The organism is Nocardia sp. NPDC051030 (assembly GCF_040683015.1).
Classification (GTDB): domain Bacteria; phylum Actinomycetota; class Actinomycetes; order Mycobacteriales; family Mycobacteriaceae; genus Nocardia.
This window is the reverse complement of the sequence record NZ_JBFBCD010000007.1, coordinates 385,853-443,523: the sequence shown is the minus strand read 5'-3', so window position 1 is coordinate 443,523 and position 57,671 is coordinate 385,853. Positions and strand designations below refer to the sequence as shown.

Annotated in this window: 38 protein-coding genes (2 of these 38 running past the window's edge); 22 read left to right on the top strand and 16 right to left on the bottom strand. The window is 67.4% G+C overall.

Annotated elements, in window-relative coordinates; all coding sequences use genetic code 11:
• The 7 genes from AB0N05_RS25475 to AB0N05_RS25445 all read left to right on the top strand — a co-directional run.
• Positions 1-6,854 carry the end of a type I polyketide synthase gene (locus AB0N05_RS25475; RefSeq protein WP_364698347.1) on the top strand. 13,744 nt of this gene lie to the left of the window's left edge, so 6,854 of the gene's 20,598 nt are visible here — the last part of the coding sequence; its start codon lies beyond the left edge, outside the window; its stop codon occupies positions 6,852-6,854.
• Positions 6,847-18,198 (top strand): type I polyketide synthase, encoded by an 11,352-nt coding sequence (locus AB0N05_RS25470; protein ID WP_364698346.1) that lies wholly within the window; start codon positions 6,847-6,849, stop codon positions 18,196-18,198. The genes AB0N05_RS25475 and AB0N05_RS25470 overlap by 8 nt, the downstream gene beginning before the upstream one ends.
• Complete coding sequence (locus AB0N05_RS25465; RefSeq protein ID WP_364698345.1) at positions 18,195-19,124, top strand: proline iminopeptidase-family hydrolase; 930 nt, start codon at positions 18,195-18,197, stop codon at positions 19,122-19,124. Before AB0N05_RS25470 ends, AB0N05_RS25465 begins: the two co-directional genes overlap by 4 nt.
• A 232-nt stretch (positions 19,125-19,356) precedes the next feature.
• The gene (locus AB0N05_RS25460) at positions 19,357-20,544 is read left to right on the top strand and encodes a lysine 2,3-aminomutase (RefSeq protein ID WP_364698344.1); all 1,188 of its coding nucleotides are present in this window, start codon (positions 19,357-19,359) and stop codon (positions 20,542-20,544) included.
• On the top strand, positions 20,531-21,802 hold the full coding sequence (locus AB0N05_RS25455; protein ID WP_364698343.1) for an aminotransferase class I/II-fold pyridoxal phosphate-dependent enzyme: 1,272 nt from the start codon (positions 20,531-20,533) through the stop codon (positions 21,800-21,802). Before AB0N05_RS25460 ends, AB0N05_RS25455 begins: the two co-directional genes overlap by 14 nt.
• A 71-nt stretch (positions 21,803-21,873) precedes the next feature.
• Positions 21,874-22,173: a hypothetical protein gene (locus AB0N05_RS25450; protein WP_364698342.1), complete on the top strand. Its 300-nt coding sequence runs from the start codon at positions 21,874-21,876 to the stop codon at positions 22,171-22,173.
• A gap of 11 nt (positions 22,174-22,184) precedes the next feature.
• The gene (locus AB0N05_RS25445) at positions 22,185-22,427 is read left to right on the top strand and encodes a phosphopantetheine-binding protein (RefSeq protein ID WP_364698341.1); all 243 of its coding nucleotides are present in this window, start codon (positions 22,185-22,187) and stop codon (positions 22,425-22,427) included.
• A gap of 31 nt (positions 22,428-22,458) precedes the next feature.
• Here the strand turns inward: AB0N05_RS25445 and AB0N05_RS25440 are convergent, their stop codons facing one another.
• Positions 22,459-22,788 (bottom strand): hypothetical protein, encoded by a 330-nt coding sequence (locus AB0N05_RS25440; protein WP_364698340.1) that lies wholly within the window; start codon positions 22,786-22,788, stop codon positions 22,459-22,461.
• Between the two features lie 325 nt (positions 22,789-23,113).
• On the opposite strand from AB0N05_RS25440, the gene AB0N05_RS25435 reads away from it, so the two are divergent.
• Positions 23,114-24,214, top strand: a complete 1,101-nt coding sequence (locus AB0N05_RS25435; protein ID WP_364698339.1) for an ATP-binding protein — start codon at positions 23,114-23,116, stop codon at positions 24,212-24,214.
• 5 nt (positions 24,215-24,219) lie between these two features.
• The gene (locus AB0N05_RS25430; protein ID WP_364698338.1) at positions 24,220-24,903 is read left to right on the top strand and encodes a response regulator transcription factor; all 684 of its coding nucleotides are present in this window, start codon (positions 24,220-24,222) and stop codon (positions 24,901-24,903) included.
• Here the strand turns inward: AB0N05_RS25430 and AB0N05_RS25425 are convergent.
• A complete protein-coding gene (locus AB0N05_RS25425; protein WP_364698337.1) occupies positions 24,877-25,578 on the bottom strand; it encodes an SDR family oxidoreductase in 702 nt (233 codons plus the stop codon). The genes AB0N05_RS25430 and AB0N05_RS25425 overlap by 27 nt on opposite strands.
• Positions 25,579-25,816: 238 nt before the next feature.
• Here AB0N05_RS25425 and AB0N05_RS25420 point away from each other — a divergent pair, with 238 nt between their 5' ends.
• Together AB0N05_RS25420 and AB0N05_RS25415 are read left to right on the top strand one after the other, a co-directional pair.
• On the top strand, positions 25,817-26,749 hold the full coding sequence (locus tag AB0N05_RS25420; protein WP_364698336.1) for a UbiA family prenyltransferase: 933 nt from the start codon (positions 25,817-25,819) through the stop codon (positions 26,747-26,749).
• Positions 26,750-26,819: 70 nt separating this feature from the next.
• The gene (locus AB0N05_RS25415; RefSeq protein ID WP_364698335.1) at positions 26,820-28,133 is read left to right on the top strand and encodes a helix-turn-helix transcriptional regulator; all 1,314 of its coding nucleotides are present in this window, start codon (positions 26,820-26,822) and stop codon (positions 28,131-28,133) included.
• Between the two features lie 85 nt (positions 28,134-28,218).
• Here AB0N05_RS25415 and AB0N05_RS25410 read toward each other — a convergent pair whose 3' ends face one another.
• Positions 28,219-28,521: a hypothetical protein gene (locus tag AB0N05_RS25410; protein WP_364698334.1), complete on the bottom strand. Its 303-nt coding sequence runs from the start codon at positions 28,519-28,521 to the stop codon at positions 28,219-28,221.
• A gap of 219 nt (positions 28,522-28,740) precedes the next feature.
• On the opposite strand from AB0N05_RS25410, the gene AB0N05_RS25405 reads away from it, so the two are divergent.
• Positions 28,741-29,592: a nuclear transport factor 2 family protein gene (locus tag AB0N05_RS25405; RefSeq protein ID WP_364698333.1), complete on the top strand. Its 852-nt coding sequence runs from the start codon at positions 28,741-28,743 to the stop codon at positions 29,590-29,592.
• A 54-nt stretch (positions 29,593-29,646) separates the two neighbouring features.
• Here AB0N05_RS25405 and AB0N05_RS25400 read toward each other — a convergent pair whose 3' ends face one another.
• Positions 29,647-29,865, bottom strand: coding sequence for a hypothetical protein (locus AB0N05_RS25400; protein ID WP_364698332.1), 219 nt, complete (start codon positions 29,863-29,865; stop codon positions 29,647-29,649).
• Positions 29,866-30,198: 333 nt separating this feature from the next.
• On the opposite strand from AB0N05_RS25400, the gene AB0N05_RS25395 reads away from it, so the two are divergent.
• Entirely contained in the window at positions 30,199-31,032 is an 834-nt protein-coding gene (locus tag AB0N05_RS25395; RefSeq protein WP_364698331.1) for an alpha/beta hydrolase, read from the top strand.
• Between the two features lie 20 nt (positions 31,033-31,052).
• Here AB0N05_RS25395 and AB0N05_RS25390 read toward each other — a convergent pair whose 3' ends face one another.
• The 5 genes from AB0N05_RS25390 to AB0N05_RS25370 all read right to left on the bottom strand — a co-directional run bounded on the left by AB0N05_RS25390 (position 31,053) and on the right by AB0N05_RS25370 (position 39,227).
• A complete protein-coding gene (locus AB0N05_RS25390) occupies positions 31,053-32,141 on the bottom strand; it encodes a DUF1152 domain-containing protein (RefSeq protein ID WP_364698330.1) in 1,089 nt (362 codons plus the stop codon).
• Between the two features lie 183 nt (positions 32,142-32,324).
• Positions 32,325-33,797 carry an amino acid permease gene (locus AB0N05_RS25385; protein WP_364698410.1) on the bottom strand — a complete coding sequence of 491 codons (1,473 nt, stop codon included), beginning with the start codon at positions 33,795-33,797 and terminating at the stop codon, positions 32,325-32,327.
• Positions 33,798-33,848: 51 nt separating this feature from the next.
• Complete coding sequence (locus tag AB0N05_RS25380; RefSeq protein WP_364698409.1) at positions 33,849-34,919, bottom strand: Glu/Leu/Phe/Val dehydrogenase dimerization domain-containing protein; 1,071 nt, start codon at positions 34,917-34,919, stop codon at positions 33,849-33,851.
• 148 nt (positions 34,920-35,067) lie between these two features.
• Positions 35,068-38,544: an indolepyruvate ferredoxin oxidoreductase family protein gene (locus AB0N05_RS25375; protein ID WP_364698329.1), complete on the bottom strand. Its 3,477-nt coding sequence runs from the start codon at positions 38,542-38,544 to the stop codon at positions 35,068-35,070.
• Between the two features lie 197 nt (positions 38,545-38,741).
• Entirely contained in the window at positions 38,742-39,227 is a 486-nt protein-coding gene (locus AB0N05_RS25370; protein WP_364698328.1) for an Lrp/AsnC family transcriptional regulator, read from the bottom strand.
• A 129-nt stretch (positions 39,228-39,356) separates the two neighbouring features.
• Between AB0N05_RS25370 and AB0N05_RS25365 the strand changes: the two genes are divergently transcribed.
• On the top strand, positions 39,357-39,899 hold the full coding sequence (locus tag AB0N05_RS25365; RefSeq protein WP_364698327.1) for an LppP/LprE family lipoprotein: 543 nt from the start codon (positions 39,357-39,359) through the stop codon (positions 39,897-39,899).
• 14 nt (positions 39,900-39,913) lie between these two features.
• Here AB0N05_RS25365 and AB0N05_RS25360 read toward each other — a convergent pair whose 3' ends face one another.
• Together AB0N05_RS25360 and AB0N05_RS25355 are read right to left on the bottom strand one after the other, a co-directional pair.
• Positions 39,914-40,273, bottom strand: a complete 360-nt coding sequence (locus tag AB0N05_RS25360) for an antibiotic biosynthesis monooxygenase family protein (RefSeq protein ID WP_364698326.1) — start codon at positions 40,271-40,273, stop codon at positions 39,914-39,916.
• A gap of 33 nt (positions 40,274-40,306) precedes the next feature.
• Positions 40,307-40,975: an NAD(P)H-binding protein gene (locus AB0N05_RS25355; RefSeq protein ID WP_364698325.1), complete on the bottom strand. Its 669-nt coding sequence runs from the start codon at positions 40,973-40,975 to the stop codon at positions 40,307-40,309.
• Between the two features lie 267 nt (positions 40,976-41,242).
• Between AB0N05_RS25355 and AB0N05_RS25350 the strand changes: the two genes are divergently transcribed.
• Positions 41,243-42,553 (top strand): dicarboxylate/amino acid:cation symporter, encoded by a 1,311-nt coding sequence (locus tag AB0N05_RS25350; protein WP_364698324.1) that lies wholly within the window; start codon positions 41,243-41,245, stop codon positions 42,551-42,553.
• A gap of 65 nt (positions 42,554-42,618) precedes the next feature.
• Here AB0N05_RS25350 and AB0N05_RS25345 read toward each other — a convergent pair whose 3' ends face one another.
• Both AB0N05_RS25345 and AB0N05_RS25340 read right to left on the bottom strand, forming a co-directional pair.
• Positions 42,619-43,980, bottom strand: a complete 1,362-nt coding sequence (locus tag AB0N05_RS25345; protein ID WP_364698323.1) for an NtaA/DmoA family FMN-dependent monooxygenase — start codon at positions 43,978-43,980, stop codon at positions 42,619-42,621.
• An 8-nt stretch (positions 43,981-43,988) separates the two neighbouring features.
• Complete coding sequence (locus AB0N05_RS25340) at positions 43,989-45,197, bottom strand: LLM class flavin-dependent oxidoreductase (protein ID WP_364698322.1); 1,209 nt, start codon at positions 45,195-45,197, stop codon at positions 43,989-43,991.
• A 208-nt stretch (positions 45,198-45,405) separates the two neighbouring features.
• Between AB0N05_RS25340 and AB0N05_RS25335 the strand changes: the two genes are divergently transcribed.
• The 3 genes from AB0N05_RS25335 to AB0N05_RS25325 all read left to right on the top strand — a co-directional run bounded on the left by AB0N05_RS25335 (position 45,406) and on the right by AB0N05_RS25325 (position 48,078).
• A complete protein-coding gene (locus tag AB0N05_RS25335) occupies positions 45,406-46,116 on the top strand; it encodes a GNAT family N-acetyltransferase (RefSeq protein ID WP_364698321.1) in 711 nt (236 codons plus the stop codon).
• A 100-nt stretch (positions 46,117-46,216) separates the two neighbouring features.
• Positions 46,217-47,776, top strand: a complete 1,560-nt coding sequence (locus AB0N05_RS25330) for a carboxylesterase family protein (protein ID WP_364698320.1) — start codon at positions 46,217-46,219, stop codon at positions 47,774-47,776.
• A 56-nt stretch (positions 47,777-47,832) separates the two neighbouring features.
• The gene (locus tag AB0N05_RS25325; RefSeq protein ID WP_364698319.1) at positions 47,833-48,078 is read left to right on the top strand and encodes a helix-turn-helix transcriptional regulator; all 246 of its coding nucleotides are present in this window, start codon (positions 47,833-47,835) and stop codon (positions 48,076-48,078) included.
• A 130-nt stretch (positions 48,079-48,208) separates the two neighbouring features.
• Here AB0N05_RS25325 and AB0N05_RS25320 read toward each other — a convergent pair whose 3' ends face one another.
• Positions 48,209-48,913 carry a dihydrofolate reductase family protein gene (locus tag AB0N05_RS25320; RefSeq protein WP_364698318.1) on the bottom strand — a complete coding sequence of 235 codons (705 nt, stop codon included), beginning with the start codon at positions 48,911-48,913 and terminating at the stop codon, positions 48,209-48,211.
• A complete protein-coding gene (locus tag AB0N05_RS25315; protein WP_364698317.1) occupies positions 48,895-49,248 on the bottom strand; it encodes a hypothetical protein in 354 nt (117 codons plus the stop codon). The genes AB0N05_RS25320 and AB0N05_RS25315 overlap by 19 nt, the downstream gene beginning before the upstream one ends.
• Before the next feature lie 112 nt (positions 49,249-49,360).
• On the opposite strand from AB0N05_RS25315, the gene AB0N05_RS25310 reads away from it, so the two are divergent.
• The 4 genes from AB0N05_RS25310 to AB0N05_RS25295 all read left to right on the top strand — a co-directional run bounded on the left by AB0N05_RS25310 (position 49,361) and on the right by AB0N05_RS25295 (position 53,630).
• The gene (locus AB0N05_RS25310; RefSeq protein ID WP_364698316.1) at positions 49,361-50,644 is read left to right on the top strand and encodes a cytochrome P450; all 1,284 of its coding nucleotides are present in this window, start codon (positions 49,361-49,363) and stop codon (positions 50,642-50,644) included.
• A gap of 113 nt (positions 50,645-50,757) precedes the next feature.
• A complete protein-coding gene (locus tag AB0N05_RS25305; protein WP_364698315.1) occupies positions 50,758-51,975 on the top strand; it encodes a cytochrome P450 in 1,218 nt (405 codons plus the stop codon).
• Positions 51,976-52,009: 34 nt separating this feature from the next.
• Positions 52,010-52,780: an alpha/beta fold hydrolase gene (locus tag AB0N05_RS25300; protein ID WP_364698314.1), complete on the top strand. Its 771-nt coding sequence runs from the start codon at positions 52,010-52,012 to the stop codon at positions 52,778-52,780.
• On the top strand, positions 52,773-53,630 hold the full coding sequence (locus tag AB0N05_RS25295; RefSeq protein ID WP_364698313.1) for an SAM-dependent methyltransferase: 858 nt from the start codon (positions 52,773-52,775) through the stop codon (positions 53,628-53,630). Before AB0N05_RS25300 ends, AB0N05_RS25295 begins: the two co-directional genes overlap by 8 nt.
• 48 nt (positions 53,631-53,678) lie before the next feature.
• Here AB0N05_RS25295 and AB0N05_RS25290 read toward each other — a convergent pair whose 3' ends face one another.
• Positions 53,679-57,671, bottom strand: the 3' portion of a protein-coding gene (locus tag AB0N05_RS25290; RefSeq protein ID WP_364698312.1) for a type I polyketide synthase. 2,163 nt of this gene lie beyond the right edge of the window; only the last 3,993 of its 6,156 coding nucleotides appear in the window; its start codon lies beyond the right edge, outside the window; it ends in the stop codon at positions 53,679-53,681.

Genomic DNA, 57,671 nt, shown 5'->3' with positions numbered 1-57,671 from the left:
CGCAGTGGCCGATACCCGATTCCGATCCGATCCCCGATATCGTCGTGCTGCACACCACTCCGGGCACGGACGCCGAGAGCGTCCGGGCCGAGGCCCAGCACACGCTGGCGGTACTGCAATCCTGGTCGGTGGATGAGCGATTCACCGCCACCCGGCTGCTCGTCGTCACCCGAGGCGCGGTCGCCCCGGAGCCGGGCCACGCCGTCACCGATCTGGCCGGAGCCGGTGTCTGGGGCCTGATTCGCGCCGCGCAGCAGGAATTCCCGGACCGCGTGCTGGTCGCCGACGTAGACGGTGACCTCGATGTCGAGCGGGTAGTCGCCGCCGAGGAACCGCAACTCGCGGTGCGCGCCGGGACGTTCCACGTGCCGAGGCTGGTGCGGGCCGCCATCGAGGACGAAACAGCCTCCCCGGCCACCTCGTTCGCCCCCGGCGGGACCGTCCTGATCACCGGCGGCACCGGCATGCTCGGCCGCCTGATCGCCCGCCATCTGGTGACCGCACACGGCGTCCGGCACCTGATCCTGACCAGCCGCAGCGCCGAACCGGACCGGTACGCCGATCTGATCGCCGAACTCACCGACGCCGGTGCCCGGGTCACGGTGGCCGCCGCGGACGCCGCGGACCGTGCCGCCATGACCGAACTGCTGGCCGCGATTCCGCCGGAACATCCGCTGACCGGTGTGCTGCACCTGGCCGGCGTGCTCGACGACGGCATCATCACGGCCCTGACACCCGAACGACTGGAACGGGTCATGCGGCCCAAGGTCGACGCCGCCCTCACCCTGCACGAACTCACCGAACAGCTGAACCTGTCGGCCTTCGTCCTGTTCACCTCGGCCGCCGGGGTGATCGGCGGCGCGGGGCAGGGCAACTACGCCGCCGCCAATGCCGTCCTCGACGCCCTCGTCGGATATCGCCGCGCCCGCGGCCTGACCGCCCAATCGCTGGCCTGGGGACTCTGGGCCGACACCGCGGGCATGGCCGGTGACCTCGGCGACAGCGACCGAGCCCGGATGAGCCGCAATGGCGTGCAGCCGATGACCGCCGAACACGGCCTGGCCCTGTTCGACACCGCCGCCGCCTCCGGCGCGGGCACGCTGGTGCCGATCCGGCTCGACACCGCCGCACTCGCTCAGGCCGGTGCGGCCCTGCCGCCGCTGCTGCGGGCGCTGGTGCGAATTCCGCTGCGCCGCACGGCGTCCGGAGCCGCGGCGGCCACGCTGCGGGACCGGCTCTCCGCCCTGCCGGGCGACCGGCGGGTGAGCACCATCCTGGACCTGGTCCGGACCCAGGCCGCCCAGGTGCTCGGGCACCGCGGCACCGACCTGATCGAACCGGACCGGGCCTTCGGGGAACTCGGCTTCGACTCGTTGTCCGCTGTGGAATTCCGTAATGCCCTCGCCGCGGAGACCGGGCTGCGCCTGCCCGCGTCGCTGATCTTCGACTACCCCAGCGCGCGTGCCGTCGCCGCCCACGTCGTCGACGAAGTCTTCGGTGCCGCACCGGAAACCGTACTCACCTCCGGCGCGATCCCGGTGGACGAGCCGATGGCGATCGTCGGCATGGCCTGCCGGTACCCCGGTGGCGTCCGGGCCCCGGAAGAGCTGTGGCAGCTGGTCGCCGACGGTGTGGACGCCATCTCGGCGTTCCCCGACAACCGCGGTTGGGATCTCGAGCAGATCTACGATCCGGCCTCCGCCCGGCCGTTCACCAGCTACGTGAACGCCGGTGGCTTCCTGCACGAGGCCGCCGGATTCGATCCCGGCTTCTTCGGCATCTCCCCGAACGAAGCCCTGCTCATGGACCCGCAGCAGCGGCTGCTGCTGGAAACCACCTGGGAGGCCCTCGAACGCTCCGGCATCGACCCGGTGTCCTTGCGCGGCAGCCAGACCGGCGTGTTCGCGGGCATGATGTATCACGATTACGAGGCCAACGCGAACACCGGATCCATTGCCTCCGGTCGCATCTCGTACGTCTTCGGGCTCGAGGGCCCCGCCGTGACCGTCGACACCGCCTGCTCCTCCTCACTGGTGGCACTGCATCTGGCCGGTCAGGCGCTGCGCTCGGGCGAATGCTCACTGGCACTGGTCTCCGGTGTGGCGGTCATGGCCAGCCCCGACGCCTTCATCGAATTCTCCCGCCAACAGGGGCTTTCGCGGGACGGCCGCTGCCGCTCCTTCGCGGCGTCCGCCGCCGGCACCGCGTGGGCCGAGGGCTGCGGTGTGCTGGTGCTGGAACGACTGTCCGACGCCGAACGCAACGGCCACCCGATTCTCGCGGTGGTGCGTGGCTCGGCCATCAACCAGGACGGGGCCTCCAACGGCCTGACCGCGCCGAACGGACCGTCGCAGGAACGGGTGATCCGCAAGGCCCTGGCCAATGCCGGACTGTCCACCACCGACGTCGATGTCGTCGAGGCGCACGGCACCGGAACGACATTGGGCGACCCGATCGAGGCCCAGGCCCTGCTGGCCACCTACGGCCGCGACCGGGCCGCGGACCAGCCGCTGTGGCTCGGCTCGCTGAAATCGAATATCGGGCACGCGCAGGCCGCCGCCGGTGTGGCCGGTGTGATCAAGATGGTGATGGCCATGCGGCACGGCGTCCTGCCGCGCACGCTGCACGTGGACGAACCCTCACCCAAGGTCGACTGGACCGCCGGAGCGGTGCGACTGCTGACCGAGGCGCAGGACTGGCCGGTCAATGGTCATCCGCGCCGGGCCGGTGTCTCGGCCTTCGGGATCAGCGGCACCAACGCGCACGTGATCATCGAAGAACCGCCGGTGTCCGACCGCGGCGAGAGCACCGCGACGGAACCGAATACGCTGGTGCCACTGCTGGTTTCGGCGCGCTCCGCCCAGGCGCTGCCCGCGCAGGCGCAGCGGCTGCTGGATCTGCTCGACACCGGCACGCAGGTCCGGGCGATCGACCTCGGCTACTCCGCCGCCACCAGCCGCGCGGCGCACGCGCATCGCGCGGTGGTGCTGGGCGCGGACCGAGCCGAACTGATCGCCGGACTGTCGGCCGTGGCGCAGGAACGCCCGACGGCGAACGTGGTGACCGGCATCGCACGCGGCAGCGGCCGGGTGGGTGCGCTGTTCACCGGACAGGGCAGTCAGCGACTGGGTATGGGGAAGCAGTTGCACGCTTGCTTCCCTGCCTTTGCTACGGCATTCGATGCTGTTGTCGCCGAGCTGGATTCGCACCTGGACCGGTCCCTGCGCGAGATCGTGTGGGGTGAGGACGAAGACCTGTTGAACCAGACCGGTTTCGCTCAGCCCGCCCTGTTCGCGCTCGAGGTGGCGTTGTACCGGTTGTTCGAATCCTGGGGTGTGCGACCGGATTACGTGGCCGGGCATTCGATCGGTGAACTGTCCGCCGCGCATGTGGCGGGTGTGCTGACCCTCTCGGATGCGGCTCGGTTGGTGGTTGCGCGTGGTCGCTTGATGCAGGCGCTGCCGACCGGTGGTGCGATGGTCGCGATTGCGGCCACCGAAGACGAAGTCGCGCCGCTGCTAACCGATCTGGTGTCCATCGCGGCGTTGAACGCGCCGGGTTCGGTCGTCGTCTCGGGCTCGGAGGATGCGGTCCTGGCTTTGGCGGAATCGTTTGCGGTACAAGGCCGTAAGACGACTCGTTTGCGGGTGTCGCATGCGTTCCATTCGCTGTTGATGGAGCCGATGCTGGCCGAGTTCGCTGAGATCACCAACCAGGTCACCTTTACGGCACCGTCGATTCCGATCGTGTCAACAGTGACCGGCTCACTGGATGCCGAGGTGACCACCCCGGACTACTGGGTGAACCAGGTGCGTGCCACCGTCCGATTCGCCGATGCGGCGCGGACATTGAGTGCGGCCGGGGTGACTCGCTTCGTCGAGATCGGCCCCGACGCCGTTCTCACCGCCATGGCCGCCCAATCCGTCGACGCCGACTCCGCGGCCTTCGTATCCGGTTCGCGCAAGGACCGCGACGAAGCCCGCACCGCTCTCGGCGCGGTGGCAAACCTGCACACTCTCGGCGTCGCCATCGACTGGCCGGTCCTGTTCGCCGGTACCGATGCGACCCGTATCGACCTGCCCACCTACGCATTCCAGCGCGAGCACTTCTGGCTTCTCCCCGAACAGCCCGACGCCGACGCCGCCGCCATGGGGTTGGACACCGTCGATCATCCGCTCTTCGGCGCGGTCGTCCCGGCACCCGATTCGGGTGGTGTGGTGTTCACCGGCCGCCTGTCGGCGCGCACCCACCCGTGGCTGGCCGATCACCGCGTCGGTGACACCATCCTGCTGCCCGGCACGGGTTTCGTGGAACTGGCCGTGGAGGCCGGTCGCCGCACCGGCTGCGCGGTCCTGTCCGAGCTGACCCTGGCCGCGCCGCTGGTGCTGCCGGAACACGGCACGGCCGGGATTCAGATCCAGGTGGTTGTCGGGGGCCCGGATGCGACGGCCGGTCGCACGGTATCGATCTACTCGCGCGCCGAGGGCGGTGACGCCGGACTGCCGTGGCTGTTGCACGCCGAAGGCGCGCTCAGCAGCGCTATCGTGCTGCCGGTCGCTGCCGACACAGTGTGGCCACCAGCGGATTCCGAGCAGATCGACCTGACCGGAAACTACGCGGAATTGGCGGCCAACGGCTACGGCTATGGTCCGGCCTTCCAGGGCCTGCGGCGCGCCTGGCGCAACGGTGCCGAAGTGTCGGTGGAGGTGGAACTGCCCGAGGCGATCCGATCCGACGCCACGGCCTACGGCCTGCACCCGGCTCTGCTCGACGCCTGCCTGCACGGATTACGCTACGCGGCACCGGAATCGGAGGAGGAGGAGCAGCGCATGCTGCTGCCGTTCTCCTGGCACGGGGTCGCCGTGCACGCCGCCGGTGCGGACGCGGTGCGCGCCCGCCTGACCTGGCGCAGTGATACCGAAGTCGCGCTGACGCTCACCGACACGACCGGTGCCGCGGTGGCCTCGGTGGAATCGCTGGTGCTGCGGGAGGTTTCGCCCGAGCAGCTCAGTAGTGCCGGAGCGGGACCGGTCGATTCGCTCTACCAGCTGGCCTGGGTGCCGGTCGGCGGAATCGCCGCCGACGGCGTGACACCCACCGTCACCTGGGACCGCCTGGACGCCACCACGTCTCCGGAAGTCGTAGTCCTGGAGCCGGTTCCCGGCATGGACGCGGCCGCGGTGCACAGTGCCACCCACGCGGTACTGGCGGTCCTGCACCAGTGGTCCACGGAATCCCGCTTCGCCGATACGACATTGGTGGTCCGCACCCGCGGCGCGGTCGCCCCGCCGGGAACCGATATCACCGACCTGGCCGGTGCCGCCGTGTGGGGCCTGGTGCGCTCGGCGCAGTCCGAACAGCTCGGGCGCATCGTGCTGCTGGACACCGACGGCTCGGTCGACCTGTCGGCCGTGCTGGCCACCGGTGAACCGCAAATCCTGGTGCGGGACAACGCACTCCACGTGGGCAGGCTGACGCGAGTGCCCGCCGGGGGCGAGCCGCCCGCGGCGGAATTCGCCGATACCGGTGTGGTGCTGGTGACCGGCGCGACCGGCACCCTCGGCGGGGTCATCGCCCGGCACCTGGTCGCCCGCCACGGCGTGCGCCGGTTGCTGCTCACCAGCCGTCGCGGCGCGACCGCACCCGGAGCCGAGGAACTGCGGGACGAATTGACCGCCCTCGGTGCCGACGTCGAGTTCGCGGCCTGTGATACCGCCGACCGCGCGGCCCTGGCCGCGCTGCTCGACGGCGTCGACCTGGCCGGTGTCGTGCACGTCGCCGGTGTTCTCGACGACGGTGTGATCGCCGCCCTGACCCCGCAACGACTGGACACGGTGCTCACCGCCAAGGTCGATGCCGCCCTCAACCTGCACGAACTCACCCGCGACCGGAATCTGTCCGCCTTCGTCCTGTTCTCCTCGGCGGCGGGCGTTTTCGGTAACCCCGGCCAAGGCAACTACGCCGCCGCCAATGCGTTCCTGGACGCGCTGGCCCAGCACCGCCGCGCCCATGGCCTGCCCGCGCAGGCCCAGGCGTGGGGCCTGTGGGAAGACGAATCCGGCATGGGCGGAACTCTGAGCGACGGCGACCGGCAGCGCCTGCAGCGCACCGGCGTGCTGCCGCTGACCCGGGACTTCGGCCTCGCCCTCTTCGACGCCGCCACGACGACGAATGCGACCGCGCCCGTTGCGATCCGGTTCGACCTGAACGCGCTCACAACCAGCGAGGACGAGCCACCGGCGCTGCTGCGCGGCCTGGTGCGCCGCACCGCACGTCGTGGCCGCACCGACACCGCCGCCGCGGAGACACTGCGCCGCAGGCTGGCCGAGGTCACCGAGCCCGATCGGTCCGCGCTGCTCCTGGACCTGGTGTGCACGCACGCCGCACTGGTGCTCGGGCACAGCGGAGCACACGCCATCGAACCCGACCGCGCCTTCAGCGAACTGGGCTTCGATTCCCTGGCCGCCGTGGAGTTCCGCAACGAGGTCAATCGGGCCACCGGCCTGCGGCTGCCCCCGACGCTGATCTTCGACTACCCCAATGCCACCGTGTTGACCGCCAAACTCCAGGCGGAACTGGCACCGAACACCAACGGGCACACCGAATCCGGTACCGATCCCGAGCGGATACGACGGATCCTCGGCACCGTCTCGCTGGACCGGCTGCGTGCCGCCGGCCTGCTGGACGCCCTGCTGGAACTGGGCGCCTCGCCCGACGAACCGTCCGACATCGACGAACCGGCCGTCAGCGCCGAAGTCATCGATGACATGGACGCAGACAGTCTGATCGCCATGGCATTCGCCGGCCTGGATGCCGGTGATGCGAGCAACGAACGTGAGGGATTCGATGAGTGACACCGACGCCAAATTGATCGAGGCGCTACGGGCCTCACTCAAGGAGACGGAACGATTCCGCGGTGAGAACCGCAAACTGCTCGCCGCACAACGGGAGCCGATGGCCATCGTCGGCATGGCGTGCCGGTATCCGGGCGGGGTCACCTCGCCCGAGCAGCTGTGGCAGCTGGTGGCCGACGGCGTGGACGCCGTCTCGCCGCTGCCCGCCGACCGCGGCTGGGACCCGGAGGGCGTCTACGACCCGACCGGCGAGCGCCCGCACACCACCTATGTGAACCAGGGCGGATTCCTGCGGGACGCCGCCGGATTCGAACCCGCGTTCTTCGGCATCTCCCCGAACGAGGCCCTCATCATGGATCCCCAGCAGCGGCTGCTGCTGGAAACCTCCTGGGAGGCCCTCGAACGCGCGGGCATCGATCCGGCCACCCTGCGCGGCAGCCGGACCGGCGTCTTCGCGGGCATGATGTATCACGACTACGCGGCCAACAACAGCACCGGATCGGTGGCCTCGGGCCGGATCTCGTACGTGTTCGGACTGGAGGGCCCCTCCGTCACCGTCGACACCGCCTGCTCGTCGTCGCTGGTGGCGCTGCACCTCGCCGGTCAGGCCCTGCGGGCGGGGGAGTGCACCCTCGCCCTGGTCGGCGGCGTCGCGGTCATGGCGACACCCGAAGCGCTGATCGAATTCTCCAAGCAGAACGGCCTGTCCCGCGACGGCCGCTGCCGCTCCTTCGCCACGGCCGCCGACGGCACCGCCTGGGCCGAAGGCTGCGGCATGCTGGTCGTGGAACGACTCTCCGACGCCCGCCGCAACGGGCATCCGATCCTGGGCATCGTGCGCGGCAGCGCGGTCAACCAGGACGGCGCCTCCAACGGGCTCACCGCACCCAACGGCCCCTCGCAGGAGCGGGTGATCCGGCAGGCGCTCGAGGACGCGCGACTCTCCGCGGACCAGGTCGACCTGATCGAAGGCCACGGCACCGGAACCACTCTCGGCGACCCGATCGAGGCGCAGGCGCTGCTCGCCACCTACGGTCAGCAGCGGCCGGACGGGCAACCGCTATGGCTCGGCTCGCTCAAATCGAACTTCGGGCACGCCCAAGCCGCCGCGGGCGTCGGCGGCATCATCAAAATGGTCATGGCCCTGCGGCACCGGCTGATGCCGCGCACCCTGCATGTGGACGAACCCTCCAGCAATGTGGATTGGTCGGCGGGCGAGGTGCGCCTGCTGACCGAGCCGCGCGAATGGCCGGTCGGCGAGCGGGTTCGCCGCGCGGGGGTGTCCTCGTTCGGGATCAGCGGCACCAACGCGCACGTCATCATCGAAGAGCCACCGGCCGTGTCGAATCCGGCCGAGGCGGTGGGGCGAGACGTTCCCGCGGTCGCCTGGGTGCTGTCGGCCAAGTCGCCGGAGGCTCTGGCCGGGCAGGCGGAACAGCTTGCGGAACAGCTGGTTTCGGCTCCGGACACCGAACCGCTCGATATCGCGTACTCGCTGGTGACCACGCGAGCGGCGTTCGAGCGGCGTGCGGTCGTCGTGGGCAGCGAGCGGGGCGAACTGATCGCGGGACTGCACGCCCTCGCCCAGGGGCGTCCGGCGGCGAACGCGGTGACCGGCATCGCCCGCGGTAGTGGCCGGACCGGGTTCGTGTTCACCGGCCAGGGCAGTCAGCGTATCGGGATGGGGCGTGAGCTCTACCAGGGGTACCCGGCGTTCGCGGGGGCGTTCGACGCTGTTGTCGCGGAACTGGATTCGCACCTGGACCGGCCGCTGCGCGAGATCGTGTGGGGCGAAGACGAGGGTCTGTTGAATCAGACCGGTTTTGCTCAGCCCGCGTTGTTCGCGTTCGAAGTGGCGCTGTACCGCCTATTCGAATCCTGGGGTGTGCGACCAGATTTCGTGACCGGGCATTCGATCGGTGAACTGTCCGCCGCGCATGTGGCCGGTGTGCTCACTCTGTCCGATGCGGCTCGGTTGGTCGCTGCGCGTGGTCGTTTGATGCAGGCGTTGCCGACCGGTGGTGCGATGGTGGCGATTCAAGCCACCGAGGATGAAGTCGCGCCGCTGCTGACCGAGTCGGTGTCCATCGCGGCGTTGAACGCGCCGGGTTCGGTCGTCGTCTCGGGCGCGGAGGATGCGGTCCTGGCTTTAGCGGATTCGTTTGCGGTGCAAGGTCGTAAGACGAACCGCTTGCGGGTGTCGCATGCGTTCCATTCGCCGTTGATGGAGCCGATGCTCGCCGAGTTCGCCGAGATCGCTCGAGAGATTTCGTTCGCGGCACCGTCGATTCCGATGGTGTCGACCGTGACGGGCTCACTGGATGCCGAGGTCAGCACCCCGCAGTACTGGGTGGACCAGGTGCGCGCCACAGTCCGGTTCGCCGACACCGCAGCAGCATTGAGCGCATCCGGGGTGACCCGTTTCGTCGAGATCGGCCCGGACGCCGTGCTGACCGCCATGGCCGACCAGTCCGTCACCACCGAAGGCGCGACCTTCGTCGCCGCCCTCCGTAAGGGCCGTCCCGAACCGGCGACCGCCGTAGCGGCTCTGGGACGATTCCACGCCGCCGGCGGCCGCGTCGACTGGCCCGCCTACTACGCCGACACCGGCGCGACCCGAATCGACCTGCCCACCTACGCCTTCCAGCGCAGCCACTTCTGGCTGGACACCCTCGACTACCTGACCGAGTCCTGGCTGGCCGAGCACATCGGCAATGTCTCCGCCACGGGCGTGACCCCCGCCGAACACCCCCTGCTCGGCGCCATGATCCCGCTCCCGGATTCCGGCGGTGTGGTCCTGACCGGCCGCCTCGCCACCCACACCCACCCCTGGCTGGCCGACCACGAGGTACTCGGCAATATCCTGCTGCCCGGCACGGGTTTCGTCGAACTCGCCGTGCACGCGGGCGATCGGGTCGGCTGCACCGTGGTGGAGGAGCTCACCCTGCAGGCCCCGCTCATCCTGCCCGGCAAGGACTCCCGCCGCGGCGGTCGCTTCCTCCAGGTGGTCGTGGGCGCGGCGGACGACACCGGTCGCCGCCCGCTGCTGATCCGGTCCCGCCCGGACGACGACGAGGAGCAGTGGACCACCCACGCGCAGGGCATCCTGGCGCAGGGCCGGGTCGCCGCGCCCGAGCCACTGACCCAGTGGCCACCGGCGGGCGCGACCCGCATCGACATCGAGGGTGCGTACCCGGCGCTGCTGGCCGCCGGTTACGGCTACGGCCCGGTATTCCAGGCCCTGCGCGCGGCCTGGAAACGCGGCGACGAGGTATTCGGCGAGGTGGCACTGCCGGAACAGGCGCGCGCCGATGCCGCCGCCTTCGGCGTCCACCCGGCCCTGCTGGATTCCGCCATGCACGCCATGCTGGTGAATTCCGATGGCTCGCAGGAGCAGACGCTGCTGCCGTTCGCCTGGAACGGCGTCACCCTGCACGCCAGCGGTGCGGCCGCGGCCCGAGTCCGGATGGCTCCCGGCCCGAACGGCGGCACGACCCTGACCCTCGCCGATGAAACCGGTGCGCCGGTGCTGTCGGTCGAATCACTGCTCACCCGGCCGGTCTCGATCGAACAGCTCGACGCGGCCGAGGACGTCACCGCCAACGCCCTGTTCGCGCTCGCCTGGACTCGGCCGGTCGCCGCGGATCCGGAGGCCGAGGGCACCTGGGTCGTCGTGGGCGACAATACGATCGGCGCACCCGCCGCCGACACCTTCCCGGATCTGGCGGCGCTCACCGAAGCCATTGCCGCCGAGCGGATCCCGGCACCGGAGTGCGTCATCTGGTGCGCGCCGCTGCCGGTAACAGGTGAGCCCACTGTCCCCGAGCAGGTGACGGCCGTGACCACCGCGGTGCTGGATGTGCTGCAATCCTGGCTGGCCGCAGACGCTTTCGCCGACACCACCTTGGTGATCGCCACCCGCGGTGCGGTCTCGACCGCCGAGGGCGCCGATATCGCCCTGGCCCACGCCCCGGTATGGGGCCTGGTCCGGGCCGCCATCGCGGAGAACCCCGGCCGCTTCGCCCTGCTCGACCTCGACGACGACCCGGCCTCCCCGGCCGCCGTGCCCGCCGCGGCCCGATCGGCCGAACCGGAAACCGCGATCCGGGCCGGGGAAATCCTGGTGCCCCGCTTCGCCCGGCCCGGCGCGGCCACCGAGTTCACCCTGAATCCGGAAGGGACCGTGCTGATCACGGGTGGCACCGGCGGCCTCGGCGGCCTGCTGGCCCGGCACCTGGTCACCGCGCACGGCATTCGCTCGCTCGTACTGACCAGCCGCCGCGGCGCGGACGCGCCCGGCGCGGCCGAGCTGACGGCCGAATTGACCGCGCTCGGAGCCGAAGTCACGGTCGCCGCCTGCGATGTGGCCGACCGATCGGCGGTGGCCGCGGCCCTGACGCTGGTCCCGGCCGACCGGCCGCTCACCGGTATCGTGCATGCCGCCGGTCTGGCGGACAACGGCCTGGTCAGCGCCCTCACCCCGGACCGGTTGGCGGCCGTGCTGGCACCGAAGGTGGACGGTGCCTGGCATCTGCACGACCTGACCCGCGACCTCGACCTGGACGCCTTCGTCCTCATTTCCTCGGCCGGTGGCCTGGTGCTGGCCGCGGGCCAGGGCAATTACGCCGCCGCCAATGTCTTCCTCGACGCCCTGGCCACCCATCGCCGGGCCGCGGGCCTGGCGGCCACCTCGATGGCCTACGGACTGTGGGGCGTGGACGCCGGACTCGGCGCCATGCTCGGCGACGAGGACCTGATTCGCCTGCGCCGCATGGGTTTCCCCGCGCTCACCGAAGCCGAGGGCTTCGCCCTGTTCGACGCCGCGCTGGCGGCACCGGAAGCGGTGCTGGCGACGGTGCGGATCGATCCGACGGTGCTGCGCGCCAAACCGGAGTCGGTGCCGTGGCTGCTGCGCGGCATCGTGCGGGTGCCGATTCGCCGCACCGCGCGCTCGGGTGGCGGAGATGCACTGCGGGACAAGCTGTCCGGGCTCGACGACCGCGAACGCGCGGCGGCATTGCTGGATCTGGTCCGCTCGACCGTGGGCGCCGTACTGGGTCACTCGTCCGCCGAGGCGATCGAACCGGACCGTGCCTTCCAGGAACTCGGATTCGACTCGCTGTCCGCGGTGGAACTGCGCAACCAGTTGAATGACCTTACGGGTCTGCGACTTTCCCCGACCCTGGTCTTCGACTACCCGAACGCGACCGCGGTGGCCGACCATATCGGTGACCAGCTCACCGGCTTCGGAAGCGGTAAAGCCGCGGTGGCACACCAGCGTTCGGGCGACAACGAGCCGATCGCCATCGTCGCCATGGCCTGCCGTTACCCGGGCGGTGTCAGCTCGCCGGAGGGACTGTGGCAGCTGGTCACCGAGGGCACCGACGCGGTCGGGGACTTCCCCGGCAACCGCGGCTGGGATATCGCGGGCGTCTACGACCCCGAACCCGGCGTCCCGGGCAAGACCTACGCGCGCAGTGGCGGATTCCTCTACGACGCCACCGAATTCGATGCCGACTTCTTCGGCATCAGCCCGAACGAGGCGCTCATGATGGACCCGCAGCAGCGCCTGCTGCTGGAATCGTCCTGGGAGGCGCTCGAGCGCGCCGGAATCGACCCGGCCGCCCTGCGGGGCAGTTCGACCGGCGTGTTCGCCGGTGTCATGTACCACGACTACGCCCAGGGCCCGGGGGTCGCCACCAGCAGCGGTGGCAGCCTGGTCTCCGGCCGGATCTCCTACACCCTGGGCCTGGAAGGCCCGGCGGTCACGGTCGACACCGCCTGCTCATCGTCGCTGGTGGCGCTGCATCTGGCACAGCAGGCGCTGTGGTCGGGCGAATGCTCCCTGGCCTTGGCCGGTGGTGTGACAGTCATGTCCCAGCCGACCATGTTCATCGAATTCTCGCGCCAGCGCGGCCTGTCCGCGGACGGCCGCTGCCGGTCCTTCGCGGGCGGCGCGAACGGAACCGGCTGGGCCGAGGGCTGCGGTGTCCTGCTGCTGGAGCGGTTGTCGGATGCGCGGCGAAATGGGCATCCGGTGTTGGCAGTGGTGGCTGGTTCGGCTGTCAACCAGGACGGTGCGTCCAATGGTTTGACCGCGCCGAATGGTCCGTCGCAGGAGCGCGTGATCCGGCAGGCACTGGCCAATGCCGGATTGTCGGGTGCCGAGGTGGACGTGATCGAAGGTCACGGCACCGGAACGACACTGGGTGACCCAATCGAGGCGCAAGCGCTACTGGCGACCTACGGTCAGGACCGCCCACAGGGACAGCCGTTGTGGCTGGGTTCGCTGAAGTCCAACTTCGGTCACGCTCAGGCCGCTGCGGGTGTCGGCGGCATCATCAAGATGGTCATGGCGCTGCGGCACGAAGTGATGCCGTCCACCTTGCATGTGGATGAGCCCTCACCGCATGTGGATTGGTCGGCGGGCGAGGTGCAGCTGTTGACCGAGGCGCGAGAGTGGCCTGTCAATGGTCATCCGCGTCGGGCGGGTGTGTCCTCGTTCGGTATCAGTGGCACCAACGCCCACGTCATTATCGAAGAAGCACCGACCGGCCCGGCATTCCCGGAGCCCACCGCTGTTTCGCGCCCGCTGCCGGTGACCGCATGGGTGCTGTCCGGAAAGTCGAATGAGGGGCTCGCCGGACAAGCGGAACGCCTTGCCGCACACCTCGAATCGGCACCGGACAGCGATCCGGCCGATATCGGCTACACGCTCGCCACCGCCCGCGCGGTCTTCGAACAACGCGCCGTCATCGTCGGCGTCGACCGCTCGGAGTTGATCGCGGGCCTGCACGCCGTCGCCGAGGGCCGTTCGCTCGCCACCGTGGCCCGCGGGCAAGCCCGGCGCTCTGGCCCGCTCGCCTTCCTGTTCACCGGGCAGGGCAGCCAGCGGCTCGGAATGGGACGCGACTTGCATGCGGACTTCCCGGCCTTTGCCACAGCATTCGATGCTGTTGTCGCGGAACTGGATTCGCATCTGGACCGGCCGCTGCGCGAGATCGTGTGGGGCGAGGATGAAGACCTCCTGAACCAGACCGGTTACGCCCAGCCCGCGTTGTTCGCGGTCGAAGTGGCGCTGTACCGGTTGTTCGAATCCTGGGGTGTGCGACCGGATTACGTTGCCGGGCATTCGATCGGTGAGCTGGCTGCCGCGCATGTGGCCGGTGTGCTCGCTCTGTCGGATGCGGCCCGGCTGGTCGCCGCGCGTGGTCGTTTGATGCAGGCGTTGCCGACCGGTGGCGCGATGGTCGCGATTCAAGCCACCGAGGACGAGGTCGCTCCGCTGCTCTCCGAGTCGGTGTCGATCGCGGCGCTCAACGCGCCGGGTTCGGTCGTCGTCTCGGGCGCGGAGGATGCGGTTCTCGCTGTGGCGGAATCGTTTGCCGAGCAGGGTCGTAAGACGAATCGTCTGCGGGTGTCGCATGCGTTCCATTCGCCATTGATGGACCCGATGCTCGCCGACTTCGCCGAGATCGCCAACCAGATCACTTTCGCGGCACCGTCGATTCCGATGGTGTCGACGGTGACCGGCTCACTGGACACCGAGGTCGGCACTGCGGACTACTGGGTGAACCAGGTGCGTGCCACCGTCCGATTCGCCGACACGGCAACGGTATTGAACGACCAGGGCGTGACCCGATTCCTGGAGATCGGCCCCGACGCCGTTCTCACCGCCATGGCCGCCCAATCCATCGATGCCGACACCGCCCTGTTCACTCCGGCCCAGCGCCGCAACCACCCCGAATCCACCACCGTGGTCACGGCCGCCGCCCACCTCTACGCAGCCGGCGGCGAATTCGACTGGCAGACGTTCTACGCCACCTCGAACGCCCGGCTGATCCCCTTGCCCACCTACGCCTTCCAGCGCACCCACTACTGGGTCCCGGCCGCCCAGGACGCCCCCGACGCCGCCTCGGTCGGCCTCGGCGTCATCGATCACCCGCTGCTCGGCGCCGCCATCGCCGCCCCGGATTCCGACGCCATCGTGTGCACCGCCCGACTGTCGGCGCACACCCAGGCCTGGCTCACCGACCATCAGGTGTTCGACAATGTCCTGCTGCCCGGCACCGGTCTGGTCGAATTGGCCTTGCGTGCGGGCGATCAGGTCGGCTGCGGCGTCCTCGAGGAGCTCACCCTCGCCGCCCCGCTCGTCCTGCCCGATCCGGATGTCGCCGGAGCGGTCCAGGTGCAGGTGGTCGTCGGTGCGGGCGAGCCGTCCGGCAGCCGCGCGGTGAGCATCTACTCCCGCCCGGCCGATACCGACCTGCCGTGGACCCTGCACGCCGACGGCGTACTGGGGACCGCCACCGAGGAGGAACCGGCGGGCCTGCGGGACTGGCCGCCCGCCGACGCGACCAGTGTGGACGTCTCCGATGCTTACCCCCTGCTGCGCGAGCGCGGCTACGGCTACGGTCCGTCCTTCCAGGGCATGCGGAAACTGTGGCGCCGCGACAATGATCTGTTCCTGGAGGTCGAGCTGCCGGAACAGTCGCATGCGGAGGCCGCTCGTTTCGGCCTGCACCCGGCGCTGCTCGACGCCGCCATGCACGGCTTGAGTTTCGCGGTCCCGGACGGCGCCGAATCGGAGAATCGGACGCTGCTCCCGTTCTCCTGGCACGGCGTCACCCTGTTCAGCGAGGGCGCGACCGCACTGCGGGTGCACCTGACCTGGGTCGAGGACAATGCCCTCGCCATGACCGTCGCCGACCCGTCGGGCGACCCCGTGGCCAAGGTCGAACAGCTGATCCTGCGTGCGGTGTCTCCCGATCAGCTCGCCGCCGGGCGTGCCACCGGTCACGAACTGCTGTTCCGGCCGGAGTGGACGCCGCAGGCCGCGTCCGCGGTCGGCGTGGACACCAGCGGCTGGATCGGTATCGGCGACGGATTCGGTCTGGGCACAACGATTGTCGAGGACTTCGCCGAACTCGCCCGGTTCCCCGTCCCGGAGCTGGCCCTGTATCGGGTCCCTGCCCCGGCGACCGGTGACATTCCGGCCGATGTCCGTACCGCCGTGCACGCCACCCTCGCCGTCGTCCACGACTGGCTGGCCGACACCCGGTACGCCGCAGCGCGATTGGTCGTGGTGACCTCCGGGGCTGCCCCCGGCACCGCCGACATCGACCTGGGACAGGCCCCGGTGTGGGGTCTGCTGCGGGCCGCACAGGCGGAGAATCCGGACCGCTTCACCCTGCTCGATGTGGACGGCAGCGAAACCCCGGCCCTGCTCGTCGCGGCCGCCGCGCTCACCGAACCCGAGGTGATCATCCGCGACGGCGCGGTCGGCGTCCCGCGCCTGGTGCCCGAGCCGATCCCGGCCGACCCCGAATCTCCGTGGCACCCAGACCGAACCGTGCTGATCACCGGCGGTACCGGCGGCCTCGGCAGTATCGTGGCCCGCCACCTGGTCGAACACCACGGTGTCCGGCACGTGCTGCTGACCAGCCGCCGGGGCCTGACCGCCGAAGGAGCCGCCGAGCTCGTCGCGGATCTGGAAGCCGGGGGAGCCACGGTCACCGTCGCCGCCTGCGACGTGTCCGACCGCACCGCACTGACGGAGCTGCTCGCGAGCATCCCGGCCGCGCACCCGCTCACCGGCGTCGTGCACGCGGCCGGTACCGCCGACAACGGCCTGGTGGGCACCATGACACCGGAACGGCTCGACACCGCGCTGCATCCGAAAGCCGATGCGGCCTGGCATCTGCACGAACTCACGCAGCACCTGGATCTCACGGTGTTCACGCTGTTCTCCTCGGCCGGTGGTCAGGTGCTCGCGGCCGGTCAGTCCGGCTACGCGGTGGCCAATGTCTTCCTGGATGCGCTTGCCGCATACCGGCGTTCGCGTGGCCTGCCCGGCACCGCGCTGGCCTACGGCCTGTGGGGGGTGGACACCGGACTCAGTGGCTGGCTGGGCGAAGCCGATCTGCATCGCATGCGCCGACAGGGACTGCCCCCGCTGACCGCCGATGAGGGTCTGTCCATGTTCGATGCCGCCCCGTCCGCGGCCACGGCCGCGCTCACCGTGCTGCACGTGGACCGCACCGCCCTCGGCTCGACCGGCGTCCCGCACGCCTGGCTGCGCGGCCTGGTCACGGCCCGCCGCCGTCGCGCCGCTACCGGCCACGCCGACCCGGCCGCACTGCGCACCCGCCTCGCCGGTCTCGATGAAGCGGGCCGCGATGAGCTGATCCGAGATCTGGTGCTGCGCAGCGCCGCTCAGTTGCTCGGCCACGACAGCCCCGAAGCGGTGGATCCGGAGAAGGACTTCCTCGAAACCGGATTCGACTCGCTGGCCGCCATGGAACTGCGCAATAGTTTGAACGCGGCCACCGGCCTGCGCCTGTCCCCGATGGTGGTCTTCGACAGCAAGACACCGGCTCAGCTGGCGGACTACGTGCGCGATGAACTGGCCGCGGCCCCCGGTTCGGGTCAGCAGGCGCGCCCCGGCGCCCCGGCCCCGGCCAAGCGCGCCCCGGACACGCTCAGCGCGCTGTTCCGCGGCGCGATCATGGAGAACCGGGTGGCGGCGGCCTTCGAACTGCTGCGCGCGGTGACCAACCTGCGCCCGTCATTCCATGGCCTCGAGGATCTGGCGGAACTGCCCGCCGCGGTGACCTTGGCCGACGGCCCGGCCCGCCCGCGCCTGATCTGTATCTCCACTCCCATGGTCACCGGTGGTGTGCAGCAGTACGCACGCCTGGCCCGGCAGTTGAGCCCGCGTCCGATATCGGCCATTCCCACACCGGGTTTCGCGGCCGGCGACGCGGTCCCGGCGACCGCGGCGGCGGGCATCGCGGCCATTGCCGCGGCGGTGCACCGCACCGCCGGGGACGAGCCGTTCGTGCTGCTCGGCTATTCGTCCGGCGGCACCCTGGCCCATGCGGTCACCACCTGCCTGGAACAGGAATACGGAGTGTCCCCGGCCGGTGTGATCCTGCTCGACACCTTCAAGATCCACGACGGCGCGGGCCACAGCGTGCCCGCGCAGCAGTTGGCGGCGGGCCTGTTCGAGAAGGAGGACATGTTCGGCGGTTTCGACAGCGCCCGCCTGTCCGGTATGGGCTGCTGGTTCGAAATGCTGCCGGATCTGCGCCCCGGCGAAGTGCGCGCCCCGGTGCTGTTCGCGCAGTGCACCGAGTCCTTCTACGGCGACAACCCCGCCGCGGACCCGGAGGCGGCGACGTCCGGCACCGCCGCCAATTGGCAAGCGGCCCAATGGGATGACGCACACACGGTGGTTCCGGTGCAGGCCAACCACTTCACCATGATCGAGGAACGGGCGCATCTGACCGCCCGGGTGATCGACGACTGGCTCGCCGAACTCGAGAACGAAGGAAACCGATGACAAGGCGACCCGATCGCAAAGGCACCGTCCCGTTCGGCGACTACCAGACCTGGTTCCGGGTGACCGGAACCCTCGACGGCACGCGTCCGCCGCTGGTGATCGCCCACGGCGGGCCCGGCAGCACCCACGACTACCTCCGGAGCCTGGCCGATCTGGCCGAGCACGGCCACCCGGTGGTGCACTACGACCAGCTCGGCAACGGTGGCTCCACCCACCTGCCCGGCCGCGGCCCGGACTTCTGGACCCCCGGGCTGTTGCAGGCCGAGCTGGAGAACCTACTGACCCAGCTGGGCATCGCGAACGATTATGTGCTGCTGGGGCATTCGTGGGGTGGCCTGCTGGCCGCCGCGCACGCCGCCACCCGGCCACCGGGACTACGCGGGCTGATCATCGCGAATTCACCTGCCTCGTACGAACTGTGGCGCGAAGGCATCGCGGGGCTGCGCGCGGCGCTGCCCCCGGAGGTGGAGGCGACCCTGCGCCGGCACGAGGCCGCCGCCACCACCGACAGCGCCGAATATGCGCGGGCCGTCCGGGTTTTCGACAACCGGCACGTGTGCCGCGTCGATCCGCTACCGCACGATTTCGTGGCGACGCTGATGGAGATCCAAAACGATCCCACCGTCTACTTCACCATGAACGGGCCCAGCGAGTTCTACGTCAACGGCACACTGCGCGACCATTCGGTGGTCGACTGCCTGCCCGCCATCGCGGTGCCGACACTGGTGCTGTCGGGTCGTCACGACGAAGCCACCCCTATCGCGGTGCGGCCGTTCGCCGAATTGATTCCCGGCGCGCGCTGGGAGATTTTCGAAGAGTCCTCACATGTGCCGCATCTCGAGGAGCCGCAGCAATTCTCGCAGGTGCTGCTGGAATTTCTTGCCGGGGTGAACTCCGGTCATAAAACAGGAGTTTCGGTGCAGTAATAGGGGTTACCAAAATGCTCTATTTCGCATTTCATTGTTGAATGGGAAATCCCTTGCCGTACTTACCCGGAGAGGATGTTTGGGTATGACTCTACTCGTCGGCAACACAATGGAAGCCGCGCGTTTTCGCGGTCTCGGTCCGCATCATATCGATCAAATAGGAACACGGTACGGACTATCCGCCGTCGATCGGGAAACGGTGCGGTTGATATCTCAGGTCCTGCCTTTCCGAGTGAACGATTACGTGCTCGGCGAGCTGATCGATTGGGACCGCATTCCGGACGATCCGATCTATCGGCTGGTATTCCCGCAGAGCGGCATGCTGAGCCTGGAACAGGAGGCAGCGCTGACCCTGGCGCAGGCCGCGGGCAAGGCGGAACTGCAGGCTGCGGTACGGCTGATCCGGGCCGAGCTGAACCCGCACCCGTCGGGTCAGCAGGAATTGAACGTGCCCACGCTGGACGGCGAACCCGTGCCCGGCCTGCAGCACAAATATCGCGAGACCGTGCTGCACTTCCCGGCGCAGGGTCAGACCTGCCACTCGTACTGCACCTACTGCTTCCGCTGGGCACAGTTCGTCGGCGATGCGGATCTGCGTTTCGCGGCCAGTGGCCCGGAAGGCCTGACCCGCTATCTCGGCCGCCATCCCGATGTCAGCGACGTGCTGATCACCGGCGGTGATCCGATGATCATGTCCACCGAGCGGTTGCGCGGGCACATCGAGCCGCTGCTGGCGATCGACTCGGTGCGCACGGTACGGATCGGCACCAAATCGGTGGCGTACTGGCCCTACCGCTTCACCACCGACGCCGACGCCGACGAGGTGCTGCGCCTGTTCGAAAAGGTGGTGGCCTCGGGCCGAACCCTCGCCGTGATGGCACATTTCAGTCATCCGCGGGAATTGGAAACCGACATGGCCCGGACCGCGCTCGCCCGCATCCGCGGCACCGGCGCGGTGATCTACTGCCAGGCGCCGCTGATCCGTACCGTCAATGACGACGCGCGGACCTGGGCCGACCTGTGGCGGCTGGAACTGGCCGCCGGAACGGTGCCCTACTACCAATTCGTGGAGCGCGACACCGGCCCGCACGAGTACTTCAAGGTGCCGCTGGCCCGCGCCCTGGAGATCTTCCAGACGGCCTATCGGACGCTGCCGGGCCTGGCCCGCACCGTGCGTGGCCCGGTCATGTCCGCGACCCCCGGCAAAGTGGCCGTGGATGGTATCGAGGACACCGACACCGGCCGCTACCTGCGGTTGCGTTTCCTGCAGGCCCGCGATCCCGCGCTGGTGGGCCGCCCGTTCCGCGCCTACTACTCGGCGACCGCGTCCTGGCTGGACGAACTCGTCCTCGACCCGCAGACGCCGCCGGATATCGCGGCCGCCATCACCGTTCGGGAACACGCCGATGCCCACGCGTAGCATTTCGCCCAATCTGGCGCTGGACGAGTTGGTGGCGCGGCGCAAGGCCGAAGGCGCGACCATCCTGCACATGGGATTCGGTGAGTCCCGGCTGCCGGTGTTCGCGCCGCTGGTCACCGCGCTGACCGCCGGCGCGGACCGCAATGCCTACGGTCCGGTCGCGGGTGGATTCGCCGTCCGCGACGCGGTCGCAGGATATTTCACTCGCCGCCGATTGCCCACCGAGGCCGCGCACACCGTGCTCGCGCCCGGGAGTAAACCGCTGCTCATGGCCCTGCAGCATGTGCTGCCCGGCGATGTGCTGCTGCCCGCGCCGAGCTGGGTCACCTACGCCCCGCAGGCGAAGCTGGTGGGCAAACAGGTATTCGGGGTGCCGATTCCGGTCGAGTGCGGTGGCGTGCCCGATCCGGCGGCGCTGCGCGAGACCATCGCGAAAGCCCGTGCGGGCGGCCGTGATCCACGCATTCTGATCCTCAACCTGCCCGACAACCCCACCGGCACCTTCGCCACCGCCGGACTGATCGGCGAACTGTGCGAGATCGCCGCGGCCGAGGACCTCATCGTGCTGTCGGATGAGATCTACCGCGACATCCTGCACGTGCCGGGCGCCGACCTGGTCAGCCCGGCCGAGCTGATCCCGGACCGCACGATCGTGCTCACCGGGCTGAGTAAATCTCTCGCATTGGGCGGCTGGCGGATCGGTGCGGCCCGCTTTCCGAACACCGAGTGGGGCGAGCGGGTGCGCGATGACGTGCTGGCCGTCGCGAGCGAAATCTGGTCCACACTGGCGGGCCCGATGCAGGCGGTCGCCGAGTACGTCTACGCCGAGCCACCCGAGGTGGTGGCCCGCCGGAACGCCGATACCCGGCTGCACGCGGCGGTGGCGAAGGCCGTGTACGAGGTCATGGTCGAGGCCGGGGCAGACTGCCGTCCGCCCACGGGAGGTTTCTACGTCTATCCCGATTTCGAGCCGGTGCGGGCCGAATTGGCGGGGCGCGGAATCACCGACTCCGAGTCGCTGCAACGGCTGCTGCTGGAGCGCCACGATATCGCGGTGTTGGGCGCCGGCCATTTCGGCGACGACCCGCGAGCGCTGCGTTTCCGGGCGGCCACGAGCATGCTCTACGGCGACACCGAGGAACAACGCGCCACTGCCCTGTACGCGGACGATCCATTGGCGCTACCGCATATTCGGGAACAGTTGTTGTTCCTGGCCGATGGGCTGGCGAAATTCGTCGGCGGATCAGGGGGTCGATAGGGGTTATGGCCGACCCGTGCGCACGGCGATTCTGAATCTGCAATCCATAAAAACGCGAGAAAAGGTGAATCATGGCAATCGACGGCAAGTGGGAAATCGAGATGCAGAGCCCGATGGGCAAGCAGCTGCTCAATTTCGAGTTCAAGTCCAGCGGTACGGAGTTGGCCGGCGCGCTGACCGGCACCGACGAGGCGAACCCGGACATCCTGGAGGGCAAGATCTCCGGCAACGACGGTACCTGGAAGCTGAAGGTCAGCAAGCCGATGCCGATCAAGCTGAAGTTCACCGTCACCCTCGACGGTGACACCCTCGAGGGCAAGGTCAAGCCGGGCATGTTTCCGGCCATGCCGATCGCCGGCCGCCGCATCTGAGGAGACATCCCATGTGGGATAACAAGTTCGACGCGCTGCTGCGCAAGTATCTTCCGTTCCTGACCGCGGACAACCAACTCCAGGCGACCAGCGAGTTGCGTGATCTCGGCCTGGATTCGCTGAGTACCGTGGACCTGCTCGCCGACCTGGAGGACGCCTACGAGGTCCAATTCCGTGACGACATGCTGGAATTGAGCACATTCGCCACACCGGAAACGATCTGGCGGGCCCTGTCGTCGGTAGGTGCTCGGTAAGCGGCTCCCGCGGAGGCGGGCCCCGTCGCCATCAGGTGGGGGCCCGCCACTCCAGGGCGATCAGCACCACGGGCTCGTTCGACACATTGCACAGCCGGAACGACGACGGCAACATTCCGCTGCGAATCATCTGGCCGCTCATCAAAGTCGTTCGATGGTAAAGCCATTCGTGTTCGTCGACCACTTCCACCGGTCCGCCGGATACGACCAGCGCGATCGACGGACCGGTTTCGGTGTGCAATTCGCCGCACTGGTCGGGCTCGATCCGCTCCAGCCAGCAGAGGATTCCGTCTTCCTCGGCCAAGGTGATGCGACCCGATTCGAGTGGGCGGCTGTCGTCCGCCGGAATTTCGTTCGACATTACCTTTTCCATGAGCTGACCAATCCTGGTAGATCCGGAAGTTCGGATCGACGATCAAATCGAATCTGTTCTGCCGATGTCACCATGCCCGTGGTTGGCGCCGCAATATCACTTCGCTCTAAGTGGTAGGCCGAATGCGTCGAAAGGATCAGTGGCCCGGTCCGTGCGGCGCATGTACGATACCCGGCGGGGGTTCGGATCGCGCACCGGCAGAAGACTTTTGGGGGAGGTCTTTCACCCAACAGACATCCCCCGGTCGCCTGCCTCGGGTTACACTCTTGGCGCGCGTCAGATGCAGGGGAAAGGCTCGGCCCAGATGGTTGGCATGGACGGACCGCAGACAGGACAAGGCACCGAAGCCGAACTATCAGCCGGATTTTCCGGTCTGTTCACAGCGCGGATACCGGACCTGATCGACCGGTACCGAGCCCGCCTCGCCGAACTCGGCAGCCCGCTCGTTTCCGACCCGGGTGTCTGGGCGGAATGCAGCCTGCAGGCCCAGCGGATTTTCGACTGCTGCGCCCGCAGCATCATCGTCGGAAAAACCGTGGTCACCCCGATCGATGAAACCTTCGAGGTGGGCGGCAACCGCGTCCGCCAGGGTATGCACATCGCCCATTCGATCCGGGCCGGCGGCATCCTCTGGGACCTCGGGTTGAGCGTGCTGGCCGACTGCGCGGTGAAGTCCGGTGCGCCGCAGCAGGATCTGATCGTCGCCGTGCGAGCACTGCAGCAGGGCATCGCGATGCGGCTGGAATTCGGGTCCGAGGGCTACGACGCCTTCCTGCTGAAGCGGGTGCGTGAGGCGCATGAGCAGAGCAATCGACAGCTGGCCCGAGACATCCACGACCATATCGGCAACTCGGTGAGCCTGGCCCTGCGTCAGCTCGAGCTCTTCGAGATCGAGACGGAGCGCGACGGCGGCGATCCCGCGAATCCCCATGTGCAGCAGGCGAAGGACGCGATCCTGGAAACGGTCAGCCGCAGCCGTGATCTGGTCAGCGACCTGCGCCGCGCCGAGGTCGCCGGATCGCTGGAGGTCGCGCTGCGCGGGTTCGCGGCATCCCTGGAACCCTCTGCGGCGCAGCTGGATGTGACGGTGTGCGGGGATCAGGAGGTGATTCCCGTCGACGTGGTCGAGGAATTGTTCGTCATGACGCGCGAATGCCTGCGCAATGTCTACGCCCACGCGGGGGCGGCCACGGTGGCCGTACGGATGGATTTCGACCCGCACCGTGTGCGGGTCGAAATCATTGATGACGGTAAGGGTTTCGATGTGGCGGCGGTCCGGGCCGCCGGGCACGGCAACGGGCTGTTCATCCTGACGGAGCGTTCCGATCTGGTCGGCGGCACTGTCGATATCGACTCCGCCCCCGGTCGGGGCACCCATGTCAGCATCACCATCCCCGTCGCCAGGAGAGTTTGAATCTAATGCGCGACAACATCATTCGCATTCTCGTCGCGGACGACCACACCCTGCTGCGCGAGGCGCTGTGCGATGTGCTGGCGGCCGAGCCCGATCTCGATGTGGTGGCTCAGGCCGGCACCGGGACCACCGCCATCCAGCTGGCCGGGCGGCATCGCCCGGATGTGGTGCTGCTGGATCTGGAGATGCCCGAGAGCGATCCGCCGCAGACGGTGACCCGGCTGCTGGCCCAGGATCCGGACCTGCGGATCATCGTGCTGAGCATGCACGATGCCCAGCAGACGGTGTATCAGCTGCTGGGGTTGGGGGTGTGCGGTTATCTGCACAAGGGCGCCGGACGGCACACGCTGGTGTCGGCGATCCGGCAGTCGGTCGTGGACGACGGGCCGCGCACGGTCACCATGTCGGTATCGCCGCGCAGTCTGCAGGCGCAGGCCGAGCCGGTGGCGGAGACCGGGCTGCTGTCGGTCCGCGAGCGTGAGGTGATGGGCCTGGTGGCCGAGGCGCTCAGCAATCGGCAGATCGCGATCGAACTGGGCGTCACCGAGGCCACCGTGAAGCGGCACCTGCGCAATATCTTCGGCAAGCTCGAGGCGGTCTCGCGCATCGATGCGGTCAACCGGGCGCGGGCGCTGTCCCTGATTCCCGATAAACGGTCCGGATCACCCGAGGCCACCCGCGCCTGGTGAGCGATATACCGGGTGCCGCGCGACCATGTGGTGCCCGGTGTGCTCCCGCGCCTCCTGCGATACCAGGAATTCCACGATCGAGGCGGTCTCGCTCTCGACCGCGACGCAGCAGTCCCGCCGGCCGTGGGCGCCACAGGTTTCGGCCACCACCGTATTCACCTGGATGCCCTGTGGCGCGAGTTCGTGCGCGAGGGTCTCGGTCAAGGCGTGTAGGGCCTTGTCCGTCACCACATCGACCGGTCGGCGGGCGGAGATATCGGCGTGGGTCACATTGATGATCCGGCCGTTCCCGGTGCCGGCCAGATACCGCTGGGCCGCGCGGGTGATCAGCAAGGGCGCCCGCAGCCGATCATGCAGCACCGCTTCCCAATCCGGGACGTCGCCCGAATGTCCGCCGTGCCCGGGGAACGGTGCGTTGACCACGACGGTGGGCCGGCCGAGCGCTTCGGCGGCCCGGATCACGGTGGCCTCGGCCTCGTGGATGTAGCGGACGTCCGCGGAGCGGGTCCACGACTGGGCCCGGTCGGCGGTGGTCAGGCCGTCCTCGACCCAGGCTGCCCGCAGATCGACCGAGGCGATGACGAAACCACATGCCGCCAGCCGGCGCACCACGGCGATGCCGAGCGCGCTGCCGGCGCCGGTCACTATGGCGACCGGGTATCGATTTTCCCCCATGGCATGCCCCCTTTCGTGAATTCTGACTGATCGGTTCCCGCGATTCGTGCCGGTTGGCACACCCCCGCTGGGATTGATCCTAGAAGTTCGGCGCGGCGTCATGGTGAAATCCTGGCGAGGATGCTCCTAAAGGAGTATTCCGATACTTCTTTACGTGTATCGGTGTACCCCTTTATTGTAGGTGGAGTAATCCTTCGTGCAATGTCAATAAAATACCGACACGATTAGCGTTGGCATCATGCAGATTGGTACCTCAGCACTCAACCTGCCTGGTAGAGTTGCTTTATCGGAAGTCGCCGGCTACCCCAAGTATTTCTTGCAGGAAGCCCGCATCTCGGTCCAGATAATCTTTTTGATCCGCCTGTGCACCGCGGCCATCCTGAGCGGGGCGGCCTACCTGGGGCCGCGCATGTGGGAACTGGCGCTGGCGTGGGTATTGGCCACCCTCGCCATCTACGTCTACAACGGCATCGCCGACGTGACCGAGGACCGGGCCAACGGCTCGACCCGCCCGATCAGCCGCGGCGCGCTGCCGGTCCGGGTGGCCTCGATCGGGGTCGTCGGGACCGGCGGGCTGGCGCTGGGCATCGACGCGCTCATCGACCCGGCCGGGCCGCTGCCCTGGCTGATGCTGGCCTATCTATTCCTGGGCTACGCCTATTCCGGAGCCCCGTTCTACGCCAAAACCCGTGGTAGCTCAGCCGTTCTCGTGGTCCTGGGCCTGGGCGTACTGACCTATGCCGACGGCTGGGAAGCCGGTGGGGGGCACAGTCTGCTGCCGGTGCTGCTCGGCGTCACCATGTCGCTGTGGATGGGCGGGGTCGGGGCACTGGTCAAGGACCTGTCCGACGCGGCCGGCGACGCGGCCGCCGGACGCCGTACCCCGGTGATCGTCTACGGCGAGCTCGGAGTGCGGGTCCTGGCGTCCGGCAATGCCGTCCTCATCGCGAGCGGTTATCTGGTGGTCGTCGTCCTGTTCGGCGTCACGGTGCTGCTGCCGTCGGCGATCGCGCTGCTGGCCGGGGCGGTGGCGGTGGCGGTGCTCGCCGCCACCACCCGCCGCGCCACCACCCGGGCCGGGCGGCGGCTCCCGTATCGGGCCTTCATGGTCGCCCAATATGCCGCGCACATCGCGGTGATCGGTGCGGTCATGGTCGCGCACGCGCCTTGATTCTCGAACGCGCCTTGATTCTTGAACGCGCATTGATTCTTGATACGAATTACCGACTCGAGGAGAGTTCGTGAAAATCCAGAATATTTCCGGTCACTATCCACTGCATTTGCGTCCGTCGTGCTCGCCGCACGAATGCCCCAGCTGGGATCTGCTGGTAGCGGCCGGATCGGAATGGTCGCAAGGCAATGCCACCTCCGCATTGTCGCTGGCGGCGGCAGCGGCGGCAGCGACCTGCGAATTCGGCGGGGAGCTGTGCTCGACCCTGGCGGGAATGCAATTCGCGCAGATGCTGATCAATGTTCGGCGGCTCGGCGAGGCCCGGCAGGCGGTGCGCCACACGGCCGCCATGGCCGCGGATCCGCGGGTCGCCGGGATCGCCGCCCTGTTGAACTCCCGGATCGCCTTGACCGTCGGTGACGTCGCCGAGGCGATCGACCTGTGCTCCACCGGGCTGGCCGTCGTGGACGAACTCCGCCTCTCCCCGTGGAAGCCGATCGGGAACATCATCTGCGCCACCAACGCACTGCGCTCCGGCGATGTCGCCACGATGGTCCACCACGCGAATCAACTCAAGGAAGACGTGCTGTTCGGCCGCGACATGTTCGCCTGGAACTCGCCGGCCTGGCTGATCGTGCGCATCGCGGAAGCCGAACAGGGCCGTGACGCGGCCGTGCCACTGGCCCGGGAATTGCTGGAGTCCGAAACCGCCACCCGCCGCCTGCTGCTGGCCGAGCCCACCTCGGTGTCGTTCCTGGTCCGGATGATGCTGGACGTGCACGAGCGCGATATCGCCGCGCCCGCCGTCGCGCACGCGACCGCCCTCGCCGCGGAGAATCCGGATATCCCGGTGCTCGCCGCCGGCGCGCTGCACGCCCGCGGGCTCCTCGAAAACGACGTCGACCTGCTGCGACAGGCCGCCGAGGGCTACGGTGACGCCTGGGCTCGGGCTTCGGTCGCCGAAGACATCGCCACGGTGCTGGCCGCCCAGGGACAGCCGACCCGGCAGATCTGCGATCAGTACGAGACCGCGATGCGCACCTATGCCGCCGCGGGCGCGCTGTACGACTCCTCGCGGGTGCGCAGCAAGCTCCGCGGCTACAACCGGTCCATGGCGACCGCCCGCTTCTGGCCGAGCAGTCGCATCCCGGGGCTGACCGATACCGAGTACACGGTCGCCAAGCTGGTTTCCGAGGGTCTCACCAATGCCGAGGTGGCCGGCCAGATGTACCTGTCGCGGCATACCGTGGCCTTCCATCTCCGCAAGATCTTCCAGAAGGTCGGGGCCAAGTCCCGGCTGGAACTCGCGCTCATGTGGAACGATCTGGCCGAGCGTGGCCATGCCCCGTTCGGCCGGGTGCCGGCTGGCCGGGCGAGTGCGTGAGCATGCGCATCGACCGTCCCGGAAACGTCATCACGCCGGACCATCGGCCCGGCGTGATGACGCGGAAAGTGCGGGTGGTCGACCGTCAGCCGAGCCGGCGGCCGCTGATCGGCATTGCCGGGAAACTGCCGGGCTGTACCTTGCCGGTCAAAGTGTCACCGGTAACCGTCACGGTGAATGTCAGCTGGATGGGCATCGGCTTGGTCACCTTGAGGTCCCAGGTGGCATTCTTGCCCACGACTTTGCCGTCCAGAATATCCGGCTCCGGTTCGTCGGTGCCTTTCAATGCGCCGACGAGTTCCGAATCATTCGACTTCAGCGAAAAGAAGAGCTTTTGTTTTCCTGCTGGGCTCTGCATCTCGATTTCCCAGCTACCGTCGATAGCCATAGGTGTACCTTTCCGTTGTCGAACTCGTTCGAGTTTGCTGTCGCGGTCCAGCATCCAGGTGGGATCGGTTGCGGCGCAACCCCTATCGGCCCTTAAAAGAGCTTGATCCCTGCACCCGCTGTTACGGGTTCGGGGGCTTTCCGTTATTCACGGCCGAATGGTTGTGGAATAGGGGGATGTGCCGATAGATTCGCAACGAGTGTCAAGTGAGGAGTCAGCATGAAGCGGCAGTGGGTGGATGCCCCGGAATACAACAAGGACCTCGTTTCCAGGTTCTACGATTTGGTATTCAATGAGCAGCGCGTTGGGGAAGCCGCATCCGAGTTCATGACCACGGATTGCCTGGAGCACGACCCGATTTGCGGCGACGGCTCGTCCGGATTCCTGATCTCGCTGGGCGAACTGCTCGGGAAGTACCCGAACCAGTGGTCGAACGTCCTGCGCGTTCTCGCCGAAGGCGACACCGTCTTCCTGCACTCCCACATGGAGCTCGGTGACGGCCAGCCGCACCTGGCGGTCGCGGAGTTCTTCCGCATCGACGCGGGCATGATCGATGAGCACTGGGACAATGTGGAGTTCCTGCCCGGGCAGGTGAGGAACAACGGCCGAATATTCGGCGGCCCCCGGGTCCCGCTCCCCGTCGCCGTGCCGGATATCCAGCGCAACAAACAGATCGTCACCGACTTCCTGACCGCCCTCTTCACCGGCCCGGTCGAAGAGCTACCAGCACTGGTGGACAAGAACTGTCGCCCCGACTTCGTCCAACACGGTTCGTCGTACGGCGACGGTGTCGCCGCCTACGCCTCGGGCATGACGACGATCCGAGAACAGCTCGAGGTCGACAGCCGAGGCGCTTTCAAGATCGCCCGCATCATCGGTGACGGCAATTTCGTCGTGGCCCACACCTTCACCCCCTACGCCGAAAACGAGGCCGAGGACCACTCAGGCCGCGGCACCGTCAACATCTTCCACCTCGACGACCAGGGCCGGATCGGCCACCACTGGGAGACGGTCCAACTGCACCCGAGAGTGACCAAGAGCGGAAACAGCGTATGGGACAACGGCCGCTGACTCCGCAGATCGGGCGCGGCGTAACCCGGCGCCCGATTCCGACCGGACCCGCCGTCAGCGAACGCAGACGGCGCTGGCCTCGGAGGACATACCACCCGTCAGCATGCAGATGATCCCGCCAAGCAGATTGGTGGTGTCATTGGCCCCGGAGTTGCTGCCGCCCGCGGGTCCGCCGCCGTTGGTGGGTGCGGCGTGAGTGGTGTACGGCTCGACCGGGATTGCGTTCGCGGTGGGCATCGAGGCCAGCAGTGCGCCCGCCGCGATGGCGGACACCCCGAGAACGGTACGAATTGCCTTGGATCCGAACATGAAATACCTCTGCTTCTTTTGCGGTGATAGGACAGGCCGGGCCAAAAGCGCGGAGCCGACCCGGGATCGATCGTGGCATCGCCGCGAAGAGAGCCGATCATCCGAAGGTAAGCCCACAATCACTTTCCGATAATCCAGCTCGGGAGCAGATGCAGACTTGCCCGGGCCCGGACGGGGGCGAGGATGGGATCAGGGGGACTCGGAAGCCTCGGGGGCGGGGGAGAACGCGGCGCGAAAAGGTTTCCTGCGCTATGCGATTCGGTCGATAGACCTCATCGGCGGTGGTATCTGTTGTGGGTGCAGCGATTCGAGAACGTCGACCTCGGCTATGAGGTGAGCGTGCGCATCAGCGATGGCGACACCACGGTGCCGGTGGTCTTCGTCAACGCTCTCGGCACTGCACAAGACCAGTGGGATCAGGTCCTGCCCAGGTTGTATATCCACAACACCGTCACTTACGACCGCGCCGGTATCGGCCGTAGTGGACCGCTGCCGTCGAATCTGGCCGATCAGCCCCGCACGTTCGGGGCATTGGCCGATGAACTGCGCGGGATACTCGACCGGCTCGAGATCAGCTCGCCAGTTGTCGTGGTCGGACATTCGTTCGGCGCACTGATCGCGATGATGTTCGCCGCAAACCATCGCACCCACGCGGCCGGGCTGGTCCTGGTGGATTGCACCACCATGGATCACCTGACAGACGGCCACTGGCCGCTTCGCGAAGGCGACGGCAACAATCCCGGATCCTCGATTCTGGATATCCAGGGATCAATCGCCGAACTGGATGCCGCACAGTGGCCACCTGTCCCCTCGGCGGTCCTGGCGAGCGCACCGGGGCGATGGACGCGTCTCGCGCCTGCTGATGCCGCCGAGTACGCGCCGCTGACCCTCGAGGAACTCGATCACCGATGGCAGGACGGGCAACGGCTACTTGCGGGCAAGCTGAACGCGCTGCTGGTCGTCGCAGACTGGGCCGGACACCACGTTGCGTCCGACCAGCCTGAGCTGGTCGCGGCTTGTATCAGCGCAGTGATCGCTGCCGCGAAAGATCATCGGCCGGTCACGATCCCTCCTGCTCAATTGCGATACGCGGGCGGATCCTGCGCGGCAGTCGAGTGGAGAAATCCCTAGGTTCAGGAGGGCTTCGCAGGCTATCGGTTCAGGGTGTAGAGCGGTGGGTGGAAATTGGCCGGTCGTTGCTGTGCGAGCAGTTCGCGCAGTGCCGCGGTGGCGGCTGGATCGACCGCGTATACCAGTTCGGCGACTCGGCGTACGGTGAGCGCATCGATGCCGCGGCTGCGGGCATCTGCGGCGTAGACGTCGATGGCGTGCACGGAATCCTGTGTCGGCGTTCGAACTTCGCCTCGGTCACGTTCGGCTCTATGTCGTTCGATGTCGAGTTCGCTTCGGCCGCTGCGGCGATCCCGCAGCAGTTGTTCCACTTGCTCGAAGGTGGTTGTGGCCGCGAGCGGTGCCGCCAGCGACGAATCGGCGAGGGTTCGAGCATTCACCTCATAAATCAGCGGCGCACCATCGGTGAGTGCGATGAGCGCGTTTCGCTGGGTCTCGACCACGCCGCGCCACCCGGCTGCTGCGGCGGCGAGTAGTGCGTTGGCTTCCGAGGGATGCCACGACCAGATGTCGGCGAAAGGTGCGACAGCTTCCGGTGTCAGTCCGCCGGTTTCACGCGCCTGCAGTTGGTCGAGCCGAGCGTGGAGCTCGGGAGGCGAAAGTTCGCCGTCCAGAGCGATTCCCGCCACCAGTACACGTGTGTCGATTCCTGATTGCAGGGCTGCGGCGAGGGCGAGCGAATCGGCAAGTGGTGTGCGCAACCCTGGTTCGTGGCCTTCGGCCAGAATGTCACCGCCGACATCGACGACGATCACCTCGTCCGCGCCGGACACTTTCACGGCGCGAATGATCAACTCGGCCAAGCCGGTCGCGCCTGCGCTTGCCTCCAGTAACAGCAATGGCAGGCCGATACTGCCAGCGAGGGGCGGCAGCGTGGACTGACCGCTGCGCAACCTGGAAGTTGTCGTGACCTGTGCGACGCCGCCGTAGTCGCCGAGTCCGTCGAAGTCCGCGCGCTCGCGCGGCCCAGCCGCCGGGTCGGTCATGAACCTGTCCCAGGACCAACTCATGATCGCCCTGATACCGAGCTCGGGCATCGCGGATGCGAGGACAGCGGCGGTCACCGCATCGCCGCCCCCACCGGCAGCTATCGCTATCGCCGTCGCCATCGTCGTGATGCCACTGCGGAAACTCTCGGGGAGTATGCATTTCGTTGGCTAAGACCCAACGGAATGCATACTACTGCGTGGTTGACCGCTTCCGCGTCAACTCGGAGAGACCGGTGCACGGCGCAGACTTGCCCGGCCTAGACGGAGGTCCGGGCCGGGCAAGGGTTGCAGCGGGTGGTTGGGTCAGCGCACCCCGGCAGTGGTGCGGGACTCGGTTGCCTGCTGCTGGCGTAGGACCGAATGGTTTCGGCTGTAGGTGAAGTAGATGATCATGCCGAGGGCCATCCAGATTACGAAGCGGAGCCAGGTTTCGATGGAGAGGTTGAGCATGAGCCAGAGGCAGGAGAGGGCTGCCAGGATCGGGATCAGGGGGACTAGGGGGACTCGGAAGCCTCGGGGGAGGTCGGGGCGGGATCGGCGGAGGAGGGGGACGCCGATGGCTACCAGGACGAAGGCTACGAGGGTGCCTATGTTGACCATTTCTTCGAGGGTGCCGAAGTCTACGAAGCCCGCCAGGAAGGCGCAGACGACGCCGACGATTACGGTCAGGCGGACGGGGGTGCCCTTGGGGCCGGTGTGGGCGAGGCTGCGGGGGAGGAGGCCGTCTCGGGCCATGGCGAAGAGGACTCGGGTTTGGCCTAGGAACATGACCATGACGACGGTGGAGAGGCCTGCGATGGCGCCGATGGAGATGATGTTTTTGACCCAGGTTGCGCCGTGGAGGGCGAAAGCTGTTGCGAGGGTGGCGTGTTCGCCTTGGAGGTCTTTGTAGGAGACCATGCCGGTGAGGATCAGGGAGACGGCTACATAGAGCACCGTGACGATGGCCAACGAGCCGAAGAGGCCTCGGGGGACGTCGCGTTGGGGGTTGCGGGTTTCTTCGGCGGTGGTGGCCACTACGTCGAAGCCGACGAAGGCGAAGAAGACGAGGCTGGCGGCGGAGAGGAGGCCGAACCAGCCGAAGGTGGTGCCGCCGGAGCCGGTGAGGAAGGCGAACAGGGACTGGCGGAGGCCGTCGGCGTGTTCGGAGGGCTCGGAGGGTGGGATGTAGGGGGTGAGGTTGGAGGCCTTGAAGTAGGTTGCGCCTACCACCAGGACCAGGGCGATGACGGCCAGTTTGATGGCTACCGCTACGGCGGAGACGCGGGAGGACAGTTTGGTGCCGGTGGCCAGCAGGGTGCCGACGATCGCGATGATAAGGACTGCGCCCCAGTCGAAGTGGAGTGAACCCGCTTGGATGACGGTGGAGTGCGCGCCGAGGATTTCGCCGAGGTACTGCGACCAGCCCTTGGCCACCACGGAGACGGCGAGCGCGAATTCCAGAATCAGATCCCAGCCGATGATCCAGGCGATGACCTCACCGAAGGTGGCGTACGCGTAGGTGTACGCGCTGCCCGCCACCGGCACCGTCGAGGCGAATTCGGCGTAGCACAGGGCCGTCAGCCCGCACGCGATCGCCGCGAAGACGAACGCGAGCGAGACCGCCGGTCCGGCCACCGTGCCCGCGGTGCGTGCGGTGAGCGTGAAAATGCCCGCGCCGATGACCACGGCGACACCGAAGATCGTCAGATCCCTGGCGGTAAGGTCCTTGCGTAGCTTGGAATCCGGGTCGTCGGTATCCCGAATCGACTGTTCAACTGATTTGGTGCGGAACATTCCGCTCGCGATCGCCACTGATGTCTCCTCCTTGAAACTTCGGTGCCGCGGTCAGATCGACCGCGGGATGGCATCGAGCCGGCGCTCGGCGAACCGATTGGCGGCCGCGCCGGTGCCGATTCCTTCGGCCTTGGCGGCCGTGATGATGTCGCGGCAGCGGTCGAAGATGCCGTGCACATCGGCCTCGACCTCGGCGGGAGCCGCGGAACGCAGCTCACCGGCGACCTGGATCAGGCCGCCCGCATTGGCGACGAAGTCGGGCACCCAGGTGATGCCGCGCTCGGTGAGCGCCTGCTCCACAAAGGGATTCGCCAGCTGGTTATTGGCCGCGCCGCAGATGAGCTTGGCCTCGATGACCTCGGCGGTCGCGGCGGTCAGGGTGCCGCCGAGCGCGCAGGGCGCGTACACGTCGACCGGGGCGGTGGCCACCGAGCTCAGCACGCGCACACCCGGGTTCGCCTTCGAAAGGCTCTGCAGCGCGGCATCGTTCACGTCGGTCACGCACACCTCCGCGCCATCGGCGAGCAGCAGTGCGGTGAGTTCCCGGCCCACCTTGCCGACGCCCTCGACACCGACCGTGCGATTCGCGAGCGACGCTGTGCCCCATACGGATTCGGCACCGGCGCGCATGGCATTGAAGACGCCGAGCGCGGTCAGCCGGGCACTGTCGCCGGAGCCGCCCGCCGCGATGCTGCGGCCCATCACGTGCCGGGTGTGCTTGCCGATCACGTCCAGGTCATCGGTATTGGTGCCGACATCGCCCGCGGTGATGTAGCGCCCGCCCAGGGTTTCGACGAACCGCGCGTAGGCGGCCAGCAGCTCCTCGGTCTTGGCCACGGCCGGGTCGCCGATGATGACGGCCTTGCCGCCGCCCAGGTCGACGCCGGAAGCCGCTGCCTTGTAGGTCATTCCCCAGGACAGCCGCAGCGCGTCCTGCAGGGCCGCGGCCTCATCGGCGTACGGGTAGAACCGCGTACCGCCGAGCGCCGGTCCCAACGTCGTCGAGTGGATCGCGATAATGGCCTTCAGGCCGGACTTTTCGTCCTCGCAGAACATCACCTGTTCGTGAGCTCGGGCGCTCAGCTCGTGCGAGCGACCGAAAACTCCTGCATCGGTGTGCATTGCGGTCACGATCGATTCCTTTCCTGGACGCCGCGGTTCGACACGGCGGGGGTGGGTTGCCGCGTTGTCACGGCAGGGTTGAGCGGCCGCGTTGTGGGCGGCGTGGTACTGCCGTTGTGCGGCAGGAGTATTCGAATATCAGGGGGATCTAGTCGATGCCGAGCTCGCGCAGCCCCGCCCAGTAGAGCTCGACATTGCCGAGCTTGACGTCCTCGTAGCCGCGGACCACATCGGGCAGTCCGGCCGCCTTGGTCGCGGTCTCGTAGTTGTCCATGGTCAGCGCGACCGCGAAGTGCCGCACCATATCGGTGTAGTGGGACAGCAACTCCCGCTCCACCTTCCGGACATGGGCGTAACCGAACGGGTCCAGCTTGGTCCCGCGCAGCACCTTGGCCTTGGCGAGAACCTTCAGCGCCACATGCGATTTCGGCCCGAGCCCGATCTTCTTCTGCCGCCCGAGGGCGCGCAGGACCGGCGGGTGCAGCTTGTAGGTGAGCCGCTCACCGCCGGGCACCTGCGCCTCGACCTGCGCCAGGAAGGCCGGATCCACCAGCAGGCGAGCCACTTCGTACTCGTCCTTGTAGGCGGTGAACTTGTGCAGTCCGCGCGCCACGGCGGCACTGAAGTCGGTCCGATCGGTGACCGTGCGCTCCGAAGCCCACACCAGCTGGACGGTGTCGATGTAGCGCCGGGCCACCTTCGCGTTCTGGTACTGCACCAGTTCGGCGGCACGCAGCTCAACCAGTCGCCGGACCTCACCGTCGAAGGTGGTGTCCGCCAACAACTCCGCCGGAACGACCACCGGTGCGGCCTTCGCCCGTGCCGGTTCCACGGCGGCCGCGAACGCGACCGGATCCGACACCGCGACCCGGCCCCAGCGGAAGGCCGCGATATTCGCCGCGACCGCAACGCCATTGATTCCGATGGCCTCTTCGATCGCCGCCGCGGGCAGCCGCAGCCCGCCGGTCTGGAAGGCCGCGCCGACCATCAGGAAGTTGGCGGCGGCGGTATTGCCGAACAGCTTCTCGGCCGCGTCCAGCGCATCGAACTGGCTGATGAACCGGGACACCCCGGTCAGCCGATCCAGCAGCAGCGACGTGTCCGGGTACGGAATCGCCTTGTTGTACACCATGTCTCCGGTCGGCGTCTGGCTGGTCGACGCGACCGCGACGGTCCGGGCCGGATCGCCGTACTGCAGATTCTTGGGGTCGGCGGCACCCAGCAGATCGATGGCCAGAATGCAGTCGGCGCTACCCGGGGTGAGCCGGTTGGACGGCTCCAGCGCGGTCGTCGAGAACCGCAGATGCGACAGCACCGGACCGGCCTTCTGGCTCAACCCGATCTGGTCCAGGCTCTCCACCTCGTACCCGGCCCGCAGCGCGGCCGTGGCCAGCACCTGATTGACCGTCACGATGCCCGTGCCGCCGATACCGGCGATCAGCACATTCTGCGTGCCCACCGGTGCGTCCAGCCCCGGATCGGTCACGGCGGGCGGCTCGGCGGCCTTGCGGCGGGAAGCCTTGCGCCCCTTCTTGTCCGGCACCACCTCGACCGTCACGAACGACGGGCAGTCGCCATCCAGGCAGCTGTAGTCGGTATTGCACGAGGTCTGATCGATGCGCGTCTTGCGCCCGAACTCGGTGTCGACCGGCTGCACGGACAGGCAATTCGACTTGGTGCCGCAATCGCCGCAGCCCTCGCACACGGCCTCATTGATCACCACGCGGGTATTGCGCACCGGCAGCGTGCCGCGCTTACGCTGCCGCCGGGCATCGGCCGCGCAGTGCTGGTCGTAGATCAGCACCGTGACGCCCTTGACCTCACGCAACAGCCGCTGCGCCTCGTCGAGCCGATCCCGATGCCACAGCAATGTGCCTGCGGCCAGCGCCTTGCGATTGTGCCGCTTGGGTTCATCCGCGCAGATGATGATCTGCTTGACGCCCTCGGTGGCGAGCTTATGGGTCAACTGCGCGACCGTGATGCCGCCCTCGACATCCTGCGCGCCGGTCATGGCGACGACTTCATTCCACAACAGCTTGTAGGTGATATTCACCCCGGCGGCGATACAGGCCTGCACGGCCAGCTGCCCGGAGTGGAAAAACGTTCCGTCGCCAATGTTCTGGAACAGGTGCGGCACATCGGTGAACGGAGCCTGCCCGATCCACTGGCTGCCCTCACCGCCCATCTGGGTCAGGCCGGTCACCGCGCTGTCGCTGCGTCCGGACATGGTGACCAGGGTGTGGCAGCCGATACCGCCGCCACCGATGGAGCCTTCGGGAATCGCGGTGGAGCGATTGTGCGGGCATCCGCTACAGAAGTACGGCGTCCGCTTGGCGGAGAGCACCTCCAACGAAAGCGGCGGCGGCGCAGCTCTTTTCAGCTCGACTCGATCGCGCAGCACCCGGCGCAGCGGCCCCAGCAGGCGACCGGCGGTGAGCTCGCCGTCGAACGGCATGAGCGTCGCGCCACGCTCGTCCTGCTTGCCCAGAATCCGGGGCGCGTCGGCTGTGCCGTAAAGGATTTCGCGGATCTGGGTCTCGATGAACGCGGTCTTGTCCTCCACCACGATGACCTGTTCGAGCCCCCGCGCGAATTCGGTGACCTGTTGTGTCCCCACGGGATACGGCATGCCGATGCGCAGCAGGCGAATTCCCGCGCGATGCATGGCCGCCTCGTCCACGCCGAGGTCGAGCAGGGCCTGGCGGACCGCGTCGAAGGTGGTGCCGGTGGCCGCGATACCGATCTTGGCGTCGGCCGGATTCACCTCGATCACGTCGAGATCGTTCGCCGCGCCGTAGGCCCGGACGATGGCCCAGCGCGGCCCGTACAGGTCCGCCTCGGCGAGCACACTGTCCGTCGGAGCGGCCATCGGCCGCTGCCGGTAGACGAAAGTCTTTCCGTCCCACTGCACTTCGGGCACCGTGATGGGCCGGTCGGCGACCGAGCCGTCGACCGTCCACGCCCCGTCCGCGACATCGGCGACGATCTTCATGGCCACCACGCAGCCCGAGGCCCGCGAGAGCGCCACGCCCTGCATGCCCATGGTGATGATCTCTTCGGCATTGCGCGGGAACAGCACCGGCACACCCATGGCCGCCAGGGACCGCTCGCTCACCGCGGGCACCGTGGAGGATTTCGAGGCCGGATCGTCGCCGACCAGCAGCAGCACTCCGCCGCGCGGATTGACCCCGTACATATTGGCGTGCCGGATGGCGTCGGTCGCCCGATCCACGCCGGGCCCCTTGCCGTACCAGACGCCGACCACACCGTCGTGGGTCGCGCGCCCGGCCGGGAGATCGGCCTGGCTGCCCCATACCGAGGTGGCGGCGAGTTCCTCATTGAAGCCGGGAACGAAGGTGATGTCGTGTTCGGTCAGCACATTCGGCATGCCGAGCAGCATCTTGTCCACGCCGCCGAGCGGGCTGCCCTGATAGCCGGACACGAAGGTGGCGACCCGGCGACCGGCACGAATATCGCGCACATGCTGTTCGACCAGCAGCCGGGCAATGGCCTGCACGCCGGTCAGGAGGACCGGCCCCGCACCCGAGCGGTAGCGGTTGGCGAGATCATAGGGCGCGGTCGTCTCGGACTGCTGTAGCGAGGACGGGCACGCAACGCTGGTCATGATCTGTCACCACACTTCCCACAGCCCAGATCGTGAGCTGCGAACGAAGGTATTTGCAATCGGTGCAGCGAAATTTGCCGTGAATGGGTGATCTATGTCAACTGGCGGGCGAAAAGTTGATCAATCTGCTCAAAAGTGATCTGGAGCACTGTGACCTGCGCATCATTCTGCTCGAGATCAGCGAGGCCGGTGTCACATCAGGCCGGTCCGGGATGCTTCGTCAGATGTTCGACCAAGGGGAGACAGCGATACTCGATCGGAGTCGCCAGGGCCAGCATGGTCTCGGTGTGCTTGACGCCCGGGATGGCGTGCACGTTCTGGATGATCTCCAGCAGATCCTGCTGGGACTGCGCCGCGATCCGGACCAGTAGATCGGAGCGCCCGGTCGTCGCGTGCACCTCGAGCACATTCGGGAATCCGCGCAGATCCTCGACGATCGAGTTCATCTTGTTCTGGTCGAGTTCGACGCCGAGCAGTGCGTGCACGGCGAATCCGAGCGCCTGCAGATCGACCGCGGGTGGGTATCCGCGCACGGCTCCCGAGGATTCGAGTCGTTTCATCCTGGCCTGCACCGTATTCCGGGCGATCCCCAGCCGCTGTGCCAGTTCGAGGATCGGCGCGCGCGGGTCGGCTGCCAATTCGGCCAGGAGTGCGGCGTCGAGTGCATCGATCTTGATGGGCATGACGAATTCTCCCACAAGGCATTCGGCCTGCCGGGGAGCTTGGGGGGCCTGCCCGGTTCGGCGCTGGCCGGATAACGCCCGGGCTGGTCTGTTCGATGTTCATTCGAAGATCGAACTCGGAGGGGTCAAATGAGAGCCAAGTCGGCGATGCTGGTTTCTTTGGTGGCGGGTACCGCGATCGCGGTCGCGGGATGCGGTACGACCTCGGGGACGGCCGCACCGGCCGATGCCGTCGCGCAGCAGAGGCCCGCCGCTCCGGAGGGGAGCGGGCACGGCCTGTGCTTCGATCTGAATTCCGGTCTCGCCCAATCGGGGCTGGCGCGTTTGGGCGCAGCCCCGATCGGCACCTGGTCGATTGGCCTGGCCAGCGATGACCCGATCTCCTCGGGCTGCGATGGTGTGCTGTCCTGGATGACCGTGGACACGGACACCAACCACCCGTACACCCACGTGCTGTTCTTCACCAACGGCACCTACCTGGGCACCGCGACCTACGAGCCATACATGTACACGCAGGTGACCGGCAAAACCCGCAACACCGTCTCGGTGAAGTACAGCTGGATCAAGGACAGCGACCCACTCTGCTGCCCTTCGGGTGGCCCGAGCGTGGTGACCTACACCCTGAACGGGACCACCGTGCAGGCGAACGGCCAGTTCCCGCCGCACAACTGACTATTCGACCCGATCTAGAGCTGTGCGCCGGGGGTGACGTCGATGATGCCCTGGTAGATGCTCGGGCGGGCCTTGACGTTGAGGGTGAGGAGTTTTTGGGCGCTGGCTTGCCATTCGGGGCGGGCCAGGGCTTCCTCGAGTTGGACGCCGCTTTCCCAGGCGGCGACATTGACGTAGCGAAGTTCGGCGTCGTCTATGAGGGATTCATGGAGGCGGGCCCGGACGAAACCGGGTTGGGCGGCCATGATTTGGGCGTTCTCCTTCCAGAGTTGGAGGAACTCCTCGGATTCCTCGAGGGGGACGGTGAAGGCGTTGATCATGGTGATGGGGGTGAGAATGGGTGTGGCGGTGCGGGTTTCGGGGATTTCTGGCATGAGTGTTCTCCTGTTGAGGTGGTGGGGGATGGGTCAGTCGGCCATGCCGACGGCGCGACCGGAGGTTTCCGGCCAGTCGAGGGCGCGGAGCATGCAGTGCGCCACATCGGCGCGGGAGACGTAGCGGCCGCCGGGGAGGTTCTCGCCCAAGGCGATTCGGTAGTTGGCGGTGAGTGGTTTGTCGGTGAGTTGCACCGGCCGGATGGCGGTCCAGTCGAGGTCGCTGGCCTCCAGTTCGTCCTCCATGAGGGCGAGGTCCAGGTATCGCGGGCGTAGGACGGCCTTGACTATGGGGTAGATGACGTACTTCAGGAAGAAGGGGTCGCCTTCATCGCGCTTGGGTGGGTTGGGGTTTCGTGGGGAGGGGGTGGTGCGGACGGGGGCGGCGCTGACCACGATGAGGCGGCGGACGGCCGTCTCGTGCATTGCCTCGATAATGGCGGCGGTGCCTTTCGAGGCGATGCCCGCGGCTTTGTTGTCGGCCGGGCCGATGGCTGAGAGCACGGCGTCGGCGCCGCCGATCGCGAAGACCAGGGTGTCCAGGTCGGCCGTGAGGAGGTCGGCCGTCACCACGGTGACCGGGAATCGAGCCACCTTCTGCGGGTCGCGGACGACGGCGGTGACGTCATGGCCCGCCGCGACGGCTTGCTCGAGCAGTTGCTGCCCGACCAAGCCGCTGCCGCCGAACACCGTGAGCTTCATGGATCGACTCCCTACATTGCGTGGGCCCGCCCGATCCGGGCGAGCGGATTTTCTCCGTCATCTACTCGACGGATCCGGAGCCGGAAATGTGACTGTTGTGAATTGATCGGATGAATCCCTTATCCTGTGAAACATTGTGAATCTCTCGCTGACAGTGGTGCGCCTGGTTTCCCGGCGTCATGTGGATCTCGGCCGGTTGGCCGCGCAGTTGTGTCGCTGACCCTGCGCTCGGCTCCATTCACCCCTGATCTCGCTCGGGAGTTCCACATGTCTTCACCCTCTTCGCGCGCCCTGAATCCAGCGCGCTGGTCCTTCGGCATCCAGATCCTGCTCGGGCTGGTGGTCGGTATCGCGGCGGGATTCCTCGCGCGGGCCACCGGCGCGGCCTGGCTCACCAGCACATTGACCCAGGTCGGCAGTATTTTCGTGCAGTTGCTCAAGCTCGCGGTGCCGCCGCTGGTGTTCACCGCGGTGCTGGTGAGCGTCGCCGGGCTGCGCCATGTCACCAATGCGGCGCGGCTGGCCGGGCGCACGCTGCTGTGGTTCCTGGGCACCTCGCTGATCGCGGTCGCGGTCGGCATCGTGCTCGGTCTGCTCACCAATCCCGGTCGGGGCGTGGACCTGAGCCTTGCCGGGGCGACTGCCCCCAAGTCGCAGGGCGGCTGGACCGACTTCCTCACCGGCATCATTCCGACCAACATCGTCGGCGCCTTCACCAATGGCAATGTGCTGCAACTGGTCTTCCTCGGCGTCGTGGCCGGTGCCGCCGCATTGCAGCTCGGTGATGCCGCTAAACCCGTTGTCACACTGGCGGAAACGGTGCTGCAACTGGTGCAGAAGGCGCTGTGGTGGGTGATCCGGCTCGCGCCCATCGGCACGGCCGGGCTGATCGGCAAGGCGATCGCGAGCTACGGCTGGAATCTCTTGCGGCCGTTGGCGACATTCACCATCGCCGTCTACGTCGGCTGCTTCATCGTGCTGGCCGTCGTGTATCCGATCCTGCTGCGCGTGATCGGCGGCGTGAACCCGATCCGCTTCTACGCCAAGGTCTGGCCCGCCATCGAATTGGCGTTCGTCTCCCGTTCGTCGATCGGCACCATGCCGCTGACCCAGCGCATGGTCACCGAACGGCTCGGTGTACCAAGCGAATACGCCTCGTTCGCCGTGCCTTTCGGCGCGACCACCAAGATGGACGGCTGCGCGGCGGTCTACCCGGCGCTGGCGGCCATCTTCGTCGCGCAGATCACCGGAACCCACCTCGGCATTCGCGACTATCTGCTGATCGCCTTCGTCTCCGTGGTGGGCTCCGCGGCGACCGCGGGCCTCACCGGCGCGATCGTCATGCTGACCCTGACCCTGTCCACGCTGGGACTGCCCCTCGCGGGGGCGGGACTGCTGCTGGCCATCGATCCGATCCTGGACATGATCCGCACCGCGACCAATGTGGCCGGGCAGATGGTGGTTCCGCTGCTGGTGGCGAAACGGGAAGGCATTCTCGACCAGGAAGTCTTCGATGGGCCGTCGGCACCGCTGGTCGCCGTCGAGCCGATTCGGGAACCGGTGCCCGCTGCGGCGTGATCCCCCGCGAGTGACAGCAGCCCCGGTCCATATGGACCGGGGCTGCTGTCATTACCAGGCGAAACTCAGGCGTCGGCGGTTACCGCCGATCGCACATTCGGCAGGCCGAGGTTGTCGCGCAAGGTGTTTCCGGTGTACTCGGTGCGCAGCACGCCGCGATCTTGCAGCAGCGGCACCACCTTCTCCACGAATTCATCGAGCCCCGACGGAACCAGGTGGGAGCCGAGGATGAAGCCGTCGGAACCATCGTTCTGGACGAAGGAATCGATCTGCTCGGCCACCTGGGCAGGGGTGCCGATCAGGGGGCCGCGTTCGAATTGATCGATCACGACCTCGCGGAGGGTGAGTTTCTTGGCCTCGGCCACCTGTCGCAGTCGCTCGACCGTGGCGAAGCGGTCCTGGTGCTGGAAGGCCCGGCCCTGAATGATCGGCGGCGCTTCGGGATCCGGGTCGATATCGGGCACGGGGCCCTCCGGGTCGTAGGCGGAGAGGTCGCGGTTCCAGATCTGTTCGAGCAGGATCAGCGCGGTCTGGCCGGTGACCTGCTCATTGCGAATGGCATGGAACTTCTCGATCGCCTCCGCCTCGGTATCGCCGAGCACGAAGGAGCCCGACGGCAGGATCTTGATGTCGTCGGCCGACCGTCCCGAGGCCACCGCGCGAGACTTGATGTCGCGGTAGAAGTCCGCGGCCTCGGGCAGTTTGCCGTAGGGGGAGAAGATGGCGTCGGCATTCGCGGCGGCGAAGGCGCGGCCCTGGGGTGAGACGCCCGCCTGAATGATCACCGGCCTGCCCTGCGGGCTGCGCGGCACGCTGAAACGGCCGGAGATATCGAACTGGTTGCCGTGGAAGGCGAATGCCCCGGCATCGGGGCGAGCCAGGAATCGGCCGGAGTCCCGATCGGCGACGAGATCCTCGGCATTCCACGAATCCCATAGGGCGCGAACAGCGTTCAATGTCTCCTCGGCCCGCACATAACGGTCGGCCGGATCGAGGAAACCGCCGCGCCGGAAATTCTGGCCGGTGAACGCGTCGAAGGAGGTCACCACATTCCAGGCGGCGCGGCCCTCGGAAAGATGATCCAGGCTGGCGAGTTGCCGGGCCAATTCATAGGGCTCGTTGAAGGTGGCATTGATGGTGCCCGCCAGTCCGAGATGTTCGGTGACCGCGGCGAGCGAGGCCAGCACCGTGAAAGTATCGGGGCGGCCGATAATGTCCTGATCGAAGATCTGTCCCGCGCGCTCGCGCAGGATGAGACCCTCGGCCAGGAAGAAGAAGTCGAACTTGCCGCGCTCGGCGGTGCGCGCGGTGTGTTCGAAACTGCTGAAATCGATCTGGCTGCCCGCCTCGGGATGCCACCACGCGGTGTGATGGTTGACGCCGCCGAGGTAGGCGCCCAGGATGACCTGCTTACGGGGTGTGCTCACGGGTTACCTCAGGCTGTCGCGTAGCGGTTGGGGACGGTGGTCGGCAGGCCGAGCAGTGCACGCAGCGGGCCGTCCGGGTAGCCGGTGCGGAAGACACCGCGTTGTTGCAGGGCGGGAACCAGTCGATCGGTGATGGCGGCCAGATCATCGACCGCGACACCGGGGCGCAGCCGGAATCCGTCGAGACCCTGTTCGCTCCACTCGATGAGCAGATCGGCGAGCTCGTCGGCACTACCGGCGAAAACCGCCGCATCGGAACCGAATTCGAGCCCCGCGATCTCGTTCAAGTGGGCCAGGCGCTGTGTTCCGGTGGCCGTATCGGTATCGAGGAAGACCACGAGATCCGCATAGACGCGCAGCGGTTCGCCGATCCGATTCGCCTGCGCCGCGGCGATCTGCGCCAGAATCGGGCGGGGACCGTCGTCCCGGGTCGGCGTGATGAACACCAGATCCGCACTGCGCGCGGCGAATTCGTAGATCAGCGGGGCGTGCGCGAGCGCCGTCACCACCGGCTGGCCCTGCGGCGGGCGCGGCGTGATGGACGGCCCGCGCACGCTGAAGAAGCGGCCCTCGAAGTCGATGTAGTGCAGCTTGTCGCGATCGATGAAGCGGCGGGTGGCCACCTCGCGGATCTCGGCATCGTCCTCCCAGCTGTCCCACAGCCGCCGCACCACCTCGACGGCATCGGCGGCCTCGTCGAACAGCTCGTGCACCTGGGCGGGGAAGGTGCCGTTCGCGACGGCCTCCGCGATCTCGGCGGCGGTGATATCGCGCAGCTCGCGGCGGCCGAAGAGCGCGGCCTCCTCGGCGCTTCCGCCCACCTTCACCTGCCAGCCCGCCCGGCCGAGCGAGGTGTAATCGAGCGTGGCGATCGACTTGGAGACGTGGAACGGCTCGGTATGAGTGGTCGTCACCGTCGGAATGAGTCCGATATGCCGGGTGGCCGGTGCGACCCGTGCCGCGATCAAGTGCGCGTCGATCCGGGCCCGCACCTGATCGATCGCATTATCGGACGGCGTGTGTGGCCGCCCCGGAATCGTCAAGCTGTCTTCGATGCTCACGAAATCCAGCAGCCCGCGTTCGGCGGTGGTGACCAGATCCGTCCAATAGCCGGGGCTGAAGAGCTCGCCGGGCCGGGAATTCGGCTCCCGCCACGCGGCCGGATGCCAGCCCGCCCCGTCGAGTGCGACGCCGAGATGTAGTGGTTTCGGTGCCATCGTCTCCCCTTTTCTGTTGAGGTCCGCAGCGGTGTCCGCACGGCCAGACTCGTGCTCGGCGCGGGTGGGGTCAACGGTTGGGATCAGCCTGAGCCAGGGGAAATACGCTGTGGCCGAGGGGAATCGGAATCGCGGTGAGTGCAATGGGTTCGCTTGGTCATACGCCTCGCTAACGTCTCTGCTGGACGCGGATGCGGAGGAGTGTGCTGTGACTACTGAGTCGGCCATCGAGATCGACACCTCGCTACACCCGCTCGACGACCCGGTGCGGTCGTCGCTGCGCGGGGAGCACAGTCGTTTCGCCGAATGGGTGGGGCGGATCGGGCGCTATGAGCCGGAGGTCGCCCGGTTCGTCGGGCACCCACCGGAACTCGATGAGCAGGACTGGGAGGACCTGGCCAGCATTCTCGGGCCGGGCGGGAGTACCGGGCTGCGCGGTTCCGGGCATGTGCTGCCGCCCGGATGGACCGTGCTGGCCGAGTTCGGTTCGGTCCAGATGGACGGGTCCGCGCTCGAGGTCGCGCACGATCCCGAATTCGAGGTGCTCGGCGCGGCGGATGTGCCGGAAATCCTGGATCTGATCGCCCGCACCGATCCCGGGCCGTACGCCCCGCGCACCATCGAAATGGGCACCTACCTGGGCCTGCGAGTGGACGGCAAGCTGGTGGCCATGGCGGGGGAGCGCCTGCACCCGCCCGGCTGGACCGAGATCAGTGCCGTCTGCACCGATGCCGAATTCCGCGGGCGGGGCATTGCGAGCAGGCTCGTGCGTGCGGTCGGCGCGGGCATCCGGGCGCGCGGCGAGATCCCGTTCCTGCACGCCGTCGCGCACAATGTGACGGCCATCAGCCTCTACGAGACCCTGGGCTTCACCCTGCGCAAACGCGGCCGGTTGACCCTCGTGCAAGCTCCGGACTAACCGGTCGGGCGGTAACCTTCGCGGTGGGATGAGTCCATCACTCGGGGGAGCCGCGCGCATGAGGTTGTCGTATCGATCGCTGAGGGTGCTACGGCTCCTCGTGCTGATCGCTTGCGCCGCATCGGTTCTGGTGGTGTCCAAGAGCGATCGGGACGTCCGGGCCACCCTGCCGCTGACGGTGCGGCTCGATGCGGGGCAGATTCGCGGCACCGACACCGCGTTCGCGCACGTCTTCTACGGTATCCGCTATGCGGAGCCGCCGATCGGTGAATTGCGGTGGCGGGACCCGGTTCCGGTGCGCCCTTGGTCCGGCGTCTTCGAGGCGAGCCAGCTGGGCCAGCGGTGTACGCAACTGCACGACGGTAAGACCTCCGGCAGCGAGGACTGCCTGACCCTCAATGTCACCACCCCGCAGACGAAAACCGGGGCCGCACTGCCGGTCCTGGTGTGGCTGCACGGCGGCGGCTACCTCTACGGGTCCGGTGGCGACTACGACGCGCAACGCCTGGCCGACCAGGGCAATGTCATTGTGGTGACGGTCAATTACCGGCTCGGCGTCTTCGGCTACTTCGGCCTGCCGGGATTGGCCGGTTCGGGTGACTTCGGGCTGGCCGATCAGCTCCAGGCGCTGCGCTGGACCAAACGCAATATCGCCGCCTTCGGCGGTGACTCGGGCAATGTGACCCTGTCCGGCGAATCGGCGGGCGGTATGAGCGCCTGCGCACTGCTCACCTCCCCGGCCGCCGCCGGATTGATCGACAAGGCGATCATCCAATCCGGCTCCTGCCTGCTGAAGTGGCTCAGCGGCACCTACGTGCAGAAACTCGGACTGCCCACCTTCACCCCGTACTCCGAGGTTTCCCAGACCCAGGCCACCGGCCAGGCCGCCGCCACCGAATTGGGCTGCGCCGCAGGCAGCGAACTGGCCTGTATGCGCGCCAAACCCGCCGATGACCTCATGCCGGTCAATGATCGATTCGCCAGCAATCTGGCCTGGGGCACCCCGCTCTTGCCCGCCGATCCCGCAAAGGCATTGCAGGCAGGGGACTTCCCGCACATCCCGATCATGTCCGGCGGCACCAGGGACGAGGCCCGAGCCTTCATCTCCGGAGCGATCCAACACGGTCTGCCCGTCACGGCCGAGAACTACCCCGACCTCATGCGAGGAGCATTCGGCGACAAGGCCAACCAGGTCATGGCCGCCTACCCCCTCGCCGACTACCGCTCCCCGGCCCTGGCCTGGGCAACGGTCAGCACCGACGCAGCCTGGTCCTGCCCCACCCTCGCCGCAGACAAGGCCATGGCGGCCCGAACCCCCGTCTACGCCTACGACTTCGCCGACGACCACGCCCCCAACGTCAATCTCATCCCCGCCGACTTCCCGCCCGGAGCCGCCCACGCCTCCGAACTCCCCTACCTCTTCGACCTGATCGGCCGCACCGCGAATTTCACCTGGGACCAATGGCAACTGGCAGGCAAGATGATCGCCTACTGGTCCACCTTCGCCCGCGAGGGAACCCCCACCGCCCCCAAATCCCCCCGCTGGCCCCGCTTCGAAGCCTCCGAAGCCGCCCTCTCCCTGGCCCCCGACCCCGACGGCATCTCCCGCTTCGACTACCGAGCCGCCCACCACTGCACCCTCTTCCTCGGCCCGCCGTGACACGGCCGATCCGGCCTCCTCCATTCCGGACAAAAGCCCGTTTACAGTCGAACCCGATGATCACCAGGGAGGAATTCGACTACCGCCGAATCCAACTCGCCTACGAGTTCGGCAGAAGCGTGCGAAACGCCCGCCAATCCCGCGGCTGGTCGATAGCCGGTTTCGCCCGTCGCGCCGACGTGACCCGCGCCGAAATCGCCGCCATCGAAGCAGGAACCCCAATGCCCCCCGCCGTCACGGCCCGGATCGCCACCGCCGCCGGAATCGATGCCCCAGCCGAGGGCTACTTCGCAACACAATAAGAAAGGCCCCGATCCGTGGGGCTCGGGGCTTCATAGGTCGGATCTCCAGTGACGGTTGGTATTCAGGATTATTTTCCGCATTTGCACACTGGTTTCTTCCGTGTTTTCGCCTCTGCTGGTGCGCCCGCCTCTACGAACCGGGTGTCGTGGTGCTGGTGCCCTTCGGTCGGTAGCGCAGAACGACGATGTCGTCGAGCACTGTTGCGTCGATGAATTCCAGCCTGTGTCGCGAGCCGCCCGGAAATTCGGCCGGGCCGACGAATCTTGGCGCTTCTGCTTGGCCGATCAGGAGGGGCGCGACGGCGTATCGAAGTTCATCGGCGAGCCCGGATTCCAGGAACGCGGTGTGGATCTGGGTGCCGCCTTCGACGATGAGGTGTGCGATTCCTCGGCGGCCGAGGTCGTCGAGTAGCGCACCCCAGAAGTCGTCGGCTGTGACGGGGATGACCTGAGCCACTGTGTCGAGGCGGTCGCCAATCTTCGCGACTCCCTCGGAAGTGGTGTAGACGAGGGGCTTTCCGGCCTCGACGTGATGGTGGAACATGCGCGCAGCCGGGTCGATATCGCCCGAGCGGGTGACCGTCACCTTGAGGAGATTCTCGGGTTTGCCGGAGGCAGTGCGGGCGGCCCGACGTTCTTCGCTGCGCAGCCATAGGCGTGGATTGTCTCGACGGACGGTTTCGGCGCCGATGAGGATGGCATCGCACTCGGCGCGTAATGCGTCGACACCGTCGAAGTCCCGATCGTTGGACAGGTATAGGCGCTCCGGGACCAAGTCATCGATATAGCCGTCGAGGCTGACGGCCACGGAGAGCACTACGTACGGTCGGGGCAACTCTCTGACTCCCAGGCGGTGAAGGCGTCGCGGAACTCGGCGACTCCGGTTTGCGTGCTGGCAGGATCGATCATGCCCGACAGCTGGCGGACCTTGTGAAGGATGCGGGCCGACCTCGTGCCGATGCCGATCTGGAGAGCCTGACTGCCAGCGGTCACCGCGGGCTCGATATCGCCCACTGCCATGTGGGCGACTGCGGCCCGCGCGAGATATACGCCCTTCTCCCGCGGGTAATCCGGCTGCATCTGGGCTATGGCATCTGCGAACTGCTGAGGTTCGAATTCCTGGATGAGGTCGCCCGCTGACCTGGACTCTTCCGTCGGAAGCGGAATCACTGGTCAATGTCGGTTCCATCTTCATAATGCGGTTGCGGGTGGGGCCCGGCGGCCTATATTGAGATCGGCGAGCCGGTGGCGTTCGCGGTTTCGTTACGGCACAGAGGTTTTGATGGACCCGAGGTACTCGATACGGTGGGCGGCGGAGCATGGGTTTCCGCGGCTGGGGTTTCTCGCGCTGCGGGCCATGGGGGACCCGTTCGCGCGGCTGATGAGCGGGGACGAAGGCTACGATGACCCGTACTCGCTGATCGATCAGCTGCGCGGCGACGGCGGGGTGCAGGTCACAAAGATCGGTTACGCTGCCTTCAGCTACGAGATGTGCCGGGAAGTCCTGCGCGACAGACGATTCGGCGTGCGCGTGCCGATCGATCCTTCCGTGCCCTTCCTCTTGCGCCGCTACGCCGAACGAGTTGTGGTGCCGCCCAACCCGATCGAAGCGCCATCCATGTTCGCGGTGGACCCGCCGGAGCACGGACGGCTGCGCAAACCTGTCGCCTCCGCTTTCACCCCCCGCGCCGTCGCCCGCCTGGGTGATCGGGTCCGCGAAGTCACCACGGAGCTGCTCGATGCGATGGCCGCGCGCGAATCCGTGGACCTGATGGCGGATTTCGCCGCGCAGGTGCCGATCGCCATCATCGCCGAGATAATGGGTATCCCGGCGGCCGATCGCCCGCTGTTCCTGAGCTGGGGGAGCAAGGTCGCTCCGCTGCTGGATGTCGGAATTTCCTGGCGGACCCACCACCGCGCCATGGCCGCGACCGAGGCGCTGCGGGACCACATTGCCGCCCACATCGAGAAGCTGCGCCGCGAACCGGGGGACGACATCTTCAGCGACCTGGTCTCCACGGGCGACCTGAACACCATCGAATTGATGGCCAGCGCCAACGTACTGATGGGCGCGGGTTTCGAGACCACCATGAACCTGCTCGGCAATGCCGTCCCGCTCCTGCTGTCCCACCCCGATCAACTCGACCTGCTGCGCGCCGAGCCCGAGCGCTGGCCGGGTGCGATCGAGGAACTGCTGCGCTACGACCCGTCGATCCAGATGACCGCCCGTCGCGTCCTGGAACCCGTGCAATTCGACGGAGGTATTCCCCTCGAGCCGGGAAAGTCGGTCATCGTCTCGCTGGCCGGGGCCAACCGCGATCCCGTCAAATTCCCCGACCCGCACCGCTTCGACGTCACCCGCCCCAATGCCAAGGAACACCTCTCCTTCGGCACCGGCGTACACGCGTGCATCGGCGCGAGCCTGACCCGGCTGGAGGTCCTGCATGCCCTGCCCGCCCTCTTCGAACGCTTCCCCGACATCCGTCTCGACGGCGAGCCGACCCGCCGCCGGCTGTCCACTCTGCGCGGGTATGCGCACATGCCCGCTCGACTGAAGTCCCGCTGATACCACATTCGCTCGATGTCCGAGACCCGAACCGATGGTGGTAAATTCGGCCAGTCGCTGGAACAAGATTGACGCATTACGGGGTTTGCCCCCGCGGCTCAGGGGGTTGGTCCTTGAATACTGAAGCGATTGTGCTGGATCCGACGGGTGCCGATGTTCAGGCCGAGAACGAGCGGATACGCCTGCGCGGGTCGGTCTCGTTGGTGGGATTGCCCGGTGGGGTATCGGCGTGGGCGGTCACCGATGCGGTGGTGCTGAAGGAATTGCTCGCCGATCCCCGAGTGTCCAAGGATCCACGCCAGCACTGGACGGCCTATAAGAACGGGGAGATCGACCAGCGATGGCCGTTGCACCCGTGGGTCATCGCGGAGAATATGTTCACCGCGTACGGTCCCCAGCACCGCCGCCTCCGCAAACTCGTGGCGCCCGCGTTCACCAATCGCCGCACCACGCTGATGCGCCCGGGGATCGAAGCCATTGTCGATGGACTGCTGAAGCGACTGGATGCCCTTCCCTCGGGTGAGGTCGTCGATTTGCGGCCCACCTACGCGTACCCGGTGCCGATTCAGGTCATCGGTGAATTGCTCGGCGTACCAAAGCATTTGGATGCCAAGATCCACGCGTGCGTCGACGGGTTCTTCGACACTTCCTTCACGCCCGCGCAGGCGAAGGCCAATGTCCTCAAAATGGTCTCCCTCATGGGGCAATTGATCTTCTACCGGCGCGGCAACCCCGGCGAGGACCTGACGAGTGCGCTGCTCTCGACTGTCGACGAGGACTCCGACCGGCTGACGCAGAAGGAATTGATCGACACCTTGATCCTGGTGATCAATGCCGGTCACGAGACCACGGTCAACCTGCTCGACCAGGCGATCGTCGCTTTGCTGAGCAACCCGGAACAGCGGGCCGATGTACTCGCGGGCCGGGTGCCATGGTCGGAGGTGATCGAGGAAGCATTGCGATACCAGCCGCCGATCACGCATCTGCCCCTGCGCTACGCGGCCGAGGATATCGAGATCGCGGGCGTTCGGATCGCCGCGGGCGAGGCGATCCTCGCCTCCTACGGGGCCGCGAGCCGGGATCCGGGGATTCACGGTGACACCGCTGGGGATTTCGACGTGCACCGGGCAAATAAGGAGCACATCGCCTTCGGGTACGGCGCGCACCATTGTCTCGGTGCGCCATTGGCTCGGCTCGAGGCGGCGATCGCACTGCCCGCCTTGTTCGAGCGGTTCCCGAATATGCGATTGGCGGTGGATCCCGCCGAACTCCGGCCGCTGGGCAGCTTCGTCTCCAACGGTCATCGGTCGGTCCCCGTTCTGCTGCAATGAGATTCACCGATTCACCGATTCGCCGAGAGGTCCCATGGGAAACGCCAGCTGGTTGCGTAGCTTGTCCGCCGGATCGGAGGATGACGCCCATACTCTGATCTGCTTTCCCCACGCCGGTGGATCGGCCATCTCCTACGGGCCGCTGGCCAGAACGCTGGGACCGCGATTCCGTGTGCTCGGTGTGCAATACCCCGGGCGCCAGGATCGCAGGCACGAACCATTACTCGGAAGTGTCGCCGACTTGGTCGAGGGTGCGCTGCCGGAAATTCGCGAACTGATTCCGCGGACCGCGGGCTACTCGCTGTTCGGCCACAGCATGGGTGCGGCGGTGGCGTTCGAGACCTGCCGTCGTCTCGAACAGGACCGGGCGATGCCGCCGTCCACGTTGTTCGTATCGGGCCGAATCGCACCGGCGCGGAAGGGCTCCGACTCCGTGCACCGGTACAGCGATCAGGAATTGATCCGGCACCTGTTGGACTTCGGCGGCACGCCCGCGGTGCTGCTGGAGGATCCCGATTTTCGGTCGATCATTCTGTCGGTCACGAGAAGTGACTACCGCGCCATCGAAACCTACACGTGCGCACCGGGGGCCGCGGTCGAGTCTCCGCTCGTGGCGCTGGTCGGCGATAGTGATCCCGTCACCAGCAGCGCCGAACTGAAAGAGTGGCAGACGCATACCACCGGGCCGTTCACGGAGCGGTCGTTTCCGGGAGGCCACTTCTACATCGATGCCAACTCGCACGGTGTGGCCGAACTGATCAGTGAAAATTCTCAGTGCGATCAGAGAAAGTGCAACCATGGCTGAAACCGCTGGACCCATTTCGAATGTTTCGGACACCGCCCACTGGGTGGCCGCGTATCGCGCGATCGAATCCGCCCGTACCGATGCGCTCTTTCACGACCCGCTCGCGGAGCGGCTCGCGGGCGAAACCGGCAAGGCCATCGTCGCGAATGAACGGAACGCGATGGCGGGCTGGCCCTTGGTCACAAGAACCAAGGTCATCGATGATCTGATCACCGAAACCCTCGCCGAGGGCTGCGATCTGGTCATCAATATGGCGGCGGGTTTGGATGCGCGGCCGTATCGTCTCGATCTGCCCGCCGATCTCCGCTGGATCGAAGTCGACTTCCCCGATTTGATCGCCGAGAAGAACCGGCTGCTGGAAGACGAGACCCCGCGCTGTGTTCTCACCCGCGCCGCAGTGGATCTCGCGGACCCGACAGCGCGCGACGAATTCCTGGACAAGGCGCTCGAGGGTGCGAAGAAGGCGCTCGTACTGACCGAAGGGCTGGTGTACTACCTGTCCGAGGACGAGGTCTCGGGATTGGCCGCGGCACTGGCGCGACCCGAAATCAGCTGGTGGATCATGGATGTGAACAACAAGCCCGTGGTCGATCGGTTCAATCGAGTGAACAAGCAGCTACTCGCGAATTCACCCTGGAAGTTCGGGCCGCTCGAACCGCTGCGATTCTTCGCCGATGCGGGCTGGACCGCGGACGAGGTGGTCGGATTGTTCCGTATGGCAGCCCGATTCCGCCGGTTGCCCCCGCTGCTGTGGTCGCTCGCCTTCGCACCCGTCGGCCCCCGGATGCCGATCGGCGCGAAGCGGTTCCCGTGGTGTGCGGCGGTTCGGCTCACGCACACCGGCGCATGATCGGATAGCTCGCGGCCGGGAGGGTGATTCACCCTCCCGGCCGCATCCTCACTCCAGCCCTTCCAGCCAATCGTCGACCGCCGCGGCGACCTGATCCGATCCCTCGTGCAACATGGCGAAGTGGTTGGCATCCACCTGGACCACCTGATGGCTCTCGTCCCACGGCTGGGCCTGCCACGCATCGAAGTCCGCGGGGACACCCGGAATCCGCTGCGCGCACTGCAGGAACAGCGTGGGCGCGGTGATCTTCCCGGGCACGATCCCGCGCAGGACCTGAATGTACTGGCCCATGGCGGTCAACCGGGCGGGGTCGAAGCGATCGAAGGCGGCCTCATTGGTCACCATGTTCTCGGCGACCGGCTTGAGAATCCACTCACTCGCATCGCCCTCGGCCACCCGATAGCTGTCCACCAGCACCACTCCCGTCGGCGCGGGTCCGCCGAGAGCTTCCAGTTGTTCGGCGACGCTGTAGGCCAGGACCCCGCCGGAGGAGTACCCGAACAGGATGAACGGCTGGCCCTCGGCGGCATCGAGGATGGGCTGGAGCAATGCCTTGGTGGCGGCGGCATAGTCGGTGGGCAGCGGCTGGCCCGCGTGGGATCCCATCGGTGCGAGGCCGACCACGTCGCGGGCTGTCCGCAATTTGCTGGCCATTCGGGCGTATTGGCGCACACCACCCGCCGCCATCGGCGGGGCGATGCAGATGATGCGCGGCGTGGCGGTGCCTTCGGTCATTCGGATGAGCTCCGGCTTGATGTCCGGCAGGTCGTTGGCGGTGAACTGGTCACGCATCTGAGCCGCCAGGTGCAGGAGCAGGAAGGCGACCGAGAACTGTTCCCGCCCTACCGCGGTGCGGAACATTCCGTACAGCGAGTCGTCGGCGACACCCTCCTCACGATCTCGTTCGGTGGCCGCGTGGATAGCGGTCGCGAGGGCGCCTGCGCCTTCCGCCAATCTTTCGTTCAGTTGTTTCGCGAGAATCTGAGGCGTCGGGAAGTCGAAGACGAGGGTGCCGGGCAACTGCACGCCCGTGGCGTCGCGCAGTGCGTTGCGGAATTCGACCGCGGTGAGCGAGTCGAATCCCATCTCGCCGAACACATTGTCGACCGCGATGAGGTCGACATCCGCATAGCCGAGCGTCGCGGCCGCCTGCTTGCGCACGAACTCCACGAGTAGCGGAAGCCGCTCCTCGGACGGCAGGCCGACCAGCTCGAGCAGCGGTGACGGTGTCGCGCGCGGTGCCGATGTCGGTACCAGCCCGCGAACCAGGGCGGGCGCGTGCTCGGCGCGCGTGCGGAGCACGGCTCGGTCGACCGGCAATGCGGCCAGCTGGGCGAGGCCGGAGGTCACGGCGGCATCGAACAGCGCCAGTCCGTCGGATTCGGACAGCGCCGGAAAGCCCTGTCGCCGCATCCGTTCGAAATCCTCGTCCGACAGTTCCGCGCCCAGACCACTCGAGCGTTCCCACAGGCCGTAATCGATCGACGTGGCCGTCCACCCGGCCGCCCGGCGGTAGGTGGCGAGGGCATCGAGGTACACATTGGCCGCCGCGTAATTGGCCTGCCCGGCGGCCAGCACCAACCCACCGGCGGAGGACACCAGCACGAACAGCGACAGTGGCAGGTCACTGGTGAGCTCGTGCAGATGCCATGCGGCATCGGCCTTGGGCGCGAACACGGTATCGATGCGACCGCTCGTCATCGATTCGATCAGGCCGTGGTCGGCGACGCCCGCCGCGTGCACGACACCGGTCAGTGGGTGCTCGGACCCGATCTCGTCGAGCAGTGCCTTCAGCGCGCCCCGGTCGGAGACGTCGCAGGCGGCGACGGTCACCTGCGCACCGAGTTCGGTCAACTGGGCGCACAATTCGTCGGCGCCGGGAGCCTCTGGTCCCCGCCGGGACGTCAGGATCAGCCGCCGCGCACCGTATTCGGTGACCAGGTGCCGGGCGAACAGCGCACCCAGCCCGCCGGTGCCGCCGGTGATCAGCACGGTGCCGGTGTCCAACGGCTCGACCGGCTCGCGGTTCTCCTCGGTGAGCTGATGCTGAACCAGACGCGGCACCAGGAGATTCGCACCGCGCAGCGCGCCCTCCGGCTCCGTCGCCAGGGCCGCTGCGGCGGTGGCGACGGCGGCCGGATCGTGGTCGGCCGAACCCTCGAGGTCCAAGAGTTGCAACCGGTTCGGATGTTCGGCCTGGGCCGCGCGCACCAAACCCCAGACCGGCGCCTGCGCCGGGCGCACCTGCTCGTACTCGCTGGTGCGTACCGCGTCGCTGGTCAGGATCACCAGGCGGGACTGGGCGAATCGAGGGTCTGCCAACCACTGTTGGACAGTGGCCAGCACGCCGTTCAATGCCTCGCGGGCGGCGTGTGACGACGCGTCGCCGGTATCGGCGCAATGGAGCAATACGAGCTCGGGGACGACAGCTTCCGCGTCGAGTTCCGCGACCAGCGTCGTGAGGTCGGGATAGCCGCGTACCTCCGCCGAACCCGGCGCGCCGATGACCACTGTGCGCGCCGGGGCCACAGAACCGGTGGCGACCGACGCGGCGATCCAATCCACCGTGAACAAGGCATCGGCCACCCTGTCCGCGCGCAGTCGGTCCGCGGACACCTGACGGGTGTCCAGCGAGTCGACCGACAACACCGGGCTGCCGGTGCTGTCGGCCAGCCACAGCGTGAAACGGTTCTCGTGCACCCGGATTCGGACCCGGGCGGCGCTGCATCCGGCCGCGTGCAGTGCGACGCCACGCCAGCTGAACGGCAGTGCGGGCGCGTCGAGGCCGCCATTGCGCATTCGATCCACGATGAGGGCATGCATGGCCGCATCGAACAGTGCGGGGTGCAGGCCATATCCTTCGGCGGCCGCCGCATCCGGCAGGGCCACCTCGGCGAACAGCTCGTGACCATCGGTGCCGTGCTCGCCGCGTCGCCACATCGCCCGCATGCCCTGGAAATAGGGGCCGTATCCGTATCCGGCATCCAGCATCTCGGTGTACGCGTCGGCGACTTCGATCGCCTCGGCGTCGGCCGGGGGCCAATCGGCGAGATCGAAATCGGGCCGGACGTCCTCAGCGGTGAGGTCACCTTCCGCATGCAATGTCCATGCGACGGCACCCGGTTGGCGCGAGTGAATCGTGATGCGCCGTCGACCGGAATCATTCGCCGCGCCGACCACCACCTGCACCGAAACTGCGTCGCGGGCAGGCAGTGTCAACGGCGCATGCAGGATCAGCTCGTCCACTCGCGGGTGACCGAGCAATCCGCCCACATGGGTCGCCAACTCGACGAAACCGGTTCCCGGCAGCAGCGCCGTACCGAGCACGCTGTGATCGGCCAACCATCCGACCGAGTCCAACGACCAGCGGCCGACGAAGCTCACCCCACCCGAATCGGGCTGCGGGACAATCGCTCCCAGGAGGGGGTGGGAGACGGGATCCAATCCTGCGGCATCGGCTTCGGCGGCCAGCCACGTCGTCGACAGATACTGCTTCGCATCGAGCCAGAACCGCTCGCGTTGAAACGCGTAGGTGGGCAGGTCGATCGGTTGCGCGCCGGGATGGAACGCGGGCCAATCCACCTCCGCGCCCGACACGAACAACTTCGCGACCGCGGCCGTCACCGTGGCGGTCGAGGCCTCGTCACGGCGCGCCGCCGCGACCGCGACGGTGCCCTCGGCGTCCACGGTGCCGAGCACCATCGGCGTGAGGACCGCGTCCGGCCCGACCTCGGCGAAGCGCACCACACCCGCCTCGGCCATCGCGGTCACCGCGTCGGCGAACCGCACCGTGGCGCGGACCTGACGCACCCAGTACGCCGGGTCCGACATCTCATCGGTCACCCGAGCGCCGGTCACGGTCGATACCAGCGGGATGGTCGGCCGGGCGAAGCTCAAACCCTCGACCACCGCGGCGAACTCCGTCGACATCGGTTCCATCAATCCGGAATGGAACGCGTGTGACACCCGCAAACGAGTTGTCCGCCAGGACTTCTCGGCAAACAACCCGGCCAGCGCGTCGACTTCGGTCTCGACGCCGGA

Coding starts and splice junctions, on each gene's coding strand:
- AB0N05_RS25470 (WP_364698346.1), top strand. CDS start 6,847: ATGAGTGACACCGACGCCAAATTGATCGAGGCGCTACGGGCCTCACTC.
- AB0N05_RS25465 (WP_364698345.1), top strand. CDS start 18,195: ATGACAAGGCGACCCGATCGCAAAGGCACCGTCCCGTTCGGCGACTAC.
- AB0N05_RS25455 (WP_364698343.1), top strand. CDS start 20,531: ATGCCCACGCGTAGCATTTCGCCCAATCTGGCGCTGGACGAGTTGGTG.
- AB0N05_RS25450 (WP_364698342.1), top strand. CDS start 21,874: ATGGCAATCGACGGCAAGTGGGAAATCGAGATGCAGAGCCCGATGGGC.
- AB0N05_RS25445 (WP_364698341.1), top strand. CDS start 22,185: ATGTGGGATAACAAGTTCGACGCGCTGCTGCGCAAGTATCTTCCGTTC.
- AB0N05_RS25440 (WP_364698340.1), bottom strand. CDS start 22,788: ATGTCGAACGAAATTCCGGCGGACGACAGCCGCCCACTCGAATCGGGT.
- AB0N05_RS25435 (WP_364698339.1), top strand. CDS start 23,114: ATGGACGGACCGCAGACAGGACAAGGCACCGAAGCCGAACTATCAGCC.
- AB0N05_RS25430 (WP_364698338.1), top strand. CDS start 24,220: ATGCGCGACAACATCATTCGCATTCTCGTCGCGGACGACCACACCCTG.
- AB0N05_RS25425 (WP_364698337.1), bottom strand. CDS start 25,578: ATGGGGGAAAATCGATACCCGGTCGCCATAGTGACCGGCGCCGGCAGC.
- AB0N05_RS25420 (WP_364698336.1), top strand. CDS start 25,817: ATGCAGATTGGTACCTCAGCACTCAACCTGCCTGGTAGAGTTGCTTTA.
- AB0N05_RS25410 (WP_364698334.1), bottom strand. CDS start 28,521: ATGGCTATCGACGGTAGCTGGGAAATCGAGATGCAGAGCCCAGCAGGA.
- AB0N05_RS25405 (WP_364698333.1), top strand. CDS start 28,741: ATGAAGCGGCAGTGGGTGGATGCCCCGGAATACAACAAGGACCTCGTT.
- AB0N05_RS25390 (WP_364698330.1), bottom strand. CDS start 32,141: ATGGCGACGGCGATAGCGATAGCTGCCGGTGGGGGCGGCGATGCGGTG.
- AB0N05_RS25385 (WP_364698410.1), bottom strand. CDS start 33,797: ATGTTCCGCACCAAATCAGTTGAACAGTCGATTCGGGATACCGACGAC.
- AB0N05_RS25380 (WP_364698409.1), bottom strand. CDS start 34,919: ATGCACACCGATGCAGGAGTTTTCGGTCGCTCGCACGAGCTGAGCGCC.
- AB0N05_RS25375 (WP_364698329.1), bottom strand. CDS start 38,544: ATGACCAGCGTTGCGTGCCCGTCCTCGCTACAGCAGTCCGAGACGACC.
- AB0N05_RS25370 (WP_364698328.1), bottom strand. CDS start 39,227: ATGCCCATCAAGATCGATGCACTCGACGCCGCACTCCTGGCCGAATTG.
- AB0N05_RS25365 (WP_364698327.1), top strand. CDS start 39,357: ATGAGAGCCAAGTCGGCGATGCTGGTTTCTTTGGTGGCGGGTACCGCG.
- AB0N05_RS25360 (WP_364698326.1), bottom strand. CDS start 40,273: ATGCCAGAAATCCCCGAAACCCGCACCGCCACACCCATTCTCACCCCC.
- AB0N05_RS25355 (WP_364698325.1), bottom strand. CDS start 40,975: ATGAAGCTCACGGTGTTCGGCGGCAGCGGCTTGGTCGGGCAGCAACTG.
- AB0N05_RS25350 (WP_364698324.1), top strand. CDS start 41,243: ATGTCTTCACCCTCTTCGCGCGCCCTGAATCCAGCGCGCTGGTCCTTC.
- AB0N05_RS25340 (WP_364698322.1), bottom strand. CDS start 45,197: ATGGCACCGAAACCACTACATCTCGGCGTCGCACTCGACGGGGCGGGC.
- AB0N05_RS25325 (WP_364698319.1), top strand. CDS start 47,833: ATGATCACCAGGGAGGAATTCGACTACCGCCGAATCCAACTCGCCTAC.
- AB0N05_RS25310 (WP_364698316.1), top strand. CDS start 49,361: ATGGACCCGAGGTACTCGATACGGTGGGCGGCGGAGCATGGGTTTCCG.
- AB0N05_RS25300 (WP_364698314.1), top strand. CDS start 52,010: ATGGGAAACGCCAGCTGGTTGCGTAGCTTGTCCGCCGGATCGGAGGAT.
- AB0N05_RS25295 (WP_364698313.1), top strand. CDS start 52,773: ATGGCTGAAACCGCTGGACCCATTTCGAATGTTTCGGACACCGCCCAC.